Source organism: Pseudomonas sp. 1L-E-NC-VB-C3 (genome assembly GCF_057291535.1).
The window spans coordinates 221,830-279,500 of sequence record NZ_JBXAWD010000009.1; the positions used below are offsets into that span (position 1 = coordinate 221,830).

Genomic DNA, 57,671 nt, shown 5'->3' on the forward strand with positions numbered 1-57,671 from the left:
TGCCAACACTGCCGTTCGGTTTGTAGCTGTAGTTGCCGTTGGCGTCGATGGTCAGCGTGCCGTACAACCCTTGCACCGTGGTGCCGGCCCCGGCGCTGACCCAGGCGCCGTTCTTGAAGATCTGCAATTGCGCGCCGTTGTCCGGGCCGGTCTGATCGGCCGTGCCATCGACGCCGACGTTGGTGATGACGTTGCCGGTCACCGCTGGCCCGGCAATGCCGTTGAACTGGGTCAGGCTGCTGACATCCAGTTGCAGCTGGGTATTGACCGTGGTCAGCACGCCGATACCGGTGCTCGAAACCGTCAGTCGATAATCGCCTGACAGCAGGTTACCGATGTCGACCCGCACGCCCTGGCCGGCGAGCGCGATCAGGTCAAGCAGGCCGCCGCTGCCGTTGACATCCAGAGTGACCCAGTTGCCGCTGGCATCTTTCACTTGCAGGGTGTAGACCACGCCATCGATCAGCGAAATCAGACTGCTGGTGGTCAGCGTCAGGGTCGGATCAAGACGCGTGCCGCCGGCGACGGTGAAGGTGAAGGTTTTCGAGAATCCGGCCAGCAGCGTGGTGAACGAGTCGTTGAAGGTCTGCGAGGCGGTGACCGGAGCCAGGGTGACGGTGCCGACGGCGAGGTTATCGCTGGCGACCACTGGCGCGTTGACGTCGACGTCCGGCGCAATGACGTTGGCGGCCACCGAAACGTTGCCGCGTGCGTCGCTGAGGTTGACGGTGAGGTTTTCACCGTTGATCTGCGCACTGCTCAGGGTGACGGTAAACACGCCGAGGTTGTTGACCGTGGCGGTGCCCAGAACGGCGCCGCTGGCCGACTTGATGGTCACGGTTGCACCGGCTTCACCGGTACCGGTGACGGTCAGGCCATCGGCACCGACCAGCAGCGCCGTTGCCGCAGCGGGCGGTGTCAGGTCTGGCGCCGTCGCAGTCGCCGCAGCCGATACGTTGCCGCTCGGATCGGCCTGGGTGACGCTGAGTACCTGGCTGTTGATCTGCGCTGAGGCCAGTGTCACCGAGAAACTGCCGTTAGCGGCGACGGTGGCGGTGCCCAGGACCACACCACCGACGCCGAGCACGCTGATGGTCGAACCGGGCACGCCGACGCCAGTGAGCACGGTGCCGCTGCCATTGACGCTGACGCCAGTCGGCGCGCCAGGGGCGGTAATGTCCGGCGCCGTCAGGCTGGCATTGGGCGACAGATTGCCGGCCGGGTCGACCAGACGCACGGTCAACAGCTGCCCGTCGAGTTGCGCGGTGTTCAGGTTGAAGCTGAACGTACCGCCACTGCCCACGGTGGTGGTGCCGATCAGCGCGCCGCCGGGGCCGTAGACGTTGACCGTCGCACCGGCTTCGCCCGTACCGCTCAGGGTCAGACCGTTGGCAGCGAGCGTCAGACCGCTGGCCGCGATCGGCGCCTGTACGTCAGGGGCCGTCAGATTGAAGACCTGCGACAGATTGCCCGTCGGGTCGGCCTGTTGGACGTTGAGCTGTTGGCCATTCAGTTGCGCGCTGGACAGTTGCACGGTGAAGGTGCCGCCAGCATTGACCACAGCGGTGCCGAGGACGGTACCGGCTGCGTTGGTCACGCTGACGGTCGCGCCGGCCTCACCCGTGCCGCTGACCGCCAGGCCGGTGCCGTTCAGGCTGACATTGCTCAGCGGCGCCGGCGCTGTGGTATCGGCGACGCTGAGGTTGGTAACCGGCGAAACGTTGCCCGCCGCATCACTCTGCGTGACGCTCAGTTGCTGGCCGTTGAGTTGCGCCGATGACAAGGTCACCGAGAACGAGCCATTGCCCGCCACCGTCGCCGTGCCCAGCACCGCGCCTCCCGCACCGCGAACAGTGACGGTGGCGCCGGCTTCACCGAGCCCGCCGAGCACCAGACCGGCACCGCTGAGGACCAGTGCTGTCGGAGCGGCCGGGGGAGTGATATCGGGCGCAGTTACGTTAAGACCGGATGAGGTGTTGTTGGCCGCATCGGTCTGTGTCGCATTGAGCACCTGACCGTTGACCTGCTGCGTATTGAGCTGTGCGCTGAAAGTGCCATTGGCGCCAACCGTCGCATTGCCCAGCACCACGCCGCCAGCGCCGGTGATGGTCACCGACGCGCCGACTTCGCCGCGACCGGTAACCAAAGTGCCGTTGGCGTTGACCGCCAGATCGCTGAGTGGCGCCGGCGCCGAGGTGTCACCTGCGGTGATTTCAGTCGGCAGCGAGGCGCCACCCAACGCAGTGTTGGCGGTGACTTCGAGGCTTTGGCCGTTGGTTTGCGCAGGCGTCAGCACCACGCTGAACGTGCCATCCGCGCCGGTGACGCCGGTGCCGATCAGACTGTTGTCAGGCCCATAAACATTAATGGTGGTGCCGAGCGCCGCCGTGCCGGTCAGCGTCAGACCATCGGCCGTAAGCGCCAGATTGGCTGGAGCGTCCGGTGCCGGAACCGCCGGGACAGTCAGGTTAGCGTCTGCCGAAACGTTGGTTGCGACGTCGATCTGATTCACCGTCAGCACCTGGCCGGCAGTGATGCCCGGCGCCAGATCGATCAGGAACGTACCGTTGGCGGCCACTGTGCCGGTGCCGACGATATTGCCCAGCGCATCGGTCACTTCGACACTCGCGCCGGCTTCGCCACGACCGGCGAGCTGGCTCAGATCGCCGCTGATGGTCAGACCGGTGACGGCATCTGGAGCGGTAGTATCAGCCGCCGGGTAGAGCAGCACTGGCGATGCGTTTTGCGCCTCATCCGTCGCGATCACTGACAACAACTGACCATTGGCCTGGGCCGGATTCAGCGTAACGGTATAGGTGCCGTCGCCCAATGCCACCGCCGTGCCGAGCACGGTGCCGGTGGCGGACAGCACAGTCACGGTGCTGCCGGCTTCGGCGGTTCCGGCGAGCAAGGTGCCGGCGCCGGTCAGCGATGTCACCGTTGGTGCGATCGGTGCAGTGCTGTCCGGCGCGTCGACCAGTACGGGCTCGGACTGGTTGTTTTGCGCGTCGGCTTGCACGACCGACAGTGCGCGGCCATCGATTTGCGCAGCCGACAACGTGACGCTGAAATTGCCATCTGCGGCCACGGTCGCCGTGCCGAGCACCACCGTGCCGTCGCGCACGGTGACGGTCGCTCCGGGCTCGCCGGTGCCGGTCACGGTCAAGCCGTCCTGGCTGACATTGAGGTCGGCCACCTCCAGTGGATCGGTGATATCGCCCGCTTGCACGGGCGCTGTCGGCGATGTGTTGGATGCCAGATCGGTCTGATTGACGCTCAACAGCTCGCCGTTCACTTGCGGCGGGTTGAGGGTCACGCTGAACGAGCCATTGCCGGCCACGGTTGCCGAGCCCAACACAGTGCCAGTCGCGCTGAGTACACGCACCGTGGCGCCGGCTTCACCGCTGCCGGTCAGTGTCACGCCATTGGGCGTGAGAACGAGGTCGGTGGGCGCAGCGGGCAGGGTGATGTCCGGCGCAGTGACGGGCACGATCGGCGAAGGGTTGCCCGCCGCATCGCGCTGGATCACCGACAAGGCTTCACCATTGAGCAGCGGCTGGTCGAGCGTCACGCTGAAACTGCCGTCGGCCTGCACCGTGCCAGTGCCGACGATAGTGCCCAGCGCATTGGTGACGACCACCTGCGAGCCAGCCGCACCGGAGCCGGTAATCAGGCTGCCGCTGGCGTCGATATCGACATCGGTCAGCGCGGCAGGAGGCGTGCTGTCCGGCGCGGTCAGGGTGCCGGCAGGCGAGGCATTGCCGGCCGCATCCGCCAACACCACGAACAGCGCTTGGCCATTGGTTTGCACCGGAGTCACGGTGATCTGGAAACGACCATCGCTACCCACGGTGCCGGTGCCCAGTTCGGTGCCATCGGCCGACGTCACACGGACAGTGGCGCCGACTTCGCCGGTACCGGTGAGCAGACCGCCATCGGCATTCAGTTGCAGATCGGCCGGCGTCGCTGGCGGGGTCAGATCCGGGGCGGTGACCGTCACCGGGGCGCTGACGTTGCCGGGTGGATCGGCCTGCTGCACGCTGAGAATCTGTTCGTTGATCTGCGGCGGATTGAGGGTGACGCTGAACGTGCCGTCGCCGAGTACCACGCTGGTGCCGAGCAAAGTGCCGTTGGCATCGCGCACGGTCACGGTCGCGCCGGGTTCGCCAGTACCGATGACCAGCGCGCCGGACGAGTTGATATCGACGTTGTCCAGTGGATCAGGTGGGGTGAAGTCCGGCGTGGTCAGGTTCACTGCCGGCGAGTCGTTGCCCGCTGCGTCGGCCTGCACGACGGTGATCACTTCGGCATTGGTCAACGCCGGGTTCAGTGGCAGCGTGAACGTACCGGTCGCGCTGACCACGGCGGTACCAAGCACGTTGCCGTCACTGTCGATGACCCGCACCTGCGCGCTCGGTTCGCCGCGCCCGGTCAAGCTTGCGCCGTCGCCGCCGATGCTCAGTTGCGAAACGGCCGCTGGCGGTGTGCTGTCGACCGAAGTGAACGGCGTGGCTGCCGAGGTGTTGCCCGCTGCATCCGTCAGCGACACGGTCAGCGCCTGGCCGTTGGCTTGCGGCGTGGTCAGGGTGATCGCAAACGTGCCGTCGATGCTCACGGTGCCGGTCCCGACCAGCGCTCCGGCGGTGTTGTACACGTTGACCGTGGTGCCGGCCTCACCGGTACCCGACAGCAGCGTGCCGTCAGTGCTTGCCACCAGCGCCGCCGGCGCATTGGGCGCGAGCAGGTCCGGGGCGATCAGGTTGACGCTGTTCGATTCGTTGCCGGCGGTGTCGGCCTGGCTCAGGCTCAAAGTCTGACCAGAGGTCTGTGCCGGGCTGAGGGTGACGCTGAAGGTGCCATTGGCCGCCACCACCGCGCTGCCGAGAACCACTCCGCCGATGCCGAGCACGGTCACGGTGGCGCCGGCTTCACCGCGCCCGGTCAGGGCCGTGCCATTCGGTGCCAGGCTTAGTTCACTCAGCGGTGTTGGCGCGGCGATGTCGGCAGCGGTGTAGTCGGTCGGCGACGAATTAATGCCGGTGCTCGAGGTTGCCACGGCAGACAGCTGTTCGCCGTTGAGTTGCGCGGCGTTGAGGGTGACGCTGAAAGTGCCATTGGCCGCCACCAGCGCGCTGCCGAGCAACACGCCCGAGGCATTGCGAATGCTCACGGTACTGCCGGCGGTGGCCGAGCCGGTCAGGGTCAGACCGTCGGCGCTGAGGGCCAGATTGGTCGGTGCACTTTCCGCCAGATTGCCCGGCGCAGTCACCGGTGCCGCCGGTCCGGTGTTGCCGGCAGCATCGATCTGCACCACGGAAAGATTCGATCCAGCCACCGCAGCCGGGGACAACGTGACGCTGAAATTGCCATTGCTGGCAACGGTCGCAGTACCCAGCAAAACACCGCCGGCATCGCGAACTTCCACGCTGGCGCCGACCTCGCCGATGCCGGTCAGGGTGGCACCATTGGCGCTCACCGCCAGATCGCTCGCCACCAACGGCGCCGTGCTATCGACCGCATTGACGATTGCCGGGGCTGACGGATTGCCTGCCGCATCGGTGGCCGTCACGTTCAGCGACTGGCCGTTGGTTTGCGGGCTGTTGAGGGTAATCTGGAAAGTGCCGTTTGCGGCCGCCGTGGTGGTGCCGAGAAGATTGCCCTGGCTGTCGCGTACGGTCACCGTACTGCCGGCCTCGGCGTTACCGGCCAGTTGCACGCCGGCAGCATTGAGGGTCAATGCGCTCGGAATCGCCGGCGCGGTCAAATCCGCGGCGATGACTTCAACCGCCGTCGAAACGTTGCCCGGCGGATCTTCCTGAGTGACGGTCAGCACTTCGGCATTCAGTTGTGCTGCGTTGAGGGTGACAGTGAACGCGCCGCCACTGCCGACCTGCGCCGTGCCGAGCAAGGTGCCGTCGGCGCTACGCACAGACACCGTGGCGCCCGGTTCGCCGTGGCCGGTGACGGTAACACCGTCGGCATTCACCGCGACTTGGGTCAGTGCAGCTGGTGGGCTGATGTCGGGCGCATTGACGCTGGTCGACGGCGAGACATTGCCGGCAGGGTCGGTCTGGCTGATCGCCAACGCCTCGCCGTTGGTCGGCGCTGGCGCCAGGGTCACGCTGAACGCGCCGTCCGCGCCAACCACGGCACTGCCGAGCAAGGTGCCGTTGGCGGTGGTGACATTGACCGTCGCGCCAGCTTCACCCGTGCCGCTAAGGGTGCTGCCATCGGCGCTGATCAGTGGATTCTGCACGGCGGCCGGCGGGGTGCCGTCGACGGTGATCACGCCAGTGGACGTCGAAGTGTTGCCGTTGGCGTCGGTCAGCGTGACCTGCAGGGTTTCGCCGGTGTTCTGCGCATTGGGCAAGGTGACCTGGAAATTGCCGCTCTGATCGACCACGCCGGTGGCCAGAACATTGCCGGCGGCATCGCGCACGGTCACGGTGCTGCCGGCTTCGCCCTGGCCTTTGACCACGGTGCCGACGTCATTGATGCTGACGCCAGTCGCTGCGGCGGGCGGTTGCAGATCGCTGGCAATGATGCCAGCGGGTTGCGACAGGTTGCCGGCGGCATCGCTCTGGATCGCGGTAAGTGCCTGGCCATTAAGTTGTGCCGGCGTCAGCGTCAGGCTGAACGTGCCATTGCTGGCGACCAGTGCAGTACCGAGCACGGTACCTGTGGCGTCGGTGACAGTGACCGTCGCCCCGGCCTCTCCGCGTCCTGTGAGTGTCGTGCCGTTGGCATTCAGCGCCAGATTGGTCACCGCGTCCGGCGCCGTGCCATCGATCGCCGTCACCGTGCCCGGAATCGACACGTCACCGTCGGGACTGGTGGCCGTCACCTGGAGGACTTGCGCATTGATCTGTTTGCTACTGAGCAACAGGGTGAAGCGGCCGAAGCTGTTGATCAGCCCGGAGCCGAGCACCGTGCCGCTGCTGCTGGTCACCGTCACGGTGCAACCGGGCGTACCGGCGCCGGTCAGGGTGAAACCATCGGCACTCAAAGCCAGATCGGTCGGGGTCGCGACCTGGGTACCGTCCAGTCCTGCCAGCGGCACAACGGGCGAATCATTGCCGCCGCCGTCAGTGCTGATGACTTCCAGATTGCCGCCAGGCTCGGCCGGTGGACTGAGGGTCACGACGAAGCGGCCGTCCTCACCCGCCGTTGCGGTACCCAGCACGAGACCGCCGCCAGCAATGCTGACGGTGACCGTCGTGCCCGGTTCGGCAAGTCCCGACACTTGCGTGCCGGCGGGGTTGAGCGCGAGATCGCTGACCGGCGCCGGTGGCGTGCTGTCAGGCGCGGTGACATTGCCGGGAAGCGAACTGTTGGTGCCGTCCGAGACCACGACTTGCAAGGCTTCGCCATTGGTCTGCGCCGTATCGAGGTTGACCGTGAAGGCGCCCGTGCCGTCAGCGGTTGCGGTGCCGATGACGTTGCCGTCGGCATCCAGCACCTGCACCGTGTTATTGGGCTGCGTGGTGCCGGTGACCGTGGCACCCGCCGGATCGATGAGCAGACCGCTCGGTGCAGGTGGGGCGGTGATGTCCGGTGCAGTGACCGGTGTGGCGGGCGAGGGCAGGGCGCTCGCATCGGTCTGGATCACACTCAACACCTGACCGTCGAGCTGAGCCGGACTCAGGTTGACGCTGAAATTGCCGTCGCTGGCGACCACCGTAGTGCCGAGCACCGTGCCGTCAGGCGCGCTGACGGTTACGGTGCTGCCCGCTTGCCCGGTGCCGGTCAAGGTCACGCCGTTGCTGGCGAGCACGACATTGTCCGGCGCCAGCGGCGCGGTGGTGTCCGCTGCGGTCAGCGGCGTGTTGGGGGAGACGTTCACGCCATCCGATTGGCTCACTTGCAGTTGTTGGCCATCGATCTGCGGGCTGTTCAGCGGCACTGTAAAGGCGCCGCTGCCGTCGACGATTGCGGTGCCCAGCACATTGCCGGCCGAATCCTTGACCGACACCGTGGCACCGGGCTCGCCTGTGCCGCTCAGTTCAGTGCCGCCTGCATTCAGCGACAGATTGGAAGGGGCAGTGGGGGCCTGGATATCCGGTGCTTCAACTGGAACTGCCGGGGAGCCAGTGGGCGAGCCATCGCTCTGCACCACGCTGAGGTTCTGGCCATTGGTTTGTGGCGAGGACAGGGTGACTTCGAACCGGCCGTTGCTGCCGACCAAAGCTGTTCCCAGCACGGTCCCGTTGGTGTCAGTGACAGTAACGGTGGCGCCGATCTGACCCGCGCCGGAGACTACGGCGCCATTGGCAGAAATGCTCACATCGGTCACGGCGACCGGCGTGGTCAGATCGGGTGCGGTGACGTTGACCGGCGCCGAGGGATTGCCTTCCGCGTCGGTCTGGATCACTTGCAGTTGTTGCGCATCGTTCTGTGGTGTGGAAAGTGGAACGGTAAAATTGCCATCGGCATCCACCGTGCCCGTGCCGATGATGTTGCCGGCCGGATCGCGCACAGTGACCGACGCACCCAACTCACCCTTACCGGTGAGCGTCTGCCCCTGAGCGTCGAGCGCAAGATCGGAGACGGCCGTCGGCCCTTGGGTGTCAGGCGTCACGTAGTTCAGTGGTGCGGAAGTGTTGCCAGCGGCGTCGCTGGCACTGATCTGCAGTGTTTCGCCGTTGTTCTGCGGACTGCTCAGTTGCAGGCTGAACGTGCCGTCCGCCGCCACCACGGCCGTGCCGAGCACATTGCCGTTGGCGTCGCGCACCGTTACGGTCGAACCGGGCTGGCCGCGTCCGCTCAACTGCGTGCCATCGACGCTTACCGCGATGTCGCTGGGTTGAGTCAGGCCATCGAGATCAATGGCGATAACGGTCGCTGCTGGCGAAGGGTTGCCGGCGGCGTCGGTGACCAGCACGCTCAGCGCCTCACCATCGATTTGCGCGGCGTTAAGTTGCACGGTGAACGAGCCATCGGCTGCCACCTGCGCTGTGCCGAGCAGCGTACCTTGCGCATTGGTGACGCTGACCGTGCTGCCGGGTTCGCCACGGCCGGTCACCGAAAGGCCATCGCTGCTCACGGCCAGATCCGTTGCAGCAGCGGGGCCGGTGATGTCTGGTGCATTGAAGGTCACGGTCGGCGATTGCGCACCGGCGCTGTTGACCGCCACGATACTGAAGGTTTCACCGTTGGCCTGCGCACGAACCAGCGTCAGCAGGAAAGTGCCGTCAGCAGCCACCGCCGCACGCCCGAGCAATTCTCCGTTGGCGGCACGGACTTCAATCGTGGTGCCGGCTCGGGCGGTGCCGGTCAGTTGACTGCCGTCGCTGCTCAAATCGAGATTGCCTGGCGTCGTCGGTTCGACGATCTCCGGCGCGCTGACCGTTGCGCCGGTCGAGATATTGCCTGCCGCATCGGTGGCATTCACGGTCAGCGGCTGGCCGCCGGTTTGCGCGGGGCTGAGGGCGACGCTGAAAGTGCCATCCGCCGCCACCACAGCGCTACCGAGTAGCGTGCCATCGGCGGCGCGCACCTGGACGGTCGAGCCGGCTTCACCGGTGCCGCCGAGTTGCGTGCCATCGGCGCTCACAGCGAGGTTGCCAGGCGCAGTGGGCGCGGAGGTATCCGGCGCAGTGACCGTACCCGGCGTCGAAACGTTGCCCGCGGGGTCGGTGAGCGTGACGTCGAGCGGCTGGCCATTGTTCTGTGGCGTACCCAGGTCGACCTGGAAACTGCCATCGGCGCCAACGGTTCCGGAACCCAAAAGGTTGCCGGCTGCATCGCGTACCTGAACGACACTGCCAGCTTCGCCAAAACCACTCAGCACCCGGCCATCGGCCGACAAGGTTAATCCGGTCGCAGGCGCAGGAGGCGTCGCGTCTCCATCGCCACCACCACCGCCGCCGCCGCCACTTCCGCCGGCAGCGGCTGCCGCACCACCCGCGCCCAACAGGCCAAGCCCGGCAATCGCCCATGCCGGCGTCGCGCCATCCACCACACCGACGCCAGCGATCAGCTCGTCCAGCGAATTGATTTCGTCAAAGGTAAAGCCATTGAACGGCTCGGCGCTGTAGCGCGCCTGCCACAGCGTCGCGTCGTCACCCTGAAAGACAATGTCATTGGGCACGCCGTCAGGGCTGGTGACAAAGAAATTGGAGATTTTGATTTGCTCGCCAGACTTCAGATTGACGATCAAATCCTGACCGCTGCGACTGGTCGACGCCAATTGATCGGGCCGAACCGGCATTTGTACAACTGAAGGCTGACTGAGCTGAACATTGCCCCAGTTCTGGGCAGTGAGCTGAGAATTGGCTTTGTCGGCAATGACGATGTTGTCCATTACTACTCCCTGTAAATGGGTGGGGCGGACGTCCACGGATGGTTTTAAAACCATAGATAGGGAGTGTCGGATGGGGCTGCCTGATTTTTGACGAGCGTATGGATGGGCCATTTGCCCACGTTTATCTATTTGAAAATCTGCTCTATTCAGGTCGTTACCGTTTGTCGGGACGTTGGATCCAAGCGGTTTTTGGGTGCAACAAAATGTGTCGGTTTCGACATTATCCAAAGGGGCGCTGGAAAAGGTCCGGGCGGAATCGCCGAGGGTGATGGCTAAGCGATATTGAATTTCTCAAAGCGCAGGCCACCCTCCGCAGTTGCCTGTCTGCGAAGGTATTAATCAATAAGCGTGAGAGGCGGGGAAGGCTTTGTATAAGAAATCCCGTTGTACCGTTTCAGCGGTTCTTTCTACCCCTCAGCAGTTAATGCGCTAGCTATCGATCGCCGAAGTGATCGGACGATATCCAGCGCAGACTGATCGCTAACACTACCGGGGCACTGATCAAACATATGTGGCGCCCCAGGGTAGACATGCAGTTCGACGGCAACCCCGGCGCGGGACAGGCGCAGGGCAAATGCCACGTCCTCTTCCAGAAACAGATCCAGCGCGCCGACGGCCAGAAACGTCGGTGGCAAGTCACGCAGATCGTCTTGCAGGGCCGGCGAAAACCAGCCAATTGGCAGATCATCCAGCGCTTGGTCAGCGCGCAGGCACTCCCAACAGAACTGGTTGGCTTGCGCCGGCCAGCCAATCACTCCGGTCGTGCTGTTCTGGTGAGGCGAGGCCGGGCTGCCCGAACGGTAATCGAGCATCGGATAAACCAGCACCTGGCTGGCGATGGAATATTCGCCGCGATCCCGCGCCACGATGGCCAGCGCTGCTGCCAGACCTGCACCGGCACTGTGACCCATGACGATCACGTTGTCGGCGTCGATGTTGAGCGTTTGCCGGTGGGCGAAAACCCAGCCGAGGGCCGTGTAGCAATCCTCCAGAGGAATAGGGAAGGGGTGCTCTGGCGCGAGACGGTAATCGACGGCGACGATGATCGCCTGAAGTTCTTCGGCGAGCTCAGCCAGATAGTCATCGGCCATTTCGGGGCAACCAAGGACGAAACCTCCACCGTGGATGTACAGGATCACCGCAAAATTACCTTCCGGTACTGCGCCTGCGGGCCGGTAAAGACACAGGCGCAAATCCTCACCGTCGTGGGCCTTGGTCCATAGGCTTTCACCGCGCGCTTGTTCTCGGGATTTGAATGTCGCATGGACACGCTCCCTGATCGCGGGCAGCGTCTCTAACGTCCAGGCTTGTGCGCCGGGGGTTAAAAAGCTTTTGAAGTCGGGATCCAGCAGTTCACGTGCTTTCACGTTCTGCCTCCTGTTTTCGAATGAACGAGCGCCTCGGATGGAGGCGCCGCTCACGGTGGAGTTACAGCCAGGCTTTGATCTGCGCGCAAACGGCCGGCGTCGAAATGCCGTAGCGATCATGCAGCGTCGGCAGGGCGCCGGCGTCGAGGAAGGCGTCGGGCAACGCGATCTGTCTGAAGGTGGGCGTCACGCCATTGCGCAACAACAACCCGGCAACCGCCTCACCCAAACCGCCGATGATCGAGCTGTTCTCGGCTGTGACCACCAGACGCCCGGATTTACGCGCTTCGGCGAGAATGGTTTGTTCATCCAGCGGCTTGATGGTCGGCACGTGCAGCACGGCCACATCAATGCCGTCGGCCTGCAATTGCTTGGCCGCTTCCAGTGAGCGCATGGTCATCAGCCCGGTGGAGATGATCAGCACGTCGTTGCCCGTGCGCAGGGTCTTGGCCTTGCCGATCTCGAATTGATAGCCGTACTCGTCCAGCACCAACGGCACATTGCCGCGCAGCAAACGCATGTAGACCGGGCCTTGGTGAGCGGCGATGGCCGGCACGGCCTGTTCGATTTCCAGTGCATCGCACGGGTCGACAATCATCAGATTGGGCATGGCGCGAAAAATAGCCAGATCATCGGTGGCCTGGTGGCTCGGCCCGTAACCCGTGGTGAGACCGGGGAGGCCGCAGACGATTTTGACGTTAAGGTTTTCCTCGGCGATGGCCATGCAGATGAAGTCGTAAGCACGCCGCGATGCGAACACCGCGTAGGTGGTGGCGAACGGCACGAAACCCTCACGCGCCATGCCCGCCGCAGCGCTCATCAGCAACTGTTCGGCCATGCCCATTTGATAGAAGCGCTCCGGATGCGCCTTGGCGAAAATGTGCAGGTCGGTGTACTTGGACAGGTCAGCCGAGAGACCGACGATGTCCGCGCGCTGGTCTGCCAGCGCTGCGAGCGCATGGCCGAACGGTGCCGAACGGGTCGCCTGGCCCTCGGAAGCAATCGAGGCAATCATCGCCGAGGTGGTCAGGCGCTTTTTCACCGGAGCGCCAGTAGCAGTCGAAGTCGCAGTATTGGCGGCGTTGCTCATTGGTTTTTTCCTTCTTCAAGGTTGCTCAGTGCCAGGTCCCATTCGTGCTCTTCGACGCGAATGAAGTGGGTCTTTTCCCGGTTCTCAAGAAACGGCACGCCCTTGCCCATTTTCGTGTCGCAGATGATCACGCGCGGTTGCCCGCCGGGGTGATTGCGCGCGGCATCGAATGCAGCGACCAGGGCGTCGAGGTCATTGCCGTCGACGCGCTGGGTGAACCAGCCGAAGGCTTGCCAGCGATCGACAATGGGTTCGAACGAAAGAATCTCGCTGGAGTAACCGTCGGCCTGCTGGTTGTTGACGTCGACGATGGCGATCAGGTTGTCGAGCTTCCAGTGCGAAGCCGACATCACCGCTTCCCAGGTCGAGCCTTCATTGAGTTCGCCATCGGACAGCAGGTTGTAGACGAACGAGGCCGAGCCTTTGCGCTTGAGGCCCAGGCAGGCGCCGACTGCGATACCCAGACCCTGACCCAGCGAGCCGCCGGTGATCTCCATCCCCGGGGTATAGGCGGCCATGCCCGACATCGGCAGGCGGCTGTCATCCGAGCCGTAGGTTTCCAGCTCGTCGAGCGGAATGATCTCGGCTTCGATCAGCGCTGCGTACAGCGCGATGGCGTAGTGGCCGATGGAGAGATAGAAGCGATCGCGCTGCTCCCATTCGGGATCTGTCGGGCGATGGTTCAGCGCATGAAAGTAAGACACCGCCAGCAGGTCAGCCGCGCCGAGCGCCTGGCCCACATAGCCCTGGCCCTGAACCTGGCCCATGCGCAGTGCATGGCGGCGAATGTTGTGCGCGCGCTGGGTCAGGCTCAGCGATGCAGCGTGTGCAAGATTAGTCGTCATGATGAAACTCCGTTGACTCAACGATTGACCAAAGCGGCAGGAATACGCAGAACCAGGCTCGCGCCGAGGAACAGCACGCCGGTAATCAGGTACATGCCGATGGCGCTGGAACCGGTCAGGGTGGTGATCCAGCCGATCAGATAAGGCGAGCAGAACCCGGCGAGGTTGGCGAAGCTGTTGACCGCGGCGATGCCGGCGGCCGCAGACACCCCGCCAAGCAGCGTGGTGGGCAGCATCCAGAACAACGAGGTGGCGGAGAGAATGCCGGAGGCGGCCAGGCACAGGCTGAGGATCGACAAGGTCGGATTGCCGCCCATCAGCGCTGCCAGGCTCAAACCGATCGCGCCGGCGATCATCGGCACGATCAGGTGCCAGCGGCGCTCGCGATGTTTGTCGCCACTGCGGCCGACCAGGAGCATGGCGGCGATGGCGCACAGATAGGGCAGGCTGGTCAGGAAACCGATGTGCAGCGGGTCGGAAACCCCTGCATTACGCACCAGTGTCGGCAGCCAAAAGGTGATCGCGTATTGGCCCATCACCACACAGAAGTAGATCGCCGCCAGCAGCCACAAGCGCCGGTCGCGGATGAACTCGCCGACCGAGGCATGGGTGACCTTTTGCTGGTCGTCTTCGGCCAGCTCGCGAGTGATCAAGGTTTTTTCCTCGTCATTGAGCCAGGTTGCCTGATGCACGCCGTCCTTCAGATAACTCAGCACCAGCAGGCCGACGAGCACGGTGGGCACCGCTTCCAAAACGAACATCCACTGCCAGCCGGCCCAGCCGTGCACACCGGCAAAGTGGTTCATGATCCAGCCCGAAAGCGGGCCACCGACCATGCCTGACAGCGGAATGGCGATAAACCACAACACGGTCATGCGCGCCCGCCGATAGGACGGAAACCAGTAGGTGAGGTAGAGCAGCAGGCCCGGCGCCAGACCGGCTTCGGCAATCCCGAGCAGGAAGCGCAGGGCATAGAACTGCCAGGCGGTTTCGACGAAGGCGAACAGCGCCGAGACGATGCCCCAGGTGATCATGATCCGCGCAATCCACACTCGCGCGCCGACCTTGTGCAGGATGATGTTGCTGGGCACTTCGCAAAGGAAATAGCCGATGAAAAACACCCCGGCGCCCAGTCCGTAGACTGTTTCGCTGAGGGCCAGATCGTTCATCATTTGCAGCTTGGCGAAACCGACGTTGACCCGGTCCAGATAGGCGCACAGGTAGCACAGCATCAGGAACGGCATCAGCCGCCAGGCCGTTTTGCGATAGGCAGAAGAACGCACGGTCGAAACCGCTTCGAGCGACAGGGTAGTCATGATGGTCTGATCTCTTGTTTTTATTGACCGCCAGGCCATCAGGCCCGGCTGCGTCATCGATCCAGAACCGCACGGGCCACGCAGGCCCGCCCAGAGTTACTCAGTGAATCAGCATGCCGCCGTTCACATCGAGGGTGATGCCGGTCAGATAAGCGGACAGGTCGCTGGCCAGAAACAGCGCGGCGTTGGCGACGTCCTGCGCTTGACCCAGGCGCCCCAGCGGAATGCCTTCGATGATGGCGTGGCGGCGTTCATCCTGCATCAGGCCGCCGATGATGTCGGTGTGAATCAGGCCCGGGGCGATGGAGTTGACGCGGATGTTGTCCGGCCCCAATTCCCGCGCCATGGCCTTGCCCAGACCCAGCACCCCAGCCTTGGCTGCGCTGTAATGCGGGCCACCGAAGATGCCACCGCCGCGCTGGGCAGACACAGACGACATGCAGACGATGCTGCCGGAAGACTGTTGGCGCATCAGCGGAATCACCGCCTGGGACATGAGCAAAGTGCCGCGCAGGCTGACGTCCAGCACTTTGTCGTAGTCCGAAGGACGAATATCCAGAGTCTTCAGTGGCTGGGTGATACCGGCGTTGTTGACGAGGATATCGATGCGCCCGAAGTGCTCGATGATGGCGGCGACGGCTTGCTGAACCTGCGCTTCGTCGGCCACGTTGGCCGCCAGGCCCAGATGACCTTCGCCCAGTGCTGCGGCGGCGTCACGTGCTGCGGATGCATCCAGATCGAGGATGACCACGCGAGCGCCGTGTTGCGCAAATGTACTGGCGGTAGCGCGGCCAATGCCACGGGCAGATGCGGCACCGGTAATGATTGCGACTTTGCCTTGAAGAAGCATGGAGGATTCCCTCGAATTGTTTTTATTGGGTCGGTGTGTAAGTAACCGATGACTCAGCTTGTCCTCCGGGGAGAGCGTGAGCAATAACGCGGAAGTCACTCAATGCTGAAAAAAATTCAGCACTCGTCAGGCCGTTTCGCAAATGCTTGAATGAAACCGGTCCGTACATCACAAGAAATCACCACGGAGTCACCATGCGCTCTGACACTGAGGCATCGATCATCCTGCCACCGCTGAAAGCAATTCAGGCCTTCGAGCAAACCGCGCGCTTCGGCAACGTCGCCAGGGCAGCAGAAGTGCTGGACCTGACGCCCTCGGCAGTCAGCCATCAACTGGCGAAACTCGAAGGGATGATCGGCCGGCAATTATTCGTTCGCGCTGCCCGTGGCGTCTCGCTGACGCCGGTCGGCGAGCAATACCTCAAGGAAGTTTCCGGGATTTTGCACAGTCTCGCCGTTGCCACCGAACGTGCTGCCAGCGATGTCAGCCTCGATTGCCTGCGCTTGCACTCGTCGCCAAGCTTCGGCCTGCTCTGGCTGATGCCGCGCCTGGAAGCGTTTCGTGCGAGTCATCCGGACATTCAGATCAACCTGTCGTGCTCCTATGAATCGCTGCACTTCAGTCGCGACAAGATCGACGTCGATATCCGCCATGGTCTGCCGAACTGGCCAAGCTATGAGGTGCGCACGGTCAGGAACGAGACGTTCGCGGTGCTGACCTCACCGAAACTGCTCGCGCAACGCCCGATACGCGGCGCGGCGGATCTGCTGGAGTGCGATCTGATTCTGTCGGAAGCCACCCTGCTCAAATGGCCGCAATGGTTTGCCCAGCACGGCTTGGCGCGTCCGGAACGGCCTTATGCATTGAGCTTCGATCGTTCCTACATGTCGCTGGAAGCGGCGAGTCATGGCTTGGGTTTCGCGCTGGAAAGCACATTGCTGGCGCAGAAGTATCTGGCCGCGGGCACGCTGGTTGAAGTCGCGCCTGAATCACTGAGTGCTGCGGTGGCGGCGCACCATTTGGTATTCCCCAAGGCGCATTCGAGCTTTCCACGGGTCAGGCGTTTTCTGGCGTGGATGGAGAGCGAGTTGGGGCACGAGTTCGCGTATTGAGTGGGGATCAATTCTTTCAAACTCTCTGAACCGCTCAAGGTCAATCCATTATCGGTCTTGATCATTCACGCAAGAACGCACTTTACCGCGCGCTGCCGATCCGCGAAAAACCAAAGGCTGAGCAGGCTGTTGTTTTCTGTGTTCATCGTTTCTTTAGAAGGGGCTGATTTATGGTCATCACATGTCTGGGATGGGGATCACTGATCTGTAAGCCGGGGCAGCGATGAGCACCCGCAGCCAGGCGCAGATTGCCGCGATCTTTGATCAGCTGTTGGCACTGCGAGAAAGCGTGGACATTCTTCAGCACGTGGAGAGCGCTAGCGTCGAGTCGCTGCGTGGCCATCAGACCGTGGACGCTCCCGAGTCGCTGGATCTGGTGTTTCAAAAGCTGCATGAAGACATCGCCAGCATGGAGGAAACCTTGGCGACGATTGCCGAGGCTACCGGGGATGTGTCGAAGTTGTGAGGCGCGCGCGGGGTGGCATGCAGAGATGATTTGCCTGGTCTGGCGTCTTCGCGAGCAGGCTCGCTCCCACAATGGATTTGTGAATCGATTGATTTCCGGGATCTGACGCAAAACCCTGTGGGAGCGAGCCTGCTCGCGAAAGCGCTGGGTCAGGCACTTAGTCTGTTGGATGTGCCGACGTTATCGCGAGCAGGCTCGCTCCTACAACGGGGCTGGGTCTCTGACCACGCGTAACGCATCCACTACCAGTGAAAACGCCGGCGACGGTTGGCGACGGCTGGGGTAGTAGAGGTGGAAGCCACCGAACGGTTCGCACCAGTCCTCCAGCACTCTGACCAAACGCCCTTCAGCCAGATGCGTACCGAACTCGTCTTCAGGCAGGTAGGCAATCCCTAACCCATTCACAGCCGCGTCGGCGATGTGCACGGTGGAGTTGAAAACCAGTTGCCCGTCGACTCGCACTTTCAACTTTTTGCCCTGACGCTCGAATTCCCATGCATCGACGCCGTCGTAGGTCGGAAAGCGGATGTCGATGCAGCGGTGCGCCGCCAGATCGCGCGGATGTTGCGGGGCGGGGTGCTGGGCGAAGTAGCTGGGCGAAGCGACCACTGCCATGCGCAGTGGCGGGCCGATCGGTACGGCGATCATGTCCTGGGCGACGGTATCGCTGAAACGCACGCCTGCATCGAAGCGGTCGGCAACGATGTCACGGAAACCGTAGTTGATATCGAACTCAAGCTTGATGTCCGGGTACTGCAGCAGCAGCGGTGTCAGCTTCGGCAGCAGAGTGGTCTTGATGACGTTGTCGCCGCAGGTGATGCGCACCGTGCCAGCGGGCTTGTCGCGCAACTCGGTCAGGGCGTCCAGCTCGGCTTCGATCTCATCGAAACGATGACCCACGGTGTGCAGCAAGCGTTCGCCGGCCGCGGTCAGTGACACGCTGCGCGTAGTGCGGGTCAGCAGGCGAATTTTCAGACGCGCTTCCAGCGCCGAGACTATCTGACTCACCGCCGATTGCGTCACGCCCAGCTGCACCGCCGCGCGGGTGAAGCTGCCGCTGCGGGCAACGGTGACGAAGGCGAGCAGGTCGTTGAAATTGGGTTTGGCCATGGGCGCGCGCTCGGGTTTATTGATTAGCAGAGTTTATAACCGCATTAAGCACTCATTAGCTAATCAAAGCCTCGAGCCTGCGCAACAATACCTCCATCCCGGCCTCGCCTGGCTTCTCGATCAAGGACGCCCCCATGAAACGACTGTTCATACTGCTCGGGTTTCTCCTGAGTTCATTCACTGCATTCGGAGCTGACATGTCCCACGGTGCCGACAATTTCTTCAAAAGCGACAAGGTGACCGTGCAGAAGGTCAGCTTCAAAAACCAATATCAACTCACGGTGGTCGGCAACCTGTTTGTGCCCAAAGGGCTCGACCCGGCAGCGCGTAGCGCGGCGATTATCGTTGGCCATCCGATGGGCGCGGTAAAGGAGCAGAGCGCCAATCTGTATGCGCAGAAGCTGGCGGAGCAGGGCTTTGTCACCCTGTCGCTGGATCTGTCGTTCTGGGGCGAAAGCGAGGGCGCGCCGCGCAATGCCGTGCTGCCGGATATGTACGCCGAAGACTTCAGCGCGGCCGTCGATTACCTCGGCACACGGCCATTCATCGACCGCGAGCGCATCGGCGTGTTGGGCATTTGCGGTAGTGGCAGCTTCGTGATCAGCGCGGCGAAAATCGACCCGCGCATGAAAGCCATCGCCACGGTCAGCATGTACGACATGGGCGCAGCCAACCGTGACGGCCTAAAGCATTCGCAAAGCCTTGCGCAGCGCAAGCAGATCATTGCGCAAGCGGCCGAGCAGCGTTACGCCGAGTTCACCGGCGGCAAGGTCGAATACACCGGCGGCACGGTGCTGGAGCTGAAGGCCGACACCCATCCGATCCAACGTGAATTCTTCGATTTCTACCGCACCCCGCGCGGCGAATTCACCCCGGCCAGCTCGACACCGCAACAGACCACGCGGCCGACGCTGAGCAGCAACACCAAGTTCATGAACTTCTATCCATTCGTCGATATCGAGAGCATCTCGCCGCGCCCGATGTTGTTTATTGCCGGTGCCGACGCGCACTCCCGTGAGTTCAGCGAAGAGGCGTTTCGGTTGGCGGGGCAGCCGAAAGAACTGGTGATTGTGCCGAATGCCGGTCATGTCGATCTGTACGACCGGGCCGAGCTGATTCCTTTTGTCAAGCTGACGCAGTTCTTCAAGAGCAACCTGAAGTAACTTTCAACGCGACGGAGCAAAGCGATGCGGATTTTTGCCAACGGCTGGAAGGGATTCGTACTGATGGCATGGCTGCCCTTTGCTCTGTCTGCTGCTAACCCGGAGGAGACCACGATGTGGATGACCGTCGGAGAACACCGTTTTGCCATTGCTCTTGAGGACAACCCGAGCACTCGGCAATTGCTCACGCGATTGCCGCTGAGCCTGAACATGAGCGACCTGCACAGCAACGAAAAATACGCCACCGTGCAGCCGCCCTTGCCCACGCAGCCCTATCGGCCGGGCACGGTCCACAACGGCGATTTCCTTTTGTATGGCGACGATACGCTGGTGGTCTTCTACAAAACCTTCGATTCGTCTTACCGCTATTCGCGTCTTGGTCGCATCGACCGACCGCAGGACTTGGCCGAGACCTTGGGGCGTGGCGATGTGCGGGTGACGTTCACGCTGGATGAGTGAGGAGATTCATTGATGAAGCTGAAAACCCTGCATCAGCCGCGCCTTCTGCGCATTGTGGCTCTCGGCTGCGCGGTCCTTGCCAGCGCAGCCTGCGTTAATCCTCTCTGCGCCAATCCTTCCCGATCACAGGAGAAACCGATCATGCAAGAACAGCCTCTGACGCTTAAGCAACTGGCGATCGCCCCGATTGCCGCCAACGCTGCAATCGGCGACATGCCGCGTTTGCACGACGCACTCAATCGCGGCCTCGATGCCGGGTTGAGCATCAGCGAAACCAAGGAAGTTCTGGTGCAGCTGTACGCCTACGCCGGGTTCCCACGCAGCCTCAACGCCTTGTCCTTGCTGATGAAGGTTGTGCAGGAACGCGCCGCGCGGGGCATCGAAGACGCGCCGGGACGCGAGCCCGGTCCGGTTCCGTCGGGGTATGCACTTACCGAGCTCGGCACCGACAATCAGACCCGTCTGGTCGGCGCGCCAGTGTCCGGCCCACTGTTCGAATTCGCCCCGGCGATCGATCAGTTCCTGAAAGTGCACTTGTTCGGCGACATCTTCGCCCGCGACAACCTGGCATGGACGGATCGGGAACTGGCGACGGTTGGCGCGCTGGCGGCAATGGCTGGGGTGGAATCGCAGCTGGAGTCGCATTTGAAGATCAGTCTGAATGTGGGATTCACGGTTGAGCAGTTGCGGCAAGTGGCGCAGGAGTTGGAGGCGCGTGGGGATTTGCAGGCTGCTGAGCGGGTGGTCGCGGGGCTGGGGAAATTGGGGGGCTGAAGTCGACAGGGATACCGGCACCATTATTTCTCACCAATGACTGAACCTGCTTGCTGCATCTCCAAGATCGCCGCTTTATTTTCACGAAGTGGCGGCTTGGGGCATGTTGAGCGCAAACCGTCTATGTGCTCCATCAAGCTATCGGGAATGCTCTGCCACATCGGATCAAGGATGAAGTCCACACCTTCTCGCCTTGCCATTTTTGCGGCTGGAACGAAGTCTGCGTCGCCTGCTATCAATACTATCTGGTCGACCTGCTGTTTAAATGACAGCGACGCGACATCAATGCCGATCCGCATATCGACACCTTTTTGGCGGGTTTCGATACTGACATCATTTTCCATAAGGTCAGTCATCTGGATTTTGCCTTTCAACAGCTCAGCGATTTTTACGGGCTTGATGGTCCATCTGACATCCTTCGACAAATGTCCAAGTCGTAATGCCAACTTACGTTTACTTCGCAGCCTGGAATGCAGCTCTTTGCGAAATGCCGCCTCCCTGGATTTCGAAAAATCCACAGCTTTTTTGCTTATGGGGTTGTGCTGTTTGGTGTCCAGTGGGGGGCAGTCATAGAAGAAGATTCGGTAGAGCTCTTTCCTCGCTCGTTGTTGTAGCTGTCGAATGGGGCCCGTTGGACGGGTCAAGGTTTTATTAAGGAGGTGGGCGGTTGCCCATCGATGGACCAGGTCGGCCGCGCGTTCAGCGTTGAAGGCGTTTTGAGGTTCGATTCGTCGAAAGCGTTTGATGAAAAAGGCGCCATCGACCAACACCGCAGTGGGCATGTTTTTTTACCTACAAAAACGCCCAAGGGTTTGGCACGTTCTGGATGATTAGAACGGCGTACTGCCTTGGGCGGGATGGGAGCGAGATTAGGAGGGAGTGACGGATACGTCAACAACCCCTTTTTCGTCTGACCTGTTTGTATAAAGTTGAATGTGCCCAGCGCTTTCAAATTTCAGGTGGCGACGGGGAAACGATAAATTGCGGAGGGTAAGCAGGCAAGACAGGGACTTCCGTAAGATTTGTAGGCAAAAGCGCTGTATCTCGTAGGCTCGGTTATCCGTGAGCGGGTGAGCGCGGGGCTGGGCAGAATCCGGGGGAGGCACAGAATGAGAGCGGCTCTGTTACGGCGATTCTCGTCTTCAGCGCTGGCGCCGACTCGCTCCCGGTGAGCTTCCCGTTATCCGTTTGAACGCACGACTGAACGCCGCTTGGGAGGTGTAGCCCAAGCGCTGCGCCACTTCTTCGATCGGCAGTCTTTCCAGGGTCAGCCACTGACTGGCCAGGCGCATGCGCAGTTCGGTGGCGTAGCGCAGCGGCGGGGTGCCGAGGGTGGTCTGGAAGCGTTCGGCGAAGACCGAGCGTGAGGTGTTGCACAGCGTTGCGAGTTCGGCGACGCTCCAGTCGCGCCCCGGTTGTTGGTGTAGGGCCAGCAAGGCCTGCGCCAGGCGAGGGTCGCGCAGGGCGGCGACGAGACCGGAGGCATTGCCGCAAGCGCATTCGACCCAGCCACGAACAATCATTGCCGCCACTACGTCGGCAAGGCGAGCGAGAATGCCGGCGAAGCCGATGCGCGCTGCGCTGACTTCGCGTTCCATGGTCGCAAGAATCGGCATGAGTCCCGGATAACGCTGGCCGCCGGCGTCGATCAGCATCAGTCCCGGCATCAGCCGACCGAGGCCCTGCAGGCTGCCGAGCTCGAACTCCATACAGCCACTGAAGAGCAGGGCGCTATCGGGCGAAACGGCGCTGTGACCGACCTGCACCGCGCAGACCGTATCGCCGAGTGGCGCGGCGACGGCGCTGTCAATGTCCTGCACTTCGGCGTTTGGGTGTGACAGCAACTGGTGCGCGGCACCATGGGCAATGAATACCGCATTGCCCGCCGCCAACTCGTAAAGGCTGCCGTCCTCCAGTCGCAACACCGTCGATCCAGCGGCAACGAAGTGGAAATACGCATGGCCCGATTTGTCGCTGAAACCCAGACCATACGGCGGACCGGCGTGGATCCGCCGATACTGCACGCCACGCAGACGCATGCTGCGCAGCAATTCTGTGATCAGGTCTGATGACAGTGAAAAGGAATCAGTGCTGCTCATGTTCGGGGTTTCGATCAAAAGTTCAAGACTGCGCATCATAGATCATCCGGTTTGCCGTCAATAGACTGCCCTCTCGAAATGTCCGAGGGAGTCTGGAAATGAATGAACGTGTAGGTGATGGGCGAGCTGAAGAGGAGCCGATGGTTCCTGCGTGGATGGCGGTTTTCTCACTGGCGATGGGTGTGTTCGGTTTACTCACCGCAGAATATCTGCCGGCCAGCCTGCTGACGCCGATGGCGCTCGACCTTGGCGTCAGCGAAGCCCTGGCCGGGCAAGCAGTGACGGTGACCGCAGTGGTGGCGCTCTTTGCCGGATTGCTCGTACCTGGATTGACGCGCAGTCTTGATCGGCGGCTGGTCTTGCTCGGTTTCTCGGTACTGATGATCGCGTCGAATCTGCTGGTGGCGCTGTCGTCGAGCCTCGCAGTGTTGCTGATCATGCGCATCCTTTTGGGCATAGCTCTGGGCGGATTCTGGAGCATGGCGGCGGCCGTGGCGATGCGCCTGGTGCCGGCGGCGGTGCTGCCACGGGCGCTGTCGATTATCTTCAGCGGGATCGCCGTCGGGACCGTGGTCGCGGTGCCATTGGGCAGTTATCTCGGCGGCCAGTTTGGCTGGCGCAGTGCGTTTTTCGCAGCTGCGGCGGTTGGCGTGGTGACGCTGGTCTTTCAAATGTTCACGTTACCGAGTCTGGCGCCGCATCGACCGTCACGCCTGCGTACGGTGCTTGAGGTGTTGCTGCGACCGGGCATTGCCATTGGCATGTTCGGCTGTGTATTGGTGCACTCCGGTCACTTTGCGTTGTTCACCTACATCAGGCCATTTCTGGAAAGCACCACCGGAGTCGGCCCGCAGACGCTGGCGCTGATGCTGCTCGGTTTCGGCGTGGCGAACTTTGCCGGCACGCTATTCGCTGGCTGGCTGTTGCAGCGCAATCCACGCGCAACACTGGTGCTGATGCCGGTGTTGGTGGGCGTTGCTGCTCTGGCGTTGGTCGGGTTACCGGCGTCGCTCACCGGGCAGGCGTTGCTTCTGGCTCTGTGGGGGATGGCCTTCGGTGGCGTGCCGGTGGCATGGTCGAACTGGGTGGCGCGATCGATACCCGATCAGGCCGAAAGCGCAGGCGGCATGGTCGTCGCATCGGTGCAGTCGGCGATTGCCGCAGGCGCCGCCGCCGGCGGTTCGGTGTTCAGTTTCAGCGGCATCAATGGCGTGTTTGTAGCAGCTGGAATTCTGATGTTGCTGGCCGCGCTGCTGATTGCCCTGAAGGTCAATGTCGATGTGCCGGAGCCGGGTTCGGCGCCGGTGGCACCGGTGCATTTGTGATTTGATCAATCCGCCTTACGCGTGGCGGCAATTTCCCAGATTTGCATGATCTGAGTGATAGCAGCATCAATGTTATCCAGCGCGGTGTTGTCTCTGGCGAGGATGGATATGCCCTGCAGGAAACTGTCGAATACCGTCGCCATCGCCGCCGCACTTGTGCCGCTGGCCAGCTCGTCGGCATTCACAGCGCGTTCGACGCAGGCTTGAATGCCGGCACGGGTGCGCTGCCTTGAGTGGGTCAGGGCTTGCGCCACATGGGCGGTTTCCGGGCTCGGTGCGCTCATGACGCCGAGGGTAACCATGCAGCCCTTGGGGTGTGTGTCGTCGCACTGCATGCGTGCCGACTGGCGCAAAGCGGTCTCGATCGCCTGGCGTGGTGGCAGGCTGTCGTCCCACAGGCACTCGGTGACTTGCGCATAGGTGGTTAAATAACGCTGCACGCATTCATCGAACAACGCTTCCTTGGAACCGAACGCGGCGTAGAAGCTAGGTGCAGAGATACCGCCACCCAGGCCTGCCTTCAATTGGGCCAGCGATGTCGCGTCGTAGCCGTGTTGCCAGAACAGTTGCAAAGCCTGATCGACGGCGTCGTCGCGATCAAACTGACGGGGGCGACCGGTTCTCGCCATGACCTGACTCCTCATTGATTTAATATAAAGACTAGTCGATACAGAAATTGTTGACAACGCTGCGCATGCACCCTCAGGATCTAGATCGATCGGTATTTAAATCTGAGTCGGTTTTTTCGAGGAGCTTCCAGTGACACCTTCAATCACGTTAACGGCTACGCCAAAAGGTCTGCCCATCGGCGCTTTGCTGGCGCTGGCCATGACTGGCTTCATCTGCATCGTCACCGAAACCCTGCCGGCGGGCCTGTTGCCGTTGATCAGTGAAGGCCTGGCGATTTCGCCGTCCATGGCCGGGCAAATGGTTACCGCGTACGCATTGGGTTCCGTACTGGCGGTGATCCCGATGACCATCGCCACCCGGGGCTGGCGGCGCCGCAACGTGCTGCTGCTGACGATTGTCGGTTTCCTGCTGTTCAATTCGATTACCGCGCTGTCGTCGCATTACGGCGTGACGCTGGTCGCGCGGTTCTTCGCCGGGGTTGCGGCGGGTCTGGCATGGAGTCTGCTGGCCGGCTATGCGCGACGCATGGTTGAGCCCGAACAGCAGGGCAAGGCGTTGGCGCTGGCGATGGTCGGCACACCGATTGCGCTGTCGCTGGGCGTGCCTCTGGGTACGTGGCTCGGTGGGCTGGTCGGTTGGCGCACTACATTCGGTCTGATGTCGGCGCTGACCTTGGTACTGATCGTCTGGGTACTGGTGAAAGTGCCCGACTACCCGCCGCAGCCGGCCCATCAACGCCTATCGCTGAGCAAAGTCCTGACTACCCCGGGCGTGCGTCCTGTGCTAGCAGTGGTGATCAGCTGGATGCTGGCGCACAACATTCTCTACACCTATATCGCTCCGTTCGTGGCGCCGGCGGGCATGGCCGAGCGGGTGGATGTGGTGTTGTTGAGCTTCGGCATCGCCGCGCTGGTCGGGATATGGCTGACGGCGAAGCTGGTCGAGCCGCTGCTGCGCTCGACGGTTCTGCTGAGTTTGGCGACCTTTGCCGCCGTCTGCGTGGCGCTGGGATTTGGCGGAGGCAACCCAGAGGTGATTTATCTCGGCGTGGCGGCATGGGGTTTGACCTTTGGCGGCGCAGCGACGCTGTTGCAAACGGCGCTGGCTGATGCGGCGGGCGACGGAGCGGATGTTGCCTTGTCGTTGAACGTAGTGGCGTGGAACAGCGCGATCGCTGGCAGCGGTGTCGTCGGCGGCGTGCTGCTCGATCAGTGGGGCGTTACCTCATTTCCGTGGGCCATGCTGGCACTGGTCGCTATCGCCTTCGCCATTGCCTGGGGTGCCCGGGCCCACGGTTTCAAGTCGGGCCCGCGCTCTGTAGAAGCTTCGGTGGTGGCGGGGCATTGAACCCCGCCAGCAGTTTCTTCAACCGCGCTTCGGCAGTTTCCAGTTAGGCCGGATGAAATGGCAGGTGTAGCCGTTCGGAATCCGCTCCAGGTAATCCTGATGCTCGGGTTCCGCTTCCCAGAACGGGCCGGCCGGTTCGATTTCGGTTACCACACGGCCCGGCCACAGCTTCGAGGCGTTGACATCGGCGGCGGTGTCCTCAGCGACGGCGCGCTGCTCGTCGTTGAGGTAGTAAATCGCCGACCGGTAGCTCGGGCCAAGATCGTTGCCCTGACGGTTGGGCGTGCTCGGGTCGTGGATCTGAAAGAAGAACTCAAGGATCTGCCGGTAGCTGATCACGGCCGGATCAAACTCGATTTCGATGGCTTCGGCGTGGTTGCCATGATTACGATAGGTCGCATTCGGCACATCGCCGCCGGTGTAGCCGACGCGGGTTTTCAGCACACCCGGATAGCGGCGCAACAGATCCTGCATGCCCCAGAAGCAGCCGCCGGCGAGAATGGCAGTTTCGGTTTGAGTGGTCATGGTGTGTGCTTCCTCTCGAGACGATGGGGGGATACCCACTGTTATGAGGGCGGGTTGAGAGAATCCAAGGTCACGCTCATGAGAATCGACCACTGGCCTGCTGATCAAGCGACATGCAGGCGACTGCGATTTTCATCAGATCGTATTCAACCAAAGCCAAAGAACGAACGCAGCTTGCTCGGTGACTTGCGCTCGTAGAACGGTTTGGTCTCCCTGAGGAAGTAATCACTCAGCCCGGCTTGTCCCGTCAGCACGCGGCAAAAATCATCCGGCCCGCCATCAGGGGCTGTGTCCGCAGCGACATTGCCGGCTTCGCGCATGACCTGTTCGATATCGCCATCCGCTTCGATGCCGACGATCAAGTGCGGTTTTTCATCAACCGAGGGGTCGTGCATCAGCGCCAGGAACGCGCGTTTCACATTGGCGTGTTTGGCCAGCAGTTGCGAGAGCGAATGGACCATCGTCGATGGGTAGTCCGAAGGCTGTCCAAGCAAGACGTTGGTTTCTTTTTCAACGGTACGCTGCGTGGCGGGCCGGCCGATTTCGCCTGAGAGCAGCCGTTGCACTTCATCCGGAAGGAATTCCTTGCCGTACGGCGACTTCGGATTCAGAAAGAGCAGCGCGCCCAGAGTGATTTCGAACAAAGATCGTGCCGGTATCTCCACATAGCTCTGTTCGCTGTCGATGGATTGTTGCAGCGTTGGCAGCGAGGAGAAGAACGGAATGACAGGCGTGCCATCGGGCTTCTGCCAATGGGCGATGCTGATGTTGCTGCCGGCTTCGAGATTGACATGACCTTGCGCCGCACCGGCGGTGCCGAGGATGTAGACGGTCGAGTCCAGAAGGGTGCGATAGAACTCAGGGCGATGCGCGGGTTCGTCCGCGGCCAGTCGCAGTGATGTTTCCAGTGGGTTTTCTTGGGAAGTATCCATGAGGTCAGTCCGTTATTTTCAATGGAGAGCGATGGTTGTCTGATCAGTTCGAGGAGACCTGCTGTCACGATGATTCTCGAACAGAGATTTGAATCCTGCGCCCTTCTAACCAGCACCACAAAGCAAAATGTGGGAGCGAGCCTGCTCGCGAAGGCGTCGTGTCAGTCGAATAATTCACGACTGGTACACCGTTTTCGCGAGCAGGCTCGCTCCCACATTTGAATTTCGCGTTGGGTCTTATAGCAAACTCCACGAAACCCCAACATAAACCCCCATCCCTTCACCCGGCGTCGACCGCGCGGCGTCCACTCCCTTGTCGTCATACCCCGGCGTGACCGTCGCCGCGTAGCGCTTGCCGGTCAGGTTGCGCATGTCCACCCAACCTTGCCAGTCGCCCTTCGGGGCGTTGTAGCCCAGCGTTGCGCCGAACAGGGCGTACGGATCGGCGTAGTAGCTGTTGGCGTAGTCCACGGCAACTTTGGAGACCAGTTGCGTGTTTACGGCGGCGAAGAAGCCCTGCGGCCAGTCGTAACGCAGTTCGCCCTGGTAATAATGCATCGGCAGGCCCGGCAAGCGGTTGTCGCCGAAGCGCTCATCGTCGCGGTAGTGGAAGTCGCTGAAGGTGTAGGCCTGGCGCAAGCTCAACTGGCGGCCGTCGGCGGCGGTCCAGAGTTTGTTGTTGAGGCTGGCCTCGATGCCCTGGTGCACGGTCGGGCTGGCGTTGAGTTCGTAGGGCGTGACGGCGTTGGCGTCCGGCAGTACCGAGAGCAGTTCGTGACGAACTTGCGCGTAGTACCAGGCCAGGCTCCATTCGCCCAAATGGCTGTCGCCACGGCCGCCGAGTTCCAGAGTGGTAGCGGTCTGGTTTTGCAGTTCGACCGGGTCGCGCTGGGTGCCGGTGGCGGCGCCGTTGCCGCCAGGGAAGCGCACGTTGGAGCTGTAGATCAGCGACCACGGGTGCGGTGCTTCGACGGAGCGGCTGAGGTTGCCGAACACTTGCACGTCCGGGGTGATCTGGTAGCGCAGGCCGATGCGCGGTGCATAGTCCCAGTCGCTGAGACTGGTTTTGCCGCCGCCCTGCGGATAGGTCACGGCGCTTTCGCGGCGGGTGTAGATGGCGGCAAGGCCGGTGGTCAGCCACAGGTCGTCGGCAATTTCCAGGTCATTGCCGAAATGCAGCACGGTATCTGAACCCTGATAAGTGAAATTACGCATCCGCGTGCCCGGGGCATAGCTGGCGGTGTTGCCACTCGGGATGCGCACGAACTCGCTGGCGCCATCGTTGGGCAGGTGCTTGGTCACGCGCAGGCCGACGTTGCTGCGGCTTTCCATCCCGAACAAAGTGTCGCGGCGTTTGTAGTCGAAGGTGCCGCTGACGTCGGTATAAGCCACCTTCAGCCGGTTCGGGCCTTCGCGCAAATCCATTGGGTAGTCGTGGTAGGCGAGGCCGGTCTGGATGCTCGAATCGTCATCGAGGTAGAACGTGGTCTTGTTGCCGATGAAGGTACTGCCGGGCTGCTTGCGGCTGTCATCGCGCGCCACATACGCCGGGTTGGCTGCCCGTGGGCTGTGTTCGATGGAATGCTTGGTCACGCGACCGGCGAGGTCGTTATCGGTTTCGCGATAGCGGAAGTAGAAGCGGGTTTCCAGATTCGGGTTGAAGCGATAGCCGAAGTTGGCGACCAGGCCTTTGCTCTCGCTGGCGGTGTGGTCCTGATAGCCGTCGGCGTTGGCATCGGTCAGGGACACGTAGTAATCGAAATCTCCCAGCACTTGCCCGGAGCTGACCTGGCGCTGCTGATAGCCATGGCTGCCGGTGGCGTAGCGCACGTGCAGCTTTGGCGCGGTGTAACCGGTGTGGCTGACGTAATCGATAGCGCCGCCCAGTGCCAGCGCGCCGCGATCGAAGCCGTTGGCGCCGCGCAGCACTTCGACATGGTCGACCCACAACGGCTCGAGCAATTCATAAGGTGTGCCGCCGGGGCCGGTCAGCGGCAAGCCATCCAGCATCGTGTACAGCCCCGAGGCGTGGGCGCCGGGCGCGCGGTTGATGCCTGAACCACGGATGGAAATCTTTACGCCTTCGTTGCCCGCCGACTGGGCATACACCCCCGGCTGATAGGCGAGCACATCCTGATTGCTGGCAACGCGGCCCTGCAACGGCTGGCGCATGTCGACCACGTTGGTGCCGCCGGGAACCTGCTCAAGGCGTTGCCGCGCTTCTTCGACCGCTGCATCGCTGCTACTGCGCTCATCTGCCGAAATCAGCACTTGCCCCAGCTCCAGACCTTGGGTCTCGGCCATCGCCGGGCAGGCCAGGGCCAGACCGAGCAGGGCAGTGGGCAATGATTTGGACGACGGCATCGAAAAAACTCCAGCAAACAGGGGATCGGGCAATGAACAGTGCGACGTCGGAACAATCTCAGGAAACACATGGCGACAGGGCTTTTTTGCCCGGCAATGGCAAACAACCGGGCGTGAACTAACCTCACGGATCAGGCCCTTCGGGTCAATAAACAAATTCAGCGGGCTGTTGAAGCGCGAGGACAGGTTCATGGCGAAAGACAAGAAGAAACCTGCAAAGGCAATCGAACGTCCACGCTTGAAAAACAAGGACTATCTCGAACAGCTGCGCAAGCTCCACGTTGAGCTGGTCAAGCTGCAGGAGTGGGTCATCGCCAAAGGTGTCAAGGTTTGTATTGTTTTCGAAGGGCGCGACGGTGCGGGCAAGGGCGGGGTGATCAAGGCGATCACGGAGCGCGTCAGCCCACGGGTGTTCCGCGTGATGGCATTACCGGCGCCAACCGATCGAGAAAAAAGTCAGATGCATGTACAGCGCTATCTGCCGCATCTGCCGGCGGGCGGCGAGGTGGTGATTTTCGACCGCAGTTGGTACAACCGCGCCGGTGTCGAACGGGTCATGGGTTTTTGTACGGAGGAGCAGGCCGACAAGTTTCTCAAGTCGATCCCGTGGGTGGAAAACGCCATCGTCGATTCGGGGGTGATCCTGCTCAAGTACTGGCTTGAGGTCAGTCCGGAGGAACAGACCCGCCGGCTTGAAGCGCGAATCAATGACGGGCGCAAGATCTGGAAACTGACACCCATGGATCTGAAATCCTACAGCCGCTGGTATGACTACTCACGGGCGCGGGACGAGATGTTCAAGCATACCGATACCGATTGGGCGCCGTGGAGGGTTGCCGATTCCAACGACAAACGTCGTGCACGGCTGAACATCATCACTGATCTGCTCAGTCGCATCCCCTATGAAGAGGTGAAGCGCGACAAGGTCGAGTTGCCGAAACGGCAGAAGCCGGGCAAGTATCGGGAGCCGGATTATGCGTACAAGCGGGTGGCGGAGCGGTTTTGACATTTGCGGGTTTTTTTGGGCGTGGCGGCCTTTGGGCCGACCAGGCTCTTGGGGTTTTGGGTGTATATCCGTTTTTTCGGGTGTTGCGGCTGGCGGTTCCGCTCTTACAGCGGGTCACTTTTGCAGACGCCCAAAAGTAACCAAAACGCTTTGCTCCTGCGTTCGGCCCTCGCAGGCTCGGGTTCCTTCGCTCCGGGATCGATCCTGGCGCAGCGGCTCCGGTTTGCTTCGCTGCACCTACACTCGCTGTGTACGACTGCGTCGTACGGTCGCTGCGCTCCCACGCCCGGATCAATCCCTCCACTCAGCCTTCCGACGTCGCCGGTGAGTCAAGATCAAAAGCACTCGAGCTTGCGCTCATTGTTGAGTGGTGCGGCTTCGCCGCGGGCAGCTGCGCTGCTTTGCGTTTGCTTTGTAGGCAAGCCTGCTCGCGAAGGCGGCCTGACAGCCGACCTGTTCTTGAGGTGGTACGCGATCCAACTGTAGGAGCTGCCGAAGGCTGCGATCTTTTGATTTTGCTTTTCTGTGGGAGTGAGCCTGCTCGCGATGACGGAGGAACATTCAAATTTAATTTGACAGATATACCGCTATCGCGAGCAGGCTCATTCCGACAAGGTTTTGCGCATCAACCGTCCATCCGTCGTCTGCCCTGAACCTCTCTCGCGCTGATTTTTCTACCGGGTAAGTCCCTCAGGAGATACCGGTATGTTCGATCAGCAAAAGAAGGCATCACTGGCGGCATGGCGCAAGATGGCAGAGCAGGCCGAGGGCGATCTGGATCCGGAACAGCAATATGACGAGCTGCTCAAGGCTGCGGATCAGATGGAGGAGCAAGGCCTGATCACCAGTGCCGAATGGCGCCAGTTGGTGCGTGACGCCGGCAACGTTTTCACCTTGAACCAAGAACAGCCACAGCGCTGACAGCTGTCATCGGAGGACGTCCCATGCTCAGTTATCTGTTTATCGGCGCCAACGACGTCGAGCGTTCGGCAGCTTTTTACAAGGCGATCCTGACGCCGCTGGGCTACCGGCATGATCGCGAAGAACACTACTGTTTTTACCTGCCCGATTGCATCGACAAGTCCAACGGCCCCGGCAGTGTGCACATCTCGCAACCGTTCAATGGTGAGCCGGCGACACCCGGCAACGGCATGATGCCGGCATTTCGCGCCGACTCGCGGCACCAGGTCGATCAGGTGCACAAGGCCGGGCTCGACAGTGGCGGCAGCAATGAAGGACCGCCGGGCACGCGCGAAGCCTATACGCCGGACTTTTACGTGGCCTATCTGCGCGACCCCGAAGGCAACAAGCTGGCTGTGTTCTACAGCGGCTGATGGATGGAGCCTGTTGATTCGGCCCTGATGGCCGCCCGCGCCCAGTTCGCGATCACGATCAGCTTTCATATCGTGCTGGCGGCGTTCAGCATCGGTCTGGCGAATTTCCTCATGGTGCTGGAAGCGTTGTGGTTGAAAACCGGGCGCCAGGTTTATCTGGATGTTTATCGTTACTGGCTCAAGGTATTCGCGCTCAACGTTGCAGTGGGCACGGCGTCGGGATTGATTCTGGAGTATCAGTTCGGCCTCAACTGGTCGCGGCTGTCGGTGCAGGCCGGTGATGTCCTCGGTCCGCTGATGTTCTATGAAGTGATGGCGGCGTTTTTCATCGAAGCGGGTTTCCTTGGCATCATGCTGTTCGGCTTGAAGAAAGTCGGCCCGCGTCTGCACTTTTTTGCCACCTGCGCTGTGGCGGTGGGCTCGCTGATCAGCGCGTTCTGGATTCTTTCCGCCAACTCATGGATGCAAACCCCCGCCGGCTATTCGATTGGCGCGGGCGGGCGTTTCCTTGCCGAGGACTGGTGGGCAATCATCTTCAATCCTTCGTTTCCCTATCGCTTGGCGCACATGCTGCTCGCCGTGTTCATCGGCAGCGCGACGCTGATTGCCGGGATCAGTGCCTGGCAATTGCGCAAGGCCCCGAAAAACCCGCGCGCTCGCCTGCAATTTTCCATGGCACTGTGGGTGATTGCGCTGCTGATGCCGGTGCAGATTGTTGTCGGGGACCTGCATGGCCGGCACAGTTTGCAAGCCCAGCCGCAGAAAGTGGCGGCCATCGAAGGCTCGTGGACGCGCCCGGCTCAAGGGGCAGGGGAGCCACTGCGGCTGTTCGCATGGCCGGATATGCAAGAGCGCCGCAACCACTGGGAGGTGGCGATTCCGCGCATTGGTTCCCTCTACCTGCAGCATGACCTGACCAGCACCATCGCCGCGCTTGATGAATTTCCGGCTGAGGACATCCCGCCCGTGGCGCCGGTGTTTTTCGCGTTCCGGCTGATGGTCGGGCTGGGGCTGTTGATGCTTGGGCAGGGTGTGGTCAGCCTGATCCTGCGCCGACGGAATCGCCTGTACACGGCGCGGCGCTGGCTGGGCGCGTGCGTGCTGTTGGCACCGGCCGGATTTCTGGCAATGCTCAGCGGCTGGGTCGTCACCGAAGTGGGGCGACAGCCGTTTACGGTTTACGGATTGATGCGCACGGCGGACAGTCTGTCATCGGTGTCCAGGGCTCAAGTCGTCGGGTCGACGTGGCTGATTCTGCTGTTTTATCTGCTGATCTTCGGCATCGGTCTGTGGGTGTTGCTGCGCCTGTTGCGCGAGCCGCCGCAGCAGGATCAACCCGGGCCGCAGCCCACCCTTGCCGACGAAACCGGGCACTGAGGAATCGCAGACATGGACACGGACTGGCTGACCCTGTTGTGCGCCGCCGCACTGGCGTTCTCGGTCATGAACTACGTGGTGCTCGACGGCACCGATCTGGGCGTTGGCATGCTCATGGGGCTTGCGCGTTGCAGTCGGCAGCGGCGGACGATGGCGGTGACGATTCTGCCGGTATGGGACGCCAACGAAACCTGGCTGGTGCTCGGCGGCGGAGGGCTGCTGGCGCTGTTTCCGCTGGCGTATGCGATCTTGCTTCCGGCCCTGTATGTGCCGTTTATCGTGATGTTCCTCGCCTTGATCGCGCGGGCCATGGCGTTGGAGTTTCGCGATTACGCACCGAACGAGCGACGCAAGCACATCGTCGACGGCGTGCTGGCCCTGGCTTCGCTGCTGACCGGGTTGGTCCAGGGCATGGTGCTCGGCACTCTCGTGCAAGGCGTTGCGCATCAGGGCGGTCAATACATTGGCGATGGCCGCGACTGGCTGAATCCGTTCCCGGTGTTTTGCGGTTTGGTGCTGGTACTCGGTTACGTCTGGCTGGGGACGTGCTGGTTGTACTGGCGCACCCTGGATGAATTGCAGCAGCGCTCGGCTCGTCAGGCCCGCATGCTGGCGCTGGTCGTCGCGGCACTATTGCTGGTGCTGATCGCATGGACGGCGACGTTGCAGCCGCAATATGCCCGGAGGCTCGCCGATATTCGCCTGTGGTTGCCGGCAGGACTGATCGTCAGCGCTCTAGGATGGGTGTTCAGCAAAGGCTTTCACTGCCGCTTCGACTTCATCCCACTGTTCGCCGCATTGGGCATCTTCGTCCTGGCTTTCGCGGTGATGCTGGTCGCGCTATTTCCCTTCATCATTCCGCCGTATCTGACCTTGAGCGAAGCAGCCTCAAGCCCGAACAGCCAGATCTTCATGCTGGTCGGATTCGCCGTGCTGATCCCCATCACCCTGGCCTACAACACGTTCGGTTTCCGCGTGTTCAGCGGCAAAGTGCGCGTTGCCAGCGATGGCTGATATTCACGTCACCCGACCTTTTTTGCTCACCAGCGACAGTCGCGAAGCCCGTAGCAGATCAGCAAAAGCCGCCTTGTCGATCGGTCGACTCATGAAATAACCCTGCACCTCGTTGCATTGATCCTTGCCGAGAATCGCCAGTTGCTCCTCGGTCTCGACGCCTTCGGCCGTCACCGTCAGCCCCATGGCTTTGCCCAGACCGATGATCGCCTGCACCACGGCACGGTCGTTGGCGCCGCTGCTGATCGAGGCGATAAAGCGTTTGTCGATCTTGATCCCGTCGAATGGATAGGCGCGTAGGTAACCGAGCGACGAATAACCGGTGCCGAAGTCGTCCATGTTCAGACGCACGCCGAGCTCCTTGAGCTGATTCATGGTAGTCAGCGCGCCATCGGTGTCGTTGAGCATCACGTTCTCGGTGATCTCCAGCTCCAGACGGCTGGCCGGGAAACGCGTTTCCACCAGCACTTCACGAACATCCTCGACGACGTCGCTGAGAGCGAACTGCGCAGGCGAGAGGTTGACCGACAGCAGAATGTCATGGGGCCATTCCAGCGCGGTTTCGCAGGCTTCGCGCAACACCCAGCGGCCCAGCGGGACGATCAGGTCGGTCTGTTCGGCCAGCGGAATGAACACGTCCGGCCCGAGCAAGCCCTGGGTCGGATGCTGCCAGCGCACCAGCGCTTCCACCGAAACGATGTGTTTGCCGTCGACCTTGTAGCGCGGCTGATAGTGCAGGACGAATTCGTTGTGCTTGAGCGCATGGCGCAGGTCATCTTCCATTTGCCGGCGCGTCTGGATCTGGTCGCTCATGTGCGCTTCGAAGAAGCACCAGGTGTTCTTGCCGTCGGATTTGGCCTGATATAGCGCGATGTCGGCGTAGCGGATCAGATCGCTGGCGGCAAAACCGTGTCGACGACTCAGGGCGATGCCGATGCTGGCGCCGATGTGCAGCGGATGTTGTTCGTAATTGATCGGTTGATGCAGGCTGCCGATCAGCCGTGTGCAGAATTTGTCGATCTCGTTATGGCTGTCCATGCCGTTGAGCACCACGACGAATTCATCACCACCGAGACGGGCGACGATGTCGTGCTCGCGGGTGCATTCGCGCAGGCGCGTGGCGACTTCCTGGAGAACCGCGTCACCGGCAGGATGGCCGAGGGAATCGTTGATCGGCTTGAAGTTGTCCAGATCGATCATCAGCAGCGACAGCGGCGGCGCGTGTTCCTTCAATACCAGGACGTCGTCGAGATAACGCGCCAGTTTGTTGCGGTTGGGCAGGCCGGTCAGGGCGTCATGCATCGACAGGTGCTGGATCTGCGCATGGGCGGCGACTTCGTCGGTGATGTCGCTGGCAGTGCCGCGATAGCCGACGACGCTGTTCTTGTCGAAAATCGGCCGCGCCGAGAGCCGGCAGTGGCGCGGCTGCCCGGAGTGATCGCGATAAGTGCAGCGCAAATCGCTGGCGCTGTTTTCTTCGCTGAGTTTGCGCAGCCACAGCTCCAGTGGTGTGGTGTCGCAAGTCAGTAATTCGCCGATGTCCTGGCCCAGCCACAGAGCTTGCGGGTAACCGGTGACTTCGCTGAAGCGCGCCGACAGATAGGTCAGCGCCAACTGATCATCAACTTCCCAGATCCAGTCCGACGCCGCTTCGGCCACGGCGCGAAAGCGTTCTTCACTGGCTTCGAGGGCATGATTGGCTTTCTCGAGTGCCTGATTCGAGGCCTGCATGGCATGAATGCTGTTGTCGACGTATTGCGATGAGCGCAATGCATGGCGGAAAAAATAGGCGGTGAGCAGCATCAGCACCAGAAACGTCGCGCCGAGCGGCGGCACCAGCGTCCACAACAATTGCTGACCGGGCCGTTGCAGGTCGGCGACCAGACTGTAGCCGGTGCTGTCGAGGGGCACCCTTGGATGGCCTTTCTCAATGGTTTCATCCGGGACCAGGGTCAGGTTCGTCAGGCCATAACCGCTGCCGATCTTGCGCAGTTTGGTCGGGGTCAGCTTGTCGACGAACACCAGCACCGAGGTGTTTCTCAATTCATCCAGCGGGCGCTCGTCATTGGGAATGATCGCGGCAGCGGTGATCAGCGCCGGCCAGCCTTCGAACAATGAATAACTGCTGATCGGCTTGGTCAGATCAGGCTGGCTCAGCACCTGCTCGACCAGCGCCGAGGCGGGCGCTTGCAGTACGCTGGATACGTCGGTTTCAACCATCTGCCCGCGAATCACCGCGTACTTGGTGCGATTGCGATCAAGGACGAACACGCCGTCGTAGCCGTCGCTGGTGAACAGCGTCTTGCCCATGTTCTGTTCGGTGTAGGCCCAGTTGACGTCGATCGGCCCGCTCAAGGCCTCGTAGGCGCGGGTCCAGTAGGCATAACTGGTGATGTAGTTTTTCGACGCGGTGATGCGGTTTTCCACGGCGCGCACGGAATAGAACTGGTTCTGTTCCAGATCCTTCGCGTCAAGGGTATTGGCGATCCCAAGCAAGGTGCTGATCGCGGCGATGACACCCGCAACAAACAGTGCGCCAACGGCGATGGCCAGGCGCCGGGTCACAGCGCGTTGCGGGGTGGGGATTGGCTGCGCAGGGAGAGTAACGGCCATGTGCTCGTCCTTGATCCGGTGTCTTCTGAATCTAGAACAATGGCGAGCGCACAATGTTCAGATTGTTGTTATTGGTATCGCCTGGATTTTTTCAAAGTGTAGCGAATCTGCCGGAATTTCCAGCAGCGCCGGCCAGCGGCGAATCCCGAAAGGGCGAGACTTCCCGCACAAAAACCGGATAATGGCCGCCATTCGTTTAGCCGTATTCTGGTAATCCCGCATGGAAATCAAGGTCAACTTTCTCGACAACCTTCGACTTGAAGCCAAGTTCGACGACTTCACGGTGATCGCCGATCAGCCAATTCGCTACAAGGGTGATGGTTCGGCACCGGGGCCGTTCGACTACTTCCTGGCGTCGTCGGCCTTGTGCGCGGCTTACTTCGTCAAGCTGTACTGCGACACCCGCAATATTCCGACAGAGAACATTCGCCTGTCGCAGAACAACATCGTCGACCCGGAAAACCGCTACAACCAGATCTTCAAGATTCAGGTCGAATTGCCCGCCGACATCTCGGACAAGGATCGCCAGGGCATCCTGCGTTCCATCGACCGTTGCACCGTGAAGAAAGTGGTGCAGACCGGCCCCGAGTTCATCATCGAAGAAGTCGACAACCTCGACGCCGATGCCCAGGCCTTGTTGATGCCGCAGTCCGATTCCCAGGCAGGCACCTACATCGCCGGCAAGGACCTGCCGCTGGAACAGACCATTGCCAACATGTCGAAGATCCTCGCCGACCTCGGCATGAAGATCGAAATCGCCTCGTGGCGCAACATCGTGCCCAACGTCTGGTCGCTGCATATCCGCGATGCGCATTCGCCGATGTGCTTCACCAACGGCAAGGGCGCGACCAAGGAAGGCGCACTGGCGTCGGCGCTGGGCGAGTTCATCGAGCGCCTCAATTGCAACTTCTTCTATAACGACCAGTTCTGGGGCGAAGACATCGCCAATGCCGAATTCGTCCATTATCCGGACGAGAAGTGGTTCAAGCCGGGTCCTAAGGACGAATTGCCAAGCGAGATTCTCGACGACTACACCCTCGGCATTTACAACCGCGACGGCGAACTGCGCGGCTCGCACCTGTACGACACCAACTCCGGCAACACCCAGCGCGGCATCTGTTCGCTGCCGTTCGTGCGCCAGTCGGACGGTGAAGTGGTGTACTTCCCGTCGAACCTGATCGAAAACCTCTACCTCAGCAACGGCATGAGCGCCGGCAATACCTTGGCCGAAGCGCAGGTGCAGTGCCTGTCGGAAATTTTCGAGCGCGCGGTCAAACGCGAAATCCTCGAGGGCGAAATGGCCCTGCCGGATGTACCGCAAGAGGTACTGGAAAAATACCCGAACATCCTCGCCGGCATCAAAGGCCTTGAAGAGCAGGGCTTCCCGGTGCTGGTCAAGGACGCCTCGCTGGGCGGTGAATTCCCGGTGATGTGCGTGACCCTGATGAATCCGCGCACTGGCGGCGTCTTCGCTTCCTTCGGCGCGCACCCGAGCCTGGAAGTCGCGCTGGAACGCAGCCTGACCGAACTGCTCCAGGGCCGCAGCTTCGAAGGCCTCAATGACTTGCCGCAGCCGACGTTCTCGGGGCAGGCAGTGACCGAACCGAACAACTTCGTCGAGCACTTCATCGATTCCAGCGGTGTGGTGTCGTGGCGCTTCTTCAGTGCCAAGCCAGATTTCGAATTCGTCGAGTGGGACTTTTCAGGCCAAGGCGAAAACTCCAACGCCGAAGAAGCCGCGACGCTGTTCGGCATCCTCGAAGACATGGGCAAGGAAGTCTACATGGCGGTCTACGAGCACATCGGCGCCAAAGCCTGCCGCATCCTCGTGCCGGACTACTCGGAGATCTACCCGATCGAAGACCTGATCTGGGACAACACCAACAAAGCCCTGCAATTCCGTGCCGACATCCTCAATCTGCACAACCTCAGCAAGGTTGGCCTGCGCAATCTGGTCCAAGGCCTGGAACGCAGCGAGCAGGATGACTACACCGATATCACCACGCTGATCGGCATTGAGTTCGATGACAACACGCCGTGGGGCAAGCTGACGATTCTGGAACTGCGCCTGCTGATCTACCTCGCACTGCAGAAGTTTGACGAGGCCAAGGATCTGGTTGAGGCGTTCCTGCAATACAACGACAACACCGTAGAGCGCGGCTTGTTCTATCAGGCAGTGAATGTGGTGCTGGAGATGGAGCTGGACGAGGATCTCGAGCTTGAGGATTACGAAGCCAATTTCCGCCGGATGTTTGGTGACGAGCGTATGGATGCGGCGATTGGGTCGGTGAATGGCAGTGTGCGTTTTTACGGTTTGACGCCAACGAGCATGAAGCTGGAAGGGCTGGATCGGCATTTGCGCTTGATCGAAAGCTATAAAAAGCTGCATGCGGCGCGGGCTGGTGTGGCGGCTTTGTCGCGTTGAAGAGCTGGCTCAGAACGTTTCGCTTTCGGCTTGAGTGTGGCTGCGTGGCTTGAACCGCAGCCCCTCACCCCAGCCCTCTCCCGAGGGAGAGGGAGCCGATTTTCAAGCTTTTCAGAATTTGTGTTCGACTCGGTTTCCCAGGTCGGCGTATTTCCACCAGACACCTCGGTCAATTCCCTCTCCCTTTGGGAGAGGGCTAGGGTGAGGGTTTTTTCAAGATTTGAGTTCGACTCGGTTTCCCAGGTCGGCGTATTTCCACCAGACACCTCGGTCAATTCCCTCTCCCTTTGGGAGAGGGCTAGGGTGAGGGTTTTTTCAAGATTTGAGTTCGACTCGGTTTCCCAGGTCGGCCTATTTCCACCAGACACCTCGGTCAATCCCCTCTCCCTCTGGGAGAGGGTTAGGGTGAGGGTTTTTTCAAGATTTGAGTTCGACTCGGTTTCCCAGGTCGGCGTATCTGCACCAAGCACCTCGGTCAGTTCTCTCTCCCTCTGGGAGAGGGCTAGGGTGGGGGTTTTTTCAAGATTTGAGTTCGGCTCGGTTTCCCAGGTCGGCGTATCTGCACCAAGCACCTCGGTCAGTTCCCTCTCCCTTTGGGAGAGGGCTAGGGTGAGGGGCTTTGGCTTTTGCGGCCATGCGCTGCATCCGCCAACTGCCCCGTATCCACCCGCACAAACACCGAATCACCCACCGCCGTGAGCACTTCCCCGGCATACACCTCGCAAATCACCCGGGTCTTGCGCCCGACTTCACCTTCGACTCGCGCGCGCAAGAGCAGCGGCACGCCCATCGGTGTGGGTTTGATGAATTTGATCCCAAGGTTACCGGTGACGCAGTCGATGCGCGGCAGGCTGCCGGCTTCGCGGTTCTCCGCGCGGTAGTGCCAGGCCATGGCGGTCCAGTTCGAATGACAGTCGACAAGCATGGCAATCAGCCCGCCGTAAACCAGATCCGGCCAGCCGCAGTATTGAGCTTCGGGCAGATGCTCGGCGATGACGTGGTTGCCGTCCTCATCCCACCGACTTTTCACGTGCAGGCCTTGCGGATTGCGGCCGCCGCAGCCGTAACAAACGCCTTCGGGGGCGGCGAGGTCTTGCAGTGGGGTGTCGTGGCTGGACATGGCGGGTTTCATCCTGGAGTGGCGAGGCCGGACAGGCGCAAGCGGTTGCGTCCGCCGCGTTTGGACTCGTAGAGCGCGGCGTCGCCAAGTTCGATCAGCGCCGCCAGACTGGCCGGCGGTTTGTCGAACAGGGTGGCGCCGATGCTCAAGGTCACCGCAGCGGACGTGGGATAGGTGTGCGACGCCAAGGCCAGAAACTGTTCGCGCAAGGCATTGCCCAGTTCAAGGATAGCTTCGGCTGAGGCATTGTTGAGCAGCATCAGAAACTCGTCGCCACCCAGCCGCGCCGTCAGCGCATGGGGCGGCAGCTGGGCGCGGATCATCTCGCTCAGAGCAATCAGCAAGCGATCACCGGCGATATGCCCGTACTGGTCGTTGACCAGTTTGAAGTTGTCGATATCGATCAACAGCAGCGCACCCGGTCTGTGCGCGGAGACACCGGCCAACAGGCGGGGCGTGCGTTTTTCCAGCGCCCTGCGGTTGTAGAGGGCCGTGAGCGGATCGCGCTCGGCGAGGCGGGCGATTTGCTTTTCCCGGCGATAACGCTCGGTGCCGGTCATCGACAGGGCGATCAACATGATCGCCATCGCACCTTCGACCAGCGAGATCTGAATGATCTCGCCACGAAACGCCGCCAGATCGATCAGCGTGCCGGGGATCACCACGGTCAGGGCCTTGGCCACATAAAAGATGCCATGGCCGAGCAGCACATAACGCAATTGCACCGCGCCCACGCTCAACGACTTGCCGTGCGGGCGCAGCAGCGAACTGGCCTTGAGGGTCGGGATCGCCACCAGCATTGAGTTGGCCACCAGCATGGCCTTGGACCACAGCGGGCCGTCCGGCAACATCAACATGATCAGCCAGGTTGCGAAAATCAGGTACCACGCCGGCGATAGTCGGGTCTGGGTGAAGCGCGCCACACCGAGCAGGAAAAAGAAATGCGCGGTCACCAGCAGGCCGTTGGCGAACCAGATGCCCAGCAGCAGAAAACCGCTGCTGCGCAGCAGCGCGAGGGTGGAACCGATGGTGATGGTGGCGAAACCGGCGCTCCAGAACAGTAGCGAAGGCTCACGGATGCTGCGCCACTCGACCGCCAGGTACAGCGCGGCAGCGGCTGCGAGGGCGATCGTGATGGTCAGCATCGTTGGCGGGTCGAGCGGCATTTCCGGGCAGGCCTGTCTGTATGGCAATAGGCCTGCGATTGTAAGCGTTTGGTCAGGTTTTTCGCAGGGGGCGCGTTGCCGGGCAGACCACTGGCGCTTCAGCGGTCACTCTTGCGGGCTTAGCCAGGTGTCTACCACGCGGCGATCGAGCTCTTCCCAATAGGCCATGCCCAGCACCCGCGTGGTATTGAGGCCGCGCAGGTAACCGCGCAGTTGCTGGGCGGTATCGCGGATCAATTGCGCATCGCGGGTGTTTTTGTCCAGCAGGACGCTTTCGTACTGCACCAGGTATTCGGCTACGCGGTCGCGATATTCGGGCAGCACGGCGTCACGGATCAGATCAAACGTTCTCAAGGCGAGACCCTCATCTTTTTTCTTGAATGTGCTCAGTGTGCATCAGTCTGCGCGACGCGCAACTATTGCTGGAAGTAATAGTGACCATCAAGAAACGCAAGTTCTGCTTTGCCGGCGATCGGCGGAAAATCACCTCCATCGAAGACGCAGCTCAAGGAAATTGCGCGATGAACATTCTGACTCGACTGGCAATGATCGCCCTGCTGATGGGCGGGGTAGTTATCGCACCGGCTTACGCAGACGACGCCCGGTCGTGTCACCTGCAACCGATCGCCGCCAGCGCCTCGGCGTTGCAGCACACGCAGACCGTGGGTGTGTTGTTGAGCGAAAACACGTTGCAGAACCTGCAATACCTGGAGCGCTACCACGACATGGCGCTCAACGGCGCCAAAGACGCACTGGATTCGCGAATCCGCGACGCCTTTGTCGGCAGCTCCGACCCGGAACTGGCCCTCGACTGGCTGGTGAGTTCGCTGCAACAGCAGTTCGTCTCGGTGACCGTCTACGACAATCTGGATGCGCTGTTTAAGGCCCATCCGGACGTGGTGGTCAAGCTCGACACCTTCAACCGTTTGCTGACCCAGCGCAACAGTCTGGTCGAAGCGCGCTTCTCTGCGCGGTTCTACGACGCCGATCTGCAGTACATCGGCAAGGCCGAGGGGGCGATTGAGCAAGAGTTGCCTTCGGTCTGGGTGCACAACCAAGCGGCGCCGCAAATCGCCGCGCAGATCAATCAGCAACGTGATCTGCAACTCAATGCGCTGAAGCAATTCGATGTGTCGCTCAAGGCCCTGGTGGCGTCGAGCTGATTCTCAAAACGTAAATGGCAACGGCGGCGCCGTGAAGTCGAACCGTTGCCGGTTGAACCGAACCTTTATTTTCAGGATTTACCTCGATGCGTCCCTTATTCGTACCAGCCATGGCTTTCTTTTCTCTGATGCTCGCCGGTTGCGCTTCGGCGCCGAACGATCCGACCCTGACCTTGCAGACCAGCAAGACGCCGGCGCAGTACGCCGATTGCGTGGTGCCGAAGTTGCAGGGCAGTGCGTTGAATCCGACGGTTTCGCAGAGTCAGCGCAGTTATCGGATTGTGGTGCCGAGCAAGGTATCCGCCGACAACGTGCTGGAGGCGTACAAGGCGGGGAAGGGCGGCAAGGTGTTCATTTATGAGCGGCATTTGCTGGCGTCGAATTTGTTGCCTTCGAGTTTTGAGCGGGCGGCTCAGGAGTGCATTTGATCTGAGCGCTTGACGGGTTTTGACAGAGCTCCTTTGGTTGGCCGCAACCAACCAATTTTTTGGCCCCACACTGGTTTTCGGTTGTGGGGCTTTTTTTTGGACTTGGCGGCCTTTGGGCCGACCATGCTTTGGGGGTTCTGGGTGAATATCCGTTTTTTTTGGTGTTGCGGCTGGCGGTTTCGCCCTTACGGCGAGTCCCTTTGGCAAACGCCCCAAAGGAACCAAAGGTCTGCGCCCTGACGTTCGGCCCGCTCGCTGGGGCTCGGGGTTCCTTCGCTGCGGAATCGATCCGGGCGCAGCGGCTCCGGTTTGCTTCGCTGCACCTCCTTCCGCTGTGTACGACTGCGTCGTACGGTCGCTACGCTACCACGCCCGGATCAATCCCTCCGCTCAGCCTGCCGACGGGCTCCAAGATCAAGAGCCACTCGAGCTTGCGCTCATTGTATTGAGTGGTGAAAAGCAGGAGGCGGATTGCTTTTGCTTTTTGCGTTTCTGTGGGAGCGAGCTTGCTCGCGAAGGCGGCCTGACAGCCGACCGTTTTCTCACTGAATGCATCCGATCAAAACTGTAGGAGTGAGCCTGCTCGCGATGGCTGTGTATCAGGCAACACGATGATGATTGGGGAGTGTTCTTTTGTCTTGCGATCCGGTTTCTCCAGGGACGGCCCTCACCCTAACCCTCTCCCAGAGGGAGAGGGGACTTGGTCGAGGTGTTTGTTGAAGATGCGCCGACCTGAGACTCTGCGTCGAGCTCGTTCTTGAATTCAACGAAGATCGGCTCTCTTCCCCCTCGCCCCCCGGGGTTGTATGTACCGGGGACTTGGTCGAGGTGTTTGTCGAAGATGCGCCGACCTGAGACTCTGCGTCGAGCTCGTTCTTGAATTCAACGAAGATCGGCTCCCTTTCCCCCTCGCCCCCTGGGGGGAGAGGGCTGGGGTGAGGGGGCTGGGTTTCACTGACTCAACGCAATCTGCAGCCTATCCCAAACAACCATTCACCCCGTCACACACCCAACCGGCACTTTCCCCGCAAACGTATCAACCAGACTCGCCACCACCATTTCCCCCATCCGCGTGCGAGTCTGCAATGTTGCGCTGGCCCGATGCGGTTGCAGCACCACCTGTTCATTACCAAACAACGCTTCCGGCACATTCGGTTCATCGACAAACACATCCAGCCCAGCCCCGGCAATCTCGCCAGCCGCAAGCGCGGCAACCAGATCCGCCTCATTCACCAGTTTGCCCCGGGCGACGTTGATCAGATAACCGTCCTTGCCCAGCGCTTGCAGCACTTGCGCGTCGATGATCGCTTCGCCCTTGTCCGCCGCGGCGGCGAGGATCAGGGCGTCGCTGTCGCGGGCCAGTTGTTTGAGGTCGGCGACGAAGGTGTGGGGGACGTCGCTCATCGGTTGCAGATCGGTGTAGCTGATCGGGCAGCCGAAGGCGGCGGCGCGGGTGGCGATGGCGCGGCCGACGCGGCCCATGCCGACGATGCCGATGCGCATGCCGGAGACTTGTCGGGCCAGGGGCAGTGGGGCGAGTGGGGTTGGGCTTTGCGGCCATTGGCCGGAGCGGACGTAGCGGTCGCTGGTGCACAGGCCGCGACAGACCGAGATGAGCAGGCCGATGGCGAGGTCGGCGACGTCTTCGGTGAGGGCGCCGATGGTGGCGGTGACGCGGATGCCGCGGTCGCGGGCGTAGGCCAGATCGACGGCATCGGTGCCGACGCCGTTGACCGCGACGACTTCCAGTTTCGGCAGTTGCGCCATCAGCGCCTGGCTGATGCCGGTGTGGCCGCCGGTGATGACGCCGCGAATGTTGGCGCCGTGTTCCTTTATGTAGGCGGGTTTGTCCGTTTGCTGGAAGTAGCGGCGTACGGTGAACAGTTCGTCCAGACGCGCGTTGATTTCAGGGATCAGGATCGGGCTCAGTTGCAGGATTTCTGGCTTCATGGCTACCTCGTTACGCAATAAAAAGGCCGGCTCAACCACGGCCGGCAAACGGCATGGCGCTGGCCATGACGGTCATGTTCAGGACGTTGGCCGACAGCGGCAGAGCGGCGATGTAGCGCACCGCATCGGCGACGTGTTTGACGTCGACCATCGGCTCGACGGCGATGCTGCCGTTGGCCTGGCGTACGCCTTTGGTCATGCGCACCGACATTTCGGTCAGGGCATTGCCGATGTCGATCTGGCTGCAGGCGATGTTGAATTCGCGGCCATCCAGCGCCAGGGATTTGGTCAGGCCGAGCACGGCGTGTTTGCTCGCGGTGTAGGCGCTGCTGAACGGGCGCGGCGTGTGTGCGGAAATCGAGCCGTTGTTGATGATTCGTCCGCCCTGCGGCTGTTGTTTGCGCATCAGCCCAAACGCGCCGCGAGCGCAGAGAAAGACACCGTTGAGGTTGGTGTCGATCACGTTGCGCCACTGCTCGAAGGTCAGCTCGTCCAGCGGCACGGCGGGGGCGTTGACCCCGGCGTTGTTGAAGACCACATCGAGGCGGCCGTAGACCTCGGCAATGGTCGCGAACAGCACGTCGACACTGGCCGGATCGCGCACGTCGGTGGGTACCGCCAGCGCTGGGTGACCCTGGCTCTGCGCCAGTTCGACCAGCGCTTGCAAGGGCTCGGGCCGGCGTCCGGCGAGCACAAGGGTAAAGCCGTCGGCCATCAGGCCCAGCGCCACGGCGCGGCCGATGCCACTGCCGGCGCCGGTCACCAGCGCGACTTTCAAAGAGGTCGTCATATTGTTGTTCTCCTTTTTTCTTAATCCGCAGGATCAGGGCCGTGGGCCGACGCGCATTTCCAGGTGGCCGATGCCGTCGATGCCAGCGCTGATCACATCGCCGGGTTGCAGACTGTCAACGCCGGCGGGGCTGCCGGTCATGATCAGGTCGCCGGCGCGCAGGGCCACGGATTGCGAGATGCGGGCGATCACTTCGCTGACCGACCAGATCTGGCTGTCGAGGTTGTCGCGCTGGCGTTCTTCGCCGTTGACGTTCAGCCACAACTCGCCCTCGGGATGGCCGCAGCGGCTCACGGGGACAACGGCAGTCATCGGCGCGGCGCCGTCGAACACCTTGGCGCCTTCCCACGGCAAACCGTTGCTCTTGGCTGCGCGTTGTACATCGCGGCGGGTCAGGTCGAGGCCGGCGGCGTAGCCCCACACGTAGGCGAGCGCTTGATCCTCGGGGATATGGGCGCCGCCTTCACCGATGGCAACGACCAGTTCGATTTCGTGAACGAAGTCCTCGCACACTGAGGGGAAGGCGACGTCGCCGACGGCATCGACCACGCAGCTTGCCGGTTTCATGAAAAACACCGGCGGCTGGCGCGACTGGCCTTGAGAGTCCGGCCATGGGTAGTTGCGGCCGACACAGAACACCCGGCCGACGGGGAAGCGCTGCTCGGTGCCGAGGACCGGCAAGGTCACGGGCAGATCCGGGGTAAAGACGTATTCAGTCATGTTCATCCTGCGGGTCATCCTGTTTGAAAGGGCAGCGTACGGCGGCTGGCGTCGGCGAAGTTGGACGAAAGCCGCCTGCGTTTGGACAAATCCGGGCTTTTCGCCTCAGCGCACCTTCAGCTCGATGCGGTACAGACGTCCGAGCAACAACGAATAGGAGAGCGTGCCGATCAGCGCGACGCCGCCAATAAACCAGAAGGCATAGGCGAAGGTGCCGGTGGCGTGGACGATGGCGCCGATCACGATCGGCGTGACGATGCCGCCGATGTTCGCCGCCAGGCTGGTAATGCCGCCGGTGAGGCCGATCAGCTCTTTTGGCGCCACTTCCGATACCGCCGCCCACGATGAGGACGCGATGCCTTGGGCGAAGAACGCGATGGTCAACACGGCGATGCAGATCAGGTTGGAGTCGGTGAAATTCACCAGCACGATCGACATGCCCAGCATCGAACCGACCACCAGCGGCAACTTGCGCGCAAACGACATCGAGTAGCCGCGACGGATCAGCAAGTCGGAAACGATGCCGGCCAGCAGAATCCCCACCGTCGCACCGACGAAGGGCAGCACGGCAAAGATCCCGGCCTTGATCATGGTCAGTTTGCGTTCTTCGATCAGGTAGGTCGGGAACCAGGTGAGGAAGAAGTACAGCGCCGAGGTGCTGGCGAATTTGCCGATGCAGATCGCCCAGATCTGCCGATAGCTGAACAGCTCGGCGATCTGCCGCCAGTTGAAACGGGTGCGCTCCTGGCTGCTCTTGACCAGGCCGCCGCCGGTTTCGATGTACTTCAATTCTTCCTGGCTGACTTTTTTGCAGTTCAGCGGATCGCGATACAGGTACAGCCACAGCACACCGAAGACGATGCCGAGTGCGCCGGTGCTGTAGAACACGTGGCGCCAGTCGAAGGTGGTCGCCAGCCACAGCAGCGCGCCGGTGAACAGCGCCGTGCCGAGGTACTGACCGCACACGTAAATGCTGCTGGCCATCCCGCGTTCCCGCGCCGGGAACCACACCGTCACGGCGCGGCTGTTGGCCGGAAAAGCCGGGGCTTCCATGGCGCCGACCGCCAGGCGCAGGCCGAACAGCGAGGCAAATCCCGTGGCGAAACCTTGGCAAACGGTGACGGTCGACCAACTGATCAGCGATACGCCGTAGGTGAAGCGCGAGCCAAACCGATCAGCGATGAAGCCGGCCGGCACCAGCGCCAAGGCATAGGTCCAGGCGAAGGCGGAAAAGATCAGGCCCATTTCGATCTTGTCCAGGCCCAGGTCCTTGGCCATGAACGGCGCGGCAATCGAAATGTTCACCCGGTCGATGTAATTGATGATCGTCGCAATCAGCAGCAACGACAGCATGAACCAGCGCCGCCGCGTAGGCAGACGCTGCGCCGAAACGGCATCGCGTGCACCGGCGATCACCGGCGGCACCGTGGCACTGGAAGAATGGGAGTTGGACATGCGGAGACCTCGTTATTGTTAGAAGAGTCGAGATTTTTCGAGCAGCCGATGCCGTTGCCCGCAACGTGGGGGGCAAGGCAATCGAACGGGTTGCAGCGCGGTTTTCAGACGTTCAGGAACGTCTTTCTGCGACTGATTTCAAGGGAAGGTCGGGCGGGGCGGCGAGGGGAAATAGCAGGATCATGACGTGCGCACCTTTGATTGTTTTTGAAAGAGGTTGGGCTGCGTTGGTCATTACAGTGGTCGTACAACGGTGCTAAATCAACCGATGGGTTAGAACGTTTTTTCTTGAAAAAAGTGGATTTGGCGAACGTGTCCAAAAAGATAAATACGATTTGTCTTGAGAATAAAGATCAGGTTTAAATCACAAATATCTGAAAAACAACGAATATCTGTATTTTTATAGTGGTGCGGTTTTTGGACAGGCTCATCGCGATGCTTCTTTCAAAAAAGACAACGTCATCGTATGACTCGTTGCCGCCCACCGCACAACCCTGCAAGATGACGGGCGCCACCTCACTGCCCGGAGGACCTCCCGCCCATGTCTTCACCCAGCCGTATCCCGACCTACGTCATGCAGCAACGCAGCGAATTGACCGATTTCTACATTCGCGACAAAAAGGGTCGGCGCGCCGAAACCGCGCCTCACCGGCATGAGTATTTTCAAATCCAGATCAACCTCGGTGGCGACACCGTGCAGCACATCGGCAGCGTGCAGCGGCCGTTCCCGCGCAACACTCTGGCGTTCATCCTGCCGCACCGCGTGCATGTGATTCCGCATCCCGAGGACAGCAATTTCATCGTCATCAATTTTTCCCAGACGTTCCTCTTGCCGCATCTACAGTGCGACCCGATGGATCTGGAAGAGGTTTCAATCCTGCTCGCGCCTGAACTGTCGCCGTTCCGCTTTCAGGAGCACCTGGATTTCATTTTGGGCGATGATGATTTCGCTCAGGTCTGCGGCCTGATCGAGCAGATGCGCAGCCTTGATGAGAACCGTCAGTTCGGCACGCGAGAAATGCTCAAGGGCTTGTTGCTGCAGATGATCGGCAGCGTGTGTTTTCTTTATGCCGAGCCGCTCAAGCGCCTGGCGGAAGAGAATGCCGCCGAGAACAGCCGTCGCGACGCCTTGAGCCGCATGTTCGAATACTTGCGGAAGAACATCGCCGATCCTGATCTCAACCTGATCAAAGTCGCCGCTGCGACCTATCTGTCACCGACTTACCTGACGCACTGGCTGCGCAAGGAGATCGGCAAAACGTTCACCGAGCTGGTGCTGGAGCGGCGCATGCACGCGGCGCGCAACTTCCTCCTCAACAGTACGCGCTCGGTGGGCGAGGTCGCGCGGCTGTGTGGATTTGCTGATGAGGCCTATTTCTCCCGGCGTTTTCGCCAGATTCATGGCCAGCCACCGGGGCAGTTTCGTCGCCGCCAGCTCAATCCGGATACGCCGCAGACACCACTGAATACTTAGAACGGCGCTCAGACCCATTTGAAGCGGGCAGGGAAGCGCGCCACGAAACAGGTGCCTGCCTCGCTGTCGGACGTCACGGTCAAGGTGCCGTTGTGCGCATTGGCAATTTGCCCGGCAATGTACAAGCCCAGCCCCAGCCCTTCATTGCGCTGACCGGCTTCGGAACGTGAGAACGGTTCAAACAGCAGCGGCATCAGCGCGGGTGGAATCGGCGCGCCCTGGTTGGTCAGCGAAATCACCATCTCATCGCCCTCGGCAAACGCCTTGAGCACGATCGGTTCGGCCGTAGAACCGTGGGTCACCGCGTTGCCCAGCAGATTCGACAACAACTGGCTGATGCGCAACGGGTCGCAATAGACCCCGGTCGGTACCTCAAGCGAATCAATGAACTTCGCCTGCGGGTACGCCACCTGGATTTCTTCAAGGGTCTGGCGCAGCGTTTGCTGCAAGTCATCGACCAGTTTGCGTTGCACCGGAATCCCGCTGCCGAGCCGACCCCGGGCAAAGTCGAGGATGTTTTCGATCAGCACGCCCATGCGCACCGAACTGGTACGGATCGCCGATAGCAGCGTGCGCGAGCGCTTGTCTTCGGCTTTGCTTTGCAGCAGGTCGGCACTCATGCGAATGGCACTGAGTGGCGTGCGCAAGTCATGGCCCAGTACGGCGATGAACTGCTCGCGCAGGCGGCCCAATTCGTTGGCATCGGCCAGCGCGGTTTTGGTCGCGTGCAAATGGCCCTGGGTATCCAGGCTCATCGCAATCAGCTGGGCGAAGAGGGTGAGGGTCTTTTCGATGGCCGGGTCGTCGAGGTTCGCCGGAACCGAATCAATGGCGCAGAGTGTGCCGAAAAACTCGCCATCGGCCTTGATGATGGGAATGGAAATGTAGCTTTCCAGACCGTAGGTTTTCGGCGTGTGGTGCGTGGAGAACAGCGGGTGCTGGCTGGCATGGCCGAAGATCACCGGCTGATGGTGCTGACGGATTTCATGGCAAATCGTCGATTCCAGCACCAGCTCGCCGCCAGGCAACAGGCCGAAGTCAATCGAATCATCCACGGCGCAGGCGATCCACTTGCTCTCGGTAACCCGCGCTACGGCGGCGAAGCGCATGCCGGTCATGTGCTTGACCATGCTCAGGATCACCGGCACGGCGTCAATGCTGCCGATGGCTTCGAGGTCGGAGGAGAAATCTGTCTGGGGCATGGCCGGCGCTTCGCGAAAGTGTCGCCAGAGACTATCGGTAAACGCCGGACATGCCTAATGAACCTGCAAAAAAGGGCGCCGGGAAAACTCCCGGCGCTCTGTGTGGTGCTTGCTGAGCGCTATCGCCTCAGAACTTGTACTTGGCCGTCATCATGTAGCTGCGCGGGGTGCCGTAGTTATCGGTCGAGCCCCAGGTCACGTCGGTGCCGATGGAGGAATAGTACTTGCGGTCAAAGATGTTGTTGGCGTTGACCTGCAGGTCGAGGTGCTTGTTGACCTCGTAACCGGCCATCAGGTCGGTGACCGCGTAGCCGCCCTGTTCGAGACGATAGCTGCCGCCGTTGGCCAGAGCGATGTCGTTGTACATGCGGCTCTGCCAGTAGACGTTGCCGCCCACGCGCAGTTTTTCCAGCGGGCCTTTGAAGCGGTACACGGTGGAGACCTTGAACAGGTGCTCCGGCATGTCAGTGTCGAATTTCTGGTTATTGTTGGCCGGGTTTTCGTCCTTGATGTAGTGGGCGCGGGTGTAGGTGTAGCCGGCGCCGACTTGCCATTGCTCGGTCAGCGCACCTTGCAGTTCCATGTCCACGCCTTGGGCGCGAACTTTGCCGGAGGTTTCGTAGCAGGTCAGTTCCGGGCAGCCGAGCTGGGTCGCCGCCTGGGTGGCGCGGTTGGTCTGGTCCATCTGGAACACCGCCACGCTGCCGTTCAGCGCGCCGTTGAAATATTCGCCCTTGATTCCGACTTCGTAGTTTTCACCGACGATCGGCTCGAGCACTTTGCCGCCGAGGTCCTTCTGGGTTTGCGGGGTGAAGATATCGGTGTAGCTGGCGTAGACCGAATGATGGTCATCGAGTTTGTAGATCAGGCCGGCGTAACGGGTCAGGTTGCGCGTGACCTTGAAGTCGCCGTCGGCACTGCGATCGTCGTAGTCATACCAGTCCAGGCGGCTGCCGAGGATCAACGTCAGCGGGTCGGCCAGGCTCAAGCGCGTGGTCAGGTAAACCGCGTCCTGGGTGGTGACGTTACGCGACTTGCCACTGCGCACGAAGTCAGGCTTGGGCGCGGCGATCGGCAGACCTGTGTCGTAGGGCGAGTATTCCTTGGTGGTGGCGTCGTACACGCGGTTGCTGGCGCCGACCACCAGTTCGTGAGTGCGGCCGAACGCTTCGAACGGGCCGCTGGCGAAACCGTCGAAGGCGCGTTGCTTGTCGGTGTGGTGCGATTGGTAGGCGGTGGTTTCCAGCGGGCCGTCGTAACGCGACAGGTACGTGCCGGAGAATTCGCCTTCGGTTGTCGAAGTCGAGCCGCCGAGGTGCAGTTTCCAGTCATTGGCGAAACGGTGTTCGACTTCACCGAACACGGTGTCGACCTGCAGCTTGCGGTTTTCCCAATCGGTGCCCGGGTAGGTGGAGCGGGGCAGGTCGAGGTGGTGGCCGTTTTCGCCGATCGGCAGGCCGCCCCAGAAATAGTTGGTCTGATCGTTCTGCCGGGAGAAACCGAGGGTCGCGGTGGTGCTGTCACTCAGGTCGGCTTCACCGATGGCGTAGAACAGGCCGTGATCGTTTTCTTCCTTGTCGCGGAAGCTGTCCGCGCCCTGATACGACGTCACCACCCGGCCACGCAGGGTGCCGCTGTCGTTCAGCGGGCTGGAGGCATCGACTTCGCCACGGTAGTCATCCCAGCTGCCGGCGGCGCCGGTGAGGGTTACGCGCTGATCAGCGGTTGGACGCTTGCGCACCATGTTGATCGCCGCCGACGGGTTGCCGGCACCGGTGACCAGGCCGGTCGCGCCACGGACGATTTCCACGCGATCAAACATCGCCAGGTTCGGTTGCACCGCCAGGGTGTACGGCGAATACGAGCTGGGCAGGCCGTCGTACATGATGTTGTCGATGTCGAAACCGCGCGCCTTGTAAGTCTGCCGGCCCGGGCCGCTGGCCTCGCTGAGGAACAGCCCCGGCGTGCCGCGCACCACGTCGTTGACGCTGGTCATGTTCTGGTCGTCCATGCGCTGACGGGTGATCACCGTCACCGCCTGCGGCGTTTCGCGCATGGTCAGCGACAGCTTGGTCGCGGTCTGCATCGGGCCGGTGGTGTAGGACTGCGTGTCTTCGGTGGTGCTGCTCATCTGCGTAGCGCCGATTTCGGTTGCTTGCAGTTCCAGCGGGCCATTGGCGGGCGCAGTGGCTGCGGTTTCTTCAGCCAACGCAGGAGCGATGCTGGCCATGCCGATGGCGAGTGCGAGGAGGTTAGGTGAAAGGTTCGAGCGGCGGTGAATGGTGTGAAACGACATCTATCTGCTTCCCCAAGATTTACCCAAACGAAACTAATGCGAGTGAATGTAAGAATTATTCGCATTAGTATGTCGGAAGTTTCCGGGGGAATAAACCCGTACGAGTCAGTTAGTTAATGATTTTTTCACAATTGGATTGATGGCCTTCGGACGCAAATGTGGGAGCGAGCCTGCTCGCGAAGGCGGTGTGTCATTCAACAGATGCGTTGTCTGATACGACGCTTTCGCGAGCAGGCTCGCTCCCACAGGGTTATGCGGTTTTTGCTATCAGTCCAGATCCTTCGCCTCATGCCGCTCCGGCACCTGACTGTCTTCATCACCCCAGGTGCGATTCACTCGCTGCCCACGGATGACCGCTGGCCGCTTGGCGATTTCTTCCGCCCAGCGCTGCACATGGGTGTACTCGTGCGCGGCGAGAAATTCCGCCGCCGAGTAAACGTTGTTGCGCACCAGTTGCCCGTACCAGGGCCACACGGCAATGTCGGCGATGGTGTAATCGTCGCCGGCCAGATAGGCGTTGTCGGCGAGACGGCGGTTGAGCACATCCAGCTGCCGTTTGGCTTCCATGGTGAAGCGGTTGATCGGGTATTCGAGCTTCTCCGGCGCATACGCGTAGAAATGCCCGAAACCGCCGCCCAGGTACGGCGCCGAGCCCATTTGCCAGAACAGCCAGTTGAGGGTTTCGGTGCGACCGGCCGGATCCTTGGGCAGCAAGGCGCCGAACTTTTCCGCGAGATACAGCAGGATCGAGCCGGACTCGAACACCCGGATCGGCGGCTCGACGCTGCGGTCCAGCAGCGCCGGGATTTTCGAGTTCGGGTTGACCTCGACAAAGCCGCTGGAGAACTGATCGCCTTCGCCAATGCGGATCAGCCACGCATCGTATTCGGCCTCGCTGTGCCCGAGTGCGAGCAACTCTTCGAGCATGATGGTGACCTTGACGCCGTTGGGCGTGGCCAGCGAATACAGCTGCAACGGATGCTTGCCGACCGGCAGTTGCTTGTCGTGGGTCGGCCCGGCGATCGGCCGGTTGATGCTGGCGAAGTGGCCGCCGGAAGGGGCTTCGTGTTTCCAGACCTTGGGCGGAACGTAAGACGCATTGCTCATGAAACGGACCTCGTCGATGCTGGGAGAGAACAGGTAGACACCGTAGGGAAAATTTCCGGCGGGTGCCAGCGGTGAGTGCGGTTATTCATATTGAATGATGTAAACCGATCTGCCGCCTTCGCGAGCAGGCTCGCTCCCACAGGGTATGTATTGGACAGAGAAACAGGGTTCACCCGTATTCATTGTGGGAGCGAGCCTGCTCGCGAAGCGTCGGCAGGGTCGCCGCGCCTAATGGCTCCAATACCGCCCAACTGCACCCCCGACTCCCTGCACCGGATCTGTCTCAGGAAACGCCAGCCCCGCGATCTGCGCCAACTGCGCATCACTCGGCGCGGCCCGGCAAATATCCGCCTGCTGCCCCGGCGGATAAGCACCCACCACGAGAAAATCCTCACTCGATCCCAGATTGCAGTGCCCGGTTCCGGCCGGCAGCAACAGCACATCCCCGGCGCTGACGTCGACGGCTTGCCCGTCAGGCCCGCCCAACATCAACCGCGCCTGACCGGCCGCCACGCCAAGCACTTCGTGGCCTTCAGTGTGATAGTGGTGATAGTCATAAATGCCGTAGCGCCACTGCGCCGGCCAGCCATTGGCGCCGAAGGTTTGCTCGAAGCGTGCCGCCGGATCGTCGCCTTCAACGGCAATCGCGCTGCGGTAGATCAGCACTGGCAGACGCGGATTGTTCGGCACCCAGTCATTGCGTTGCAGCAGCAGGGTTTGTACTTCAGTCATGGCCCATCCTCCTTCGATCATTTCTCAATCGACCACAGAGCAGGGCGCACGCCTCAAAAAATCATTTCCGCGCAAACACGGCGCCGAAGTTGATGCCCGGACAATCCAGCGAAACTTCATCGCGCAGCGGGCTGTCCAGACCCTTACATGTCCATGCAGCGGTAAATGGCGAGGGTCAAGATGACGATGACAGTTGGTGATTTTCTGGTTGAGCGGCTCAGCGAATGGGGCGTCACGCGGATTTTTGGTTATCCGGGGGATGGCATCAACGGCGTGTTCGGCGCCATGAGCCGGGCCAAAGGCAAGATCGAATTCGTTCAGGCACGGCACGAGGAAATGGCTGCGTTCATGGCCTCGGCCCACGCCAAGTTCACTGGCGAGCTGGGCGTCTGCATCGCCACCTCGGGTCCCGGCGCTTCGCACCTGATCACCGGCCTCTACGATGCGCGCATGGACCACATGCCGGTGCTGGCCATTGTCGGTCAGCAGGCGCGTACAGCGCTGGGCAGTCACTACCAGCAGGAGCTGGATCTGGTGTCGATGTTCAAGGATGTCGCCGGTGCGTTTGTGCAGCAGGCTTCGGCGCCGTCGCAAGTGCGCCATCTGCTTGATCGTGCGGTGCGCACTGCGGTCGGCGAGCGCCGCGTCACCGCGCTGATTCTGCCCAATGACTTGCAGGACCTGCCTTACGAACAACCGGCGCGCGCCCATGGCACCGCGCATTCCGGCGTCGGCTACAGCAAGCCGAAAGTCGTTCCTTATGCAGCCGATCTGCAACGCGCCGCCGAGGTACTGAATAGCGGCGAGAAAGTCGCGATTCTGGTCGGTGCCGGTGCGCTGGAGGCGACCGATCTGGTCATCGCTGTGGCAGAAAAACTCGGTGCCGGTGTCGCTAAAGCCTTGCTTGGCAAAGCGGCACTCCCCGATGACTTGCAGTGGGTGACCGGCAGCATCGGCCTGCTTGGCACCGAGCCCAGCTACAAGCTGATGAGCGAATGCGACACCTTGCTGATGATCGGTTCGGGCTTCCCGTATTCCGAGTTTCTGCCCAAGGAAGGCCAGGCGCGCGGGGTTCAAATCGATCTGCAGCCGGACATGCTCAGCCTCCGCTATCCGATGGAGGTCAATCTGGTCGGCGATTCAGCGGAAACCCTTGCCGCGTTGCTGCCCTTGCTGGAACAGAAAACCTCGAACAAGTGGCGCAAGAAGATCGAAGGCTGGCGCAGCAGTTGGGAGAAAACCCTGGAAAAACGCGCCATGGCCAAAGCCGATCCAGTCAACCCGCAACGAGTGGTCTACGAGTTGTCACCGCGCTTGCCTGAGCAGGCAATCATCACTAGCGATTCCGGCTCCTGCGCCAACTGGTTCGCCCGTGACCTGAAAATCCGTCGCGGCATGAAATGCTCGTTGTCCGGTGGTCTGGCCTCGATGGGCGCGGCGGTGCCCTATGCGATCGCGGCGAAATTTGCTTACCCGGAACGCCCGGTCATTGCCCTGGTCGGCGATGGCGCGATGCAGATGAACAACATGGCCGAGCTGATCACTGTCGCCAAATACTGGCGACAATGGCAGAGCCCGAAATGGATCTGCGCGGTGTTCAACAACGAGGATCTCAACCAGGTCACCTGGGAGCAGCGGGTGATGGAGGGCGATCCGAAGTTCGAAGCGTCGCAGAGCATCCCGGACGTGCCGTATCACCTGTTCGCGATTTCCATCGGTCTGAAGGGCATTTTCGTTGATCGCGAGGAAGAGGTCGCCGCTGCGTGGGAACAGGCACTCGCCTCGGAAGTGCCGGTGCTGATCGAGTTCAAGACCGACCCGAACGTGCCGCCGCTGCCACCGCACATCAAGCTTGAGCAAGCGAAGAAATTCGCCACGACCCTGCTCAAGGGCGATCCGGACGAAGCCGGGGTGATTGTGCAGACCGCCAAGCAGGTGTTGGGCGCCGTGTTGCCCGGGAAGAAATGACGGTGTGCGCTTGAACGAGTCAACCATCTACATCGGTTGCGCCGGCTGGAGTCTCGGGCGCGAGCACTGGCCGGCATTCCCCGCCGAGGGCACGCACCTGCAACGCTACGCCGCGCGCTTCAACTGTGTGGAGATCAACAGCTCGTTCTACCGCCCGCATCGGCGCCAGACCTACGAGCGCTGGGCCGACTCGGTGGCGCCGGACTTTCGCTTCGCCGTGAAAGTGCCGAAGCTCATCACCCATGAACAGCGGC

44 protein-coding genes (2 of these 44 only partly in view) are annotated in these 57,671 nt (G+C 61.3%); 18 read left to right on the forward strand and 26 right to left on the reverse strand.

Translation table 11 applies throughout. From position 1 onward, the window contains the following. The 6 genes from AC0Z5Z_RS16785 to AC0Z5Z_RS16810 all read right to left on the reverse strand — a co-directional run. On the reverse strand, positions 1–10,303 hold the 5' portion of the coding sequence (locus AC0Z5Z_RS16785; RefSeq protein ID WP_485611362.1) for a BapA/Bap/LapF family large adhesin. Its footprint begins 1,418 nt before the window's first position; the window shows 10,303 of its 11,721 coding nt (coding positions 1–10,303); the start codon lies at positions 10,301–10,303; its stop codon lies off the left edge, out of view. Between the two features lie 407 nt (positions 10,304–10,710). Beyond that, positions 10,711–11,670: an alpha/beta hydrolase gene (locus AC0Z5Z_RS16790; protein WP_485611363.1), complete on the reverse strand. Its 960-nt coding sequence runs from the start codon at positions 11,668–11,670 to the stop codon at positions 10,711–10,713. Between the two features lie 61 nt (positions 11,671–11,731). Continuing rightward, positions 11,732–12,760, reverse strand: coding sequence for a transketolase family protein (locus AC0Z5Z_RS16795; protein ID WP_457263410.1), 1,029 nt, complete (start codon positions 12,758–12,760; stop codon positions 11,732–11,734). After that, positions 12,757–13,605, reverse strand: coding sequence for a transketolase (locus AC0Z5Z_RS16800; RefSeq protein ID WP_485611364.1), 849 nt, complete (start codon positions 13,603–13,605; stop codon positions 12,757–12,759). Before AC0Z5Z_RS16800 ends, AC0Z5Z_RS16795 begins: the two co-directional genes overlap by 4 nt. Before the next feature lie 17 nt (positions 13,606–13,622). Next, positions 13,623–14,921, reverse strand: coding sequence for an MFS transporter (locus AC0Z5Z_RS16805; protein WP_485611365.1), 1,299 nt, complete (start codon positions 14,919–14,921; stop codon positions 13,623–13,625). 100 nt (positions 14,922–15,021) lie between these two features. Continuing rightward, positions 15,022–15,771 (reverse strand): SDR family NAD(P)-dependent oxidoreductase, encoded by a 750-nt coding sequence (locus AC0Z5Z_RS16810; RefSeq protein WP_485611366.1) that lies wholly within the window; start codon positions 15,769–15,771, stop codon positions 15,022–15,024. 194 nt (positions 15,772–15,965) lie between these two features. On the opposite strand from AC0Z5Z_RS16810, the gene AC0Z5Z_RS16815 reads away from it, so the two are divergent. Together AC0Z5Z_RS16815 and AC0Z5Z_RS16820 are read left to right on the forward strand one after the other, a co-directional pair. After that, positions 15,966–16,883 carry a LysR substrate-binding domain-containing protein gene (locus AC0Z5Z_RS16815; RefSeq protein ID WP_252869308.1) on the forward strand — a complete coding sequence of 306 codons (918 nt, stop codon included), beginning with the start codon at positions 15,966–15,968 and terminating at the stop codon, positions 16,881–16,883. A gap of 223 nt (positions 16,884–17,106) precedes the next feature. Next, positions 17,107–17,349, forward strand: coding sequence for a hypothetical protein (locus tag AC0Z5Z_RS16820; RefSeq protein WP_110645864.1), 243 nt, complete (start codon positions 17,107–17,109; stop codon positions 17,347–17,349). 201 nt (positions 17,350–17,550) lie between these two features. Here AC0Z5Z_RS16820 and AC0Z5Z_RS16825 read toward each other — a convergent pair whose 3' ends face one another. Next, complete coding sequence (locus tag AC0Z5Z_RS16825) at positions 17,551–18,459, reverse strand: LysR family transcriptional regulator (protein WP_485611367.1); 909 nt, start codon at positions 18,457–18,459, stop codon at positions 17,551–17,553. A 134-nt stretch (positions 18,460–18,593) separates the two neighbouring features. Between AC0Z5Z_RS16825 and AC0Z5Z_RS16830 the strand changes: the two genes are divergently transcribed. The 3 genes from AC0Z5Z_RS16830 to AC0Z5Z_RS16840 all read left to right on the forward strand — a co-directional run bounded on the left by AC0Z5Z_RS16830 (position 18,594) and on the right by AC0Z5Z_RS16840 (position 20,855). After that, positions 18,594–19,622: an alpha/beta hydrolase gene (locus AC0Z5Z_RS16830; RefSeq protein WP_485611368.1), complete on the forward strand. Its 1,029-nt coding sequence runs from the start codon at positions 18,594–18,596 to the stop codon at positions 19,620–19,622. A gap of 24 nt (positions 19,623–19,646) precedes the next feature. Continuing rightward, positions 19,647–20,081: a cyclophilin-like fold protein gene (locus tag AC0Z5Z_RS16835; protein ID WP_485611369.1), complete on the forward strand. Its 435-nt coding sequence runs from the start codon at positions 19,647–19,649 to the stop codon at positions 20,079–20,081. Positions 20,082–20,222: 141 nt separating this feature from the next. After that, positions 20,223–20,855 carry a carboxymuconolactone decarboxylase family protein gene (locus AC0Z5Z_RS16840; RefSeq protein ID WP_485611370.1) on the forward strand — a complete coding sequence of 211 codons (633 nt, stop codon included), beginning with the start codon at positions 20,223–20,225 and terminating at the stop codon, positions 20,853–20,855. Between the two features lie 23 nt (positions 20,856–20,878). Here the strand turns inward: AC0Z5Z_RS16840 and AC0Z5Z_RS16845 are convergent, their stop codons facing one another. Both AC0Z5Z_RS16845 and AC0Z5Z_RS16850 read right to left on the reverse strand, forming a co-directional pair. Beyond that, positions 20,879–21,637, reverse strand: a complete 759-nt coding sequence (locus AC0Z5Z_RS16845; RefSeq protein ID WP_256808645.1) for an NYN domain-containing protein — start codon at positions 21,635–21,637, stop codon at positions 20,879–20,881. 360 nt (positions 21,638–21,997) lie between these two features. Continuing rightward, positions 21,998–22,993 carry an AraC family transcriptional regulator gene (locus tag AC0Z5Z_RS16850; protein WP_370593528.1) on the reverse strand — a complete coding sequence of 332 codons (996 nt, stop codon included), beginning with the start codon at positions 22,991–22,993 and terminating at the stop codon, positions 21,998–22,000. Positions 22,994–23,052: 59 nt separating this feature from the next. Between AC0Z5Z_RS16850 and AC0Z5Z_RS16855 the strand changes: the two genes are divergently transcribed. After that, on the forward strand, positions 23,053–24,279 hold the full coding sequence (locus AC0Z5Z_RS16855; RefSeq protein WP_485611371.1) for an MFS transporter: 1,227 nt from the start codon (positions 23,053–23,055) through the stop codon (positions 24,277–24,279). Between the two features lie 5 nt (positions 24,280–24,284). Here the strand turns inward: AC0Z5Z_RS16855 and AC0Z5Z_RS16860 are convergent, their stop codons facing one another. Next, positions 24,285–24,908 (reverse strand): TetR/AcrR family transcriptional regulator, encoded by a 624-nt coding sequence (locus AC0Z5Z_RS16860; protein ID WP_056785092.1) that lies wholly within the window; start codon positions 24,906–24,908, stop codon positions 24,285–24,287. A gap of 130 nt (positions 24,909–25,038) precedes the next feature. Between AC0Z5Z_RS16860 and AC0Z5Z_RS16865 the strand changes: the two genes are divergently transcribed. Continuing rightward, positions 25,039–26,256 (forward strand): MFS transporter, encoded by a 1,218-nt coding sequence (locus AC0Z5Z_RS16865; protein WP_252879976.1) that lies wholly within the window; start codon positions 25,039–25,041, stop codon positions 26,254–26,256. Between the two features lie 18 nt (positions 26,257–26,274). On the opposite strand, the gene msrA is transcribed toward AC0Z5Z_RS16865, so the two are convergent. The 3 genes from msrA to AC0Z5Z_RS16880 form a co-directional block, all read right to left on the reverse strand. Beyond that, positions 26,275–26,781, reverse strand: coding sequence for a peptide-methionine (S)-S-oxide reductase MsrA (msrA, locus tag AC0Z5Z_RS16870; protein WP_460060858.1), 507 nt, complete (start codon positions 26,779–26,781; stop codon positions 26,275–26,277). 146 nt (positions 26,782–26,927) lie between these two features. Then, complete coding sequence (gene sseB / locus AC0Z5Z_RS16875; RefSeq protein ID WP_485611372.1) at positions 26,928–27,713, reverse strand: enhanced serine sensitivity protein SseB; 786 nt, start codon at positions 27,711–27,713, stop codon at positions 26,928–26,930. 237 nt (positions 27,714–27,950) lie between these two features. Continuing rightward, positions 27,951–30,077 carry a TonB-dependent receptor family protein gene (locus AC0Z5Z_RS16880; RefSeq protein WP_485611373.1) on the reverse strand — a complete coding sequence of 709 codons (2,127 nt, stop codon included), beginning with the start codon at positions 30,075–30,077 and terminating at the stop codon, positions 27,951–27,953. Between the two features lie 190 nt (positions 30,078–30,267). Here AC0Z5Z_RS16880 and ppk2 point away from each other — a divergent pair, with 190 nt between their 5' ends. The 5 genes from ppk2 to cydB all read left to right on the forward strand — a co-directional run bounded on the left by ppk2 (position 30,268) and on the right by cydB (position 34,808). After that, complete coding sequence (gene ppk2, locus AC0Z5Z_RS16885) at positions 30,268–31,083, forward strand: polyphosphate kinase 2 (RefSeq protein WP_056785103.1); 816 nt, start codon at positions 30,268–30,270, stop codon at positions 31,081–31,083. Positions 31,084–31,788: 705 nt separating this feature from the next. Continuing rightward, the gene (locus AC0Z5Z_RS16890; RefSeq protein WP_041480440.1) at positions 31,789–32,004 is read left to right on the forward strand and encodes a hypothetical protein; all 216 of its coding nucleotides are present in this window, start codon (positions 31,789–31,791) and stop codon (positions 32,002–32,004) included. Positions 32,005–32,027: 23 nt separating this feature from the next. Then, on the forward strand, positions 32,028–32,417 hold the full coding sequence (locus AC0Z5Z_RS16895) for a VOC family protein (RefSeq protein ID WP_150635567.1): 390 nt from the start codon (positions 32,028–32,030) through the stop codon (positions 32,415–32,417). A 3-nt stretch (positions 32,418–32,420) separates the two neighbouring features. After that, a complete protein-coding gene (locus AC0Z5Z_RS16900; RefSeq protein ID WP_150635566.1) occupies positions 32,421–33,794 on the forward strand; it encodes a cytochrome ubiquinol oxidase subunit I in 1,374 nt (457 codons plus the stop codon). A gap of 12 nt (positions 33,795–33,806) precedes the next feature. Further along, entirely contained in the window at positions 33,807–34,808 is a 1,002-nt protein-coding gene (gene cydB, locus AC0Z5Z_RS16905) for a cytochrome d ubiquinol oxidase subunit II (RefSeq protein WP_485611374.1), read from the forward strand. A 3-nt stretch (positions 34,809–34,811) separates the two neighbouring features. Here the strand turns inward: cydB and AC0Z5Z_RS16910 are convergent, their stop codons facing one another. Continuing rightward, positions 34,812–37,421, reverse strand: coding sequence for a bifunctional diguanylate cyclase/phosphodiesterase (locus AC0Z5Z_RS16910; RefSeq protein ID WP_110645690.1), 2,610 nt, complete (start codon positions 37,419–37,421; stop codon positions 34,812–34,814). A gap of 220 nt (positions 37,422–37,641) precedes the next feature. Here AC0Z5Z_RS16910 and AC0Z5Z_RS16915 point away from each other — a divergent pair, with 220 nt between their 5' ends. Then, positions 37,642–39,846, forward strand: a complete 2,205-nt coding sequence (locus tag AC0Z5Z_RS16915; protein WP_485611375.1) for an OsmC domain/YcaO domain-containing protein — start codon at positions 37,642–37,644, stop codon at positions 39,844–39,846. Here the strand turns inward: AC0Z5Z_RS16915 and AC0Z5Z_RS16920 are convergent. From AC0Z5Z_RS16920 to AC0Z5Z_RS16935, 4 genes are all read right to left on the reverse strand, one after another. Continuing rightward, positions 39,795–40,418 (reverse strand): hypothetical protein, encoded by a 624-nt coding sequence (locus AC0Z5Z_RS16920; protein WP_485611376.1) that lies wholly within the window; start codon positions 40,416–40,418, stop codon positions 39,795–39,797. The genes AC0Z5Z_RS16915 and AC0Z5Z_RS16920 overlap by 52 nt on opposite strands. A 32-nt stretch (positions 40,419–40,450) precedes the next feature. Then, a complete protein-coding gene (locus tag AC0Z5Z_RS16925) occupies positions 40,451–40,966 on the reverse strand; it encodes a PaaI family thioesterase (protein ID WP_056785119.1) in 516 nt (171 codons plus the stop codon). An 8-nt stretch (positions 40,967–40,974) separates the two neighbouring features. Next, on the reverse strand, positions 40,975–42,132 hold the full coding sequence (locus AC0Z5Z_RS16930; RefSeq protein WP_460160691.1) for a GGDEF domain-containing protein: 1,158 nt from the start codon (positions 42,130–42,132) through the stop codon (positions 40,975–40,977). Between the two features lie 105 nt (positions 42,133–42,237). Continuing rightward, entirely contained in the window at positions 42,238–42,486 is a 249-nt protein-coding gene (locus AC0Z5Z_RS16935; protein ID WP_056785124.1) for a hypothetical protein, read from the reverse strand. Positions 42,487–42,653: 167 nt separating this feature from the next. Between AC0Z5Z_RS16935 and AC0Z5Z_RS16940 the strand changes: the two genes are divergently transcribed. Both AC0Z5Z_RS16940 and AC0Z5Z_RS16945 read left to right on the forward strand, forming a co-directional pair. Continuing rightward, positions 42,654–43,295, forward strand: a complete 642-nt coding sequence (locus AC0Z5Z_RS16940) for an ATPase (protein ID WP_485611387.1) — start codon at positions 42,654–42,656, stop codon at positions 43,293–43,295. Positions 43,296–43,381: 86 nt separating this feature from the next. Beyond that, complete coding sequence (locus tag AC0Z5Z_RS16945) at positions 43,382–43,723, forward strand: hypothetical protein (protein WP_485611377.1); 342 nt, start codon at positions 43,382–43,384, stop codon at positions 43,721–43,723. 993 nt (positions 43,724–44,716) lie between these two features. On the opposite strand, the gene AC0Z5Z_RS16950 is transcribed toward AC0Z5Z_RS16945, so the two are convergent. From AC0Z5Z_RS16950 to AC0Z5Z_RS16965, 4 genes are all read right to left on the reverse strand, one after another. Next, entirely contained in the window at positions 44,717–45,673 is a 957-nt protein-coding gene (locus AC0Z5Z_RS16950) for a 2-hydroxyacid dehydrogenase (RefSeq protein ID WP_485611378.1), read from the reverse strand. Positions 45,674–45,704: 31 nt separating this feature from the next. Beyond that, a complete protein-coding gene (locus AC0Z5Z_RS16955) occupies positions 45,705–46,463 on the reverse strand; it encodes an SDR family oxidoreductase (RefSeq protein ID WP_252885878.1) in 759 nt (252 codons plus the stop codon). Between the two features lie 33 nt (positions 46,464–46,496). Next, the gene (locus AC0Z5Z_RS16960; protein ID WP_095179706.1) at positions 46,497–47,189 is read right to left on the reverse strand and encodes a fumarylacetoacetate hydrolase family protein; all 693 of its coding nucleotides are present in this window, start codon (positions 47,187–47,189) and stop codon (positions 46,497–46,499) included. Between the two features lie 99 nt (positions 47,190–47,288). Then, entirely contained in the window at positions 47,289–48,638 is a 1,350-nt protein-coding gene (locus AC0Z5Z_RS16965; RefSeq protein WP_056785134.1) for an MFS transporter, read from the reverse strand. Between the two features lie 541 nt (positions 48,639–49,179). Between AC0Z5Z_RS16965 and AC0Z5Z_RS16970 the strand changes: the two genes are divergently transcribed. Continuing rightward, on the forward strand, positions 49,180–50,112 hold the full coding sequence (locus AC0Z5Z_RS16970) for a helix-turn-helix transcriptional regulator (RefSeq protein ID WP_252877973.1): 933 nt from the start codon (positions 49,180–49,182) through the stop codon (positions 50,110–50,112). Between the two features lie 8 nt (positions 50,113–50,120). Here the strand turns inward: AC0Z5Z_RS16970 and AC0Z5Z_RS16975 are convergent, their stop codons facing one another. The 4 genes from AC0Z5Z_RS16975 to AC0Z5Z_RS16990 form a co-directional block, all read right to left on the reverse strand. Next, positions 50,121–51,314 carry a GAF domain-containing sensor histidine kinase gene (locus AC0Z5Z_RS16975; protein WP_485611379.1) on the reverse strand — a complete coding sequence of 398 codons (1,194 nt, stop codon included), beginning with the start codon at positions 51,312–51,314 and terminating at the stop codon, positions 50,121–50,123. Positions 51,315–51,441: 127 nt separating this feature from the next. Next, positions 51,442–53,610 (reverse strand): TonB-dependent siderophore receptor, encoded by a 2,169-nt coding sequence (locus AC0Z5Z_RS16980; protein ID WP_485611380.1) that lies wholly within the window; start codon positions 53,608–53,610, stop codon positions 51,442–51,444. A gap of 267 nt (positions 53,611–53,877) precedes the next feature. Beyond that, entirely contained in the window at positions 53,878–54,717 is an 840-nt protein-coding gene (gene yghU / locus AC0Z5Z_RS16985; protein WP_423518970.1) for a glutathione-dependent disulfide-bond oxidoreductase, read from the reverse strand. 228 nt (positions 54,718–54,945) lie between these two features. Then, complete coding sequence (locus AC0Z5Z_RS16990; protein WP_082530268.1) at positions 54,946–55,449, reverse strand: cupin; 504 nt, start codon at positions 55,447–55,449, stop codon at positions 54,946–54,948. Between the two features lie 180 nt (positions 55,450–55,629). On the opposite strand from AC0Z5Z_RS16990, the gene AC0Z5Z_RS16995 reads away from it, so the two are divergent. Next, positions 55,630–57,417: a thiamine pyrophosphate-requiring protein gene (locus AC0Z5Z_RS16995; RefSeq protein WP_041478664.1), complete on the forward strand. Its 1,788-nt coding sequence runs from the start codon at positions 55,630–55,632 to the stop codon at positions 57,415–57,417. 10 nt (positions 57,418–57,427) lie between these two features. Continuing rightward, a protein-coding gene (locus AC0Z5Z_RS17000; RefSeq protein ID WP_485611381.1) for a DUF72 domain-containing protein crosses the window boundary here: on the forward strand, positions 57,428–57,671 show its start. Its footprint extends 494 nt past the window's final position; the window shows 244 of its 738 coding nt (coding positions 1–244); it begins with the start codon at positions 57,428–57,430; its stop codon lies beyond the right edge, outside the window.

Coding starts and splice junctions, on each gene's coding strand:
- AC0Z5Z_RS16795 (WP_457263410.1), bottom strand. CDS start 12,760: ATGAGCAACGCCGCCAATACTGCGACTTCGACTGCTACTGGCGCTCCG.
- AC0Z5Z_RS16800 (WP_485611364.1), bottom strand. CDS start 13,605: ATGACGACTAATCTTGCACACGCTGCATCGCTGAGCCTGACCCAGCGC.
- AC0Z5Z_RS16805 (WP_485611365.1), bottom strand. CDS start 14,921: ATGACTACCCTGTCGCTCGAAGCGGTTTCGACCGTGCGTTCTTCTGCC.
- AC0Z5Z_RS16810 (WP_485611366.1), bottom strand. CDS start 15,771: ATGCTTCTTCAAGGCAAAGTCGCAATCATTACCGGTGCCGCATCTGCC.
- AC0Z5Z_RS16815 (WP_252869308.1), top strand. CDS start 15,966: ATGCGCTCTGACACTGAGGCATCGATCATCCTGCCACCGCTGAAAGCA.
- AC0Z5Z_RS16820 (WP_110645864.1), top strand. CDS start 17,107: ATGAGCACCCGCAGCCAGGCGCAGATTGCCGCGATCTTTGATCAGCTG.
- AC0Z5Z_RS16825 (WP_485611367.1), bottom strand. CDS start 18,459: ATGGCCAAACCCAATTTCAACGACCTGCTCGCCTTCGTCACCGTTGCC.
- AC0Z5Z_RS16830 (WP_485611368.1), top strand. CDS start 18,594: ATGAAACGACTGTTCATACTGCTCGGGTTTCTCCTGAGTTCATTCACT.
- AC0Z5Z_RS16835 (WP_485611369.1), top strand. CDS start 19,647: ATGCGGATTTTTGCCAACGGCTGGAAGGGATTCGTACTGATGGCATGG.
- AC0Z5Z_RS16840 (WP_485611370.1), top strand. CDS start 20,223: ATGCAAGAACAGCCTCTGACGCTTAAGCAACTGGCGATCGCCCCGATT.
- AC0Z5Z_RS16845 (WP_256808645.1), bottom strand. CDS start 21,637: ATGCCCACTGCGGTGTTGGTCGATGGCGCCTTTTTCATCAAACGCTTT.
- AC0Z5Z_RS16850 (WP_370593528.1), bottom strand. CDS start 22,993: ATGATGCGCAGTCTTGAACTTTTGATCGAAACCCCGAACATGAGCAGC.
- AC0Z5Z_RS16855 (WP_485611371.1), top strand. CDS start 23,053: ATGAATGAACGTGTAGGTGATGGGCGAGCTGAAGAGGAGCCGATGGTT.
- AC0Z5Z_RS16860 (WP_056785092.1), bottom strand. CDS start 24,908: ATGGCGAGAACCGGTCGCCCCCGTCAGTTTGATCGCGACGACGCCGTC.
- msrA (WP_460060858.1), bottom strand. CDS start 26,781: ATGACCACTCAAACCGAAACTGCCATTCTCGCCGGCGGCTGCTTCTGG.
- sseB (WP_485611372.1), bottom strand. CDS start 27,713: ATGGATACTTCCCAAGAAAACCCACTGGAAACATCACTGCGACTGGCC.
- AC0Z5Z_RS16880 (WP_485611373.1), bottom strand. CDS start 30,077: ATGCCGTCGTCCAAATCATTGCCCACTGCCCTGCTCGGTCTGGCCCTG.
- ppk2 (WP_056785103.1), top strand. CDS start 30,268: ATGGCGAAAGACAAGAAGAAACCTGCAAAGGCAATCGAACGTCCACGC.
- AC0Z5Z_RS16890 (WP_041480440.1), top strand. CDS start 31,789: ATGTTCGATCAGCAAAAGAAGGCATCACTGGCGGCATGGCGCAAGATG.
- AC0Z5Z_RS16895 (WP_150635567.1), top strand. CDS start 32,028: ATGCTCAGTTATCTGTTTATCGGCGCCAACGACGTCGAGCGTTCGGCA.
- AC0Z5Z_RS16900 (WP_150635566.1), top strand. CDS start 32,421: ATGGAGCCTGTTGATTCGGCCCTGATGGCCGCCCGCGCCCAGTTCGCG.
- cydB (WP_485611374.1), top strand. CDS start 33,807: ATGGACACGGACTGGCTGACCCTGTTGTGCGCCGCCGCACTGGCGTTC.
- AC0Z5Z_RS16910 (WP_110645690.1), bottom strand. CDS start 37,421: ATGGCCGTTACTCTCCCTGCGCAGCCAATCCCCACCCCGCAACGCGCT.
- AC0Z5Z_RS16915 (WP_485611375.1), top strand. CDS start 37,642: ATGGAAATCAAGGTCAACTTTCTCGACAACCTTCGACTTGAAGCCAAG.
- AC0Z5Z_RS16925 (WP_056785119.1), bottom strand. CDS start 40,966: ATGTCCAGCCACGACACCCCACTGCAAGACCTCGCCGCCCCCGAAGGC.
- AC0Z5Z_RS16930 (WP_460160691.1), bottom strand. CDS start 42,132: ATGCCGCTCGACCCGCCAACGATGCTGACCATCACGATCGCCCTCGCA.
- AC0Z5Z_RS16940 (WP_485611387.1), top strand. CDS start 42,654: ATGAACATTCTGACTCGACTGGCAATGATCGCCCTGCTGATGGGCGGG.
- AC0Z5Z_RS16945 (WP_485611377.1), top strand. CDS start 43,382: ATGCGTCCCTTATTCGTACCAGCCATGGCTTTCTTTTCTCTGATGCTC.
- AC0Z5Z_RS16950 (WP_485611378.1), bottom strand. CDS start 45,673: ATGAAGCCAGAAATCCTGCAACTGAGCCCGATCCTGATCCCTGAAATC.
- AC0Z5Z_RS16955 (WP_252885878.1), bottom strand. CDS start 46,463: ATGACGACCTCTTTGAAAGTCGCGCTGGTGACCGGCGCCGGCAGTGGC.
- AC0Z5Z_RS16960 (WP_095179706.1), bottom strand. CDS start 47,189: ATGAACATGACTGAATACGTCTTTACCCCGGATCTGCCCGTGACCTTG.
- AC0Z5Z_RS16965 (WP_056785134.1), bottom strand. CDS start 48,638: ATGTCCAACTCCCATTCTTCCAGTGCCACGGTGCCGCCGGTGATCGCC.
- AC0Z5Z_RS16970 (WP_252877973.1), top strand. CDS start 49,180: ATGTCTTCACCCAGCCGTATCCCGACCTACGTCATGCAGCAACGCAGC.
- AC0Z5Z_RS16975 (WP_485611379.1), bottom strand. CDS start 51,314: ATGCCCCAGACAGATTTCTCCTCCGACCTCGAAGCCATCGGCAGCATT.
- AC0Z5Z_RS16980 (WP_485611380.1), bottom strand. CDS start 53,610: ATGTCGTTTCACACCATTCACCGCCGCTCGAACCTTTCACCTAACCTC.
- yghU (WP_423518970.1), bottom strand. CDS start 54,717: ATGAGCAATGCGTCTTACGTTCCGCCCAAGGTCTGGAAACACGAAGCC.
- AC0Z5Z_RS16990 (WP_082530268.1), bottom strand. CDS start 55,449: ATGACTGAAGTACAAACCCTGCTGCTGCAACGCAATGACTGGGTGCCG.
- AC0Z5Z_RS16995 (WP_041478664.1), top strand. CDS start 55,630: ATGACGATGACAGTTGGTGATTTTCTGGTTGAGCGGCTCAGCGAATGG.